The sequence below is a fragment of the Streptomyces sp. NPDC056231 genome, assembly GCF_048270745.1.
In the GTDB taxonomy this organism is placed as follows: domain Bacteria; phylum Actinomycetota; class Actinomycetes; order Streptomycetales; family Streptomycetaceae; genus Streptomyces.
This window is the reverse complement of sequence record NZ_JBLVKW010000001.1, coordinates 356,672-414,342: the sequence shown is the minus strand read 5'-3', so window position 1 is coordinate 414,342 and position 57,671 is coordinate 356,672. Positions and strand designations below refer to the sequence as shown.

General features: G+C 69.1%; 48 protein-coding genes, 2 tRNA genes and 1 pseudogene (1 of these 51 cut by a window edge). 40 read left to right on the top strand and 11 right to left on the bottom strand.

What is annotated here, in order from left to right; all coding sequences use genetic code 11:
• From ACNPQM_RS01840 to ACNPQM_RS01830, 3 genes are all read left to right on the top strand, one after another.
• A protein-coding gene (locus ACNPQM_RS01840; protein ID WP_418082553.1) for a TIGR03960 family B12-binding radical SAM protein crosses the window boundary here: on the top strand, positions 1-448 show its 3' portion. The gene continues 1,478 nt to the left of window position 1, outside the view; 448 of the gene's 1,926 nt are visible here — the last part of the coding sequence; its start codon lies off the left edge, out of view; its stop codon occupies positions 446-448.
• 2 nt (positions 449-450) lie between these two features.
• The gene (locus ACNPQM_RS01835; RefSeq protein WP_418082551.1) at positions 451-639 is read left to right on the top strand and encodes a hypothetical protein; all 189 of its coding nucleotides are present in this window, start codon (positions 451-453) and stop codon (positions 637-639) included.
• A gap of 225 nt (positions 640-864) precedes the next feature.
• Positions 865-1,086 (top strand): hypothetical protein, encoded by a 222-nt coding sequence (locus tag ACNPQM_RS01830; RefSeq protein ID WP_418082550.1) that lies wholly within the window; start codon positions 865-867, stop codon positions 1,084-1,086.
• Between the two features lie 77 nt (positions 1,087-1,163).
• Here the strand turns inward: ACNPQM_RS01830 and ACNPQM_RS01825 are convergent, their stop codons facing one another.
• Positions 1,164-1,748: a recombinase family protein gene (locus tag ACNPQM_RS01825; protein WP_418082548.1), complete on the bottom strand. Its 585-nt coding sequence runs from the start codon at positions 1,746-1,748 to the stop codon at positions 1,164-1,166.
• Between the two features lie 236 nt (positions 1,749-1,984).
• Between ACNPQM_RS01825 and ACNPQM_RS01820 the strand changes: the two genes are divergently transcribed.
• Complete coding sequence (locus ACNPQM_RS01820; RefSeq protein WP_418082596.1) at positions 1,985-2,446, top strand: DUF2199 domain-containing protein; 462 nt, start codon at positions 1,985-1,987, stop codon at positions 2,444-2,446.
• 546 nt (positions 2,447-2,992) lie between these two features.
• On the opposite strand, the gene ACNPQM_RS01815 is transcribed toward ACNPQM_RS01820, so the two are convergent.
• On the bottom strand, positions 2,993-3,343 hold the full coding sequence (locus ACNPQM_RS01815) for a hypothetical protein (RefSeq protein ID WP_418082546.1): 351 nt from the start codon (positions 3,341-3,343) through the stop codon (positions 2,993-2,995).
• Between the two features lie 408 nt (positions 3,344-3,751).
• A complete protein-coding gene (locus tag ACNPQM_RS01810) occupies positions 3,752-5,326 on the bottom strand; it encodes a recombinase family protein (RefSeq protein WP_418082544.1) in 1,575 nt (524 codons plus the stop codon).
• 223 nt (positions 5,327-5,549) lie between these two features.
• On the opposite strand from ACNPQM_RS01810, the gene ACNPQM_RS01805 reads away from it, so the two are divergent.
• The 9 genes from ACNPQM_RS01805 (at position 5,550) to ACNPQM_RS01765 (ending at position 21,822) form a co-directional block, all read left to right on the top strand.
• Entirely contained in the window at positions 5,550-6,812 is a 1,263-nt protein-coding gene (locus ACNPQM_RS01805; protein ID WP_418082542.1) for a hypothetical protein, read from the top strand.
• Between the two features lie 123 nt (positions 6,813-6,935).
• A complete protein-coding gene (locus ACNPQM_RS01800; protein WP_418082540.1) occupies positions 6,936-7,718 on the top strand; it encodes a TIGR03936 family radical SAM-associated protein in 783 nt (260 codons plus the stop codon).
• 232 nt (positions 7,719-7,950) lie between these two features.
• On the top strand, positions 7,951-12,036 hold the full coding sequence (locus tag ACNPQM_RS01795; RefSeq protein WP_418082538.1) for an Rne/Rng family ribonuclease: 4,086 nt from the start codon (positions 7,951-7,953) through the stop codon (positions 12,034-12,036).
• Positions 12,037-12,401: 365 nt separating this feature from the next.
• A complete protein-coding gene (locus tag ACNPQM_RS01790; RefSeq protein WP_418082537.1) occupies positions 12,402-13,520 on the top strand; it encodes a DegT/DnrJ/EryC1/StrS family aminotransferase in 1,119 nt (372 codons plus the stop codon).
• On the top strand, positions 13,517-14,524 hold the full coding sequence (locus ACNPQM_RS01785) for a Gfo/Idh/MocA family protein (RefSeq protein ID WP_418082536.1): 1,008 nt from the start codon (positions 13,517-13,519) through the stop codon (positions 14,522-14,524). The genes ACNPQM_RS01790 and ACNPQM_RS01785 overlap by 4 nt, the downstream gene beginning before the upstream one ends.
• A gap of 127 nt (positions 14,525-14,651) precedes the next feature.
• Positions 14,652-17,252 carry a glycosyltransferase family 4 protein gene (locus tag ACNPQM_RS01780; protein WP_418082535.1) on the top strand — a complete coding sequence of 867 codons (2,601 nt, stop codon included), beginning with the start codon at positions 14,652-14,654 and terminating at the stop codon, positions 17,250-17,252.
• Between the two features lie 38 nt (positions 17,253-17,290).
• A complete protein-coding gene (locus ACNPQM_RS01775; protein WP_418082534.1) occupies positions 17,291-18,892 on the top strand; it encodes a glycosyltransferase family 4 protein in 1,602 nt (533 codons plus the stop codon).
• Entirely contained in the window at positions 18,889-20,532 is a 1,644-nt protein-coding gene (locus tag ACNPQM_RS01770) for a glycosyltransferase family 2 protein (protein ID WP_418082533.1), read from the top strand. The genes ACNPQM_RS01775 and ACNPQM_RS01770 overlap by 4 nt, the downstream gene beginning before the upstream one ends.
• 6 nt (positions 20,533-20,538) lie before the next feature.
• Positions 20,539-21,822, top strand: coding sequence for a nucleotide sugar dehydrogenase (locus tag ACNPQM_RS01765; RefSeq protein WP_418082532.1), 1,284 nt, complete (start codon positions 20,539-20,541; stop codon positions 21,820-21,822).
• A gap of 105 nt (positions 21,823-21,927) precedes the next feature.
• Here the strand turns inward: ACNPQM_RS01765 and ACNPQM_RS01760 are convergent, their stop codons facing one another.
• Complete coding sequence (locus tag ACNPQM_RS01760) at positions 21,928-23,082, bottom strand: acyltransferase family protein (protein WP_418082531.1); 1,155 nt, start codon at positions 23,080-23,082, stop codon at positions 21,928-21,930.
• A 400-nt stretch (positions 23,083-23,482) separates the two neighbouring features.
• Here ACNPQM_RS01760 and ACNPQM_RS01755 point away from each other — a divergent pair, with 400 nt between their 5' ends.
• Together ACNPQM_RS01755 and ACNPQM_RS01750 are read left to right on the top strand one after the other, a co-directional pair.
• A complete protein-coding gene (locus ACNPQM_RS01755) occupies positions 23,483-23,920 on the top strand; it encodes a hypothetical protein (protein ID WP_418082530.1) in 438 nt (145 codons plus the stop codon).
• A 417-nt stretch (positions 23,921-24,337) separates the two neighbouring features.
• Positions 24,338-25,215, top strand: a pseudogene (locus ACNPQM_RS01750) (IS1380 family transposase); the annotation flags it as partial.
• Positions 25,216-25,411: 196 nt separating this feature from the next.
• Here the strand turns inward: ACNPQM_RS01750 and ACNPQM_RS01745 are convergent.
• The 3 genes from ACNPQM_RS01745 to ACNPQM_RS01735 are packed head-to-tail and all read right to left on the bottom strand — an operon-like array spanning position 25,412 to position 28,864.
• Positions 25,412-26,014 carry an acyltransferase gene (locus ACNPQM_RS01745; protein WP_418082529.1) on the bottom strand — a complete coding sequence of 201 codons (603 nt, stop codon included), beginning with the start codon at positions 26,012-26,014 and terminating at the stop codon, positions 25,412-25,414.
• Positions 26,011-27,612, bottom strand: a complete 1,602-nt coding sequence (locus tag ACNPQM_RS01740) for a glycosyltransferase (RefSeq protein ID WP_418082528.1) — start codon at positions 27,610-27,612, stop codon at positions 26,011-26,013. The genes ACNPQM_RS01745 and ACNPQM_RS01740 overlap by 4 nt, the downstream gene beginning before the upstream one ends.
• Positions 27,587-28,864 (bottom strand): hypothetical protein, encoded by a 1,278-nt coding sequence (locus ACNPQM_RS01735; RefSeq protein WP_418082527.1) that lies wholly within the window; start codon positions 28,862-28,864, stop codon positions 27,587-27,589. The genes ACNPQM_RS01740 and ACNPQM_RS01735 overlap by 26 nt, the downstream gene beginning before the upstream one ends.
• Before the next feature lie 344 nt (positions 28,865-29,208).
• Here ACNPQM_RS01735 and rplU point away from each other — a divergent pair, with 344 nt between their 5' ends.
• The 10 genes from rplU (at position 29,209) to ACNPQM_RS01685 (ending at position 40,779) form a co-directional block, all read left to right on the top strand.
• A complete protein-coding gene (gene rplU / locus ACNPQM_RS01730; RefSeq protein WP_042812502.1) occupies positions 29,209-29,529 on the top strand; it encodes a 50S ribosomal protein L21 in 321 nt (106 codons plus the stop codon).
• A 14-nt stretch (positions 29,530-29,543) separates the two neighbouring features.
• Entirely contained in the window at positions 29,544-29,801 is a 258-nt protein-coding gene (gene rpmA, locus ACNPQM_RS01725; RefSeq protein ID WP_116211787.1) for a 50S ribosomal protein L27, read from the top strand.
• A gap of 164 nt (positions 29,802-29,965) precedes the next feature.
• A complete protein-coding gene (gene obgE, locus ACNPQM_RS01720; protein ID WP_358859050.1) occupies positions 29,966-31,402 on the top strand; it encodes a GTPase ObgE in 1,437 nt (478 codons plus the stop codon).
• A 337-nt stretch (positions 31,403-31,739) separates the two neighbouring features.
• On the top strand, positions 31,740-33,239 hold the full coding sequence (locus tag ACNPQM_RS01715) for a D-ribitol-5-phosphate cytidylyltransferase (RefSeq protein ID WP_418082526.1): 1,500 nt from the start codon (positions 31,740-31,742) through the stop codon (positions 33,237-33,239).
• Positions 33,240-33,371: 132 nt separating this feature from the next.
• Positions 33,372-35,417 carry a hypothetical protein gene (locus ACNPQM_RS01710; protein ID WP_418082525.1) on the top strand — a complete coding sequence of 682 codons (2,046 nt, stop codon included), beginning with the start codon at positions 33,372-33,374 and terminating at the stop codon, positions 35,415-35,417.
• A 148-nt stretch (positions 35,418-35,565) separates the two neighbouring features.
• Positions 35,566-36,783 (top strand): glycosyltransferase family 2 protein, encoded by a 1,218-nt coding sequence (locus ACNPQM_RS01705; RefSeq protein WP_418082594.1) that lies wholly within the window; start codon positions 35,566-35,568, stop codon positions 36,781-36,783.
• A 112-nt stretch (positions 36,784-36,895) separates the two neighbouring features.
• Entirely contained in the window at positions 36,896-37,966 is a 1,071-nt protein-coding gene (locus tag ACNPQM_RS01700) for a glucose-1-phosphate thymidylyltransferase (protein ID WP_418082524.1), read from the top strand.
• Positions 37,963-38,949, top strand: a complete 987-nt coding sequence (rfbB, locus tag ACNPQM_RS01695; RefSeq protein WP_418082523.1) for a dTDP-glucose 4,6-dehydratase — start codon at positions 37,963-37,965, stop codon at positions 38,947-38,949. The genes ACNPQM_RS01700 and rfbB overlap by 4 nt, the downstream gene beginning before the upstream one ends.
• Positions 38,946-39,830 carry a dTDP-4-dehydrorhamnose reductase gene (gene rfbD, locus ACNPQM_RS01690; protein WP_418082522.1) on the top strand — a complete coding sequence of 295 codons (885 nt, stop codon included), beginning with the start codon at positions 38,946-38,948 and terminating at the stop codon, positions 39,828-39,830. The genes rfbB and rfbD overlap by 4 nt, the downstream gene beginning before the upstream one ends.
• A gap of 154 nt (positions 39,831-39,984) precedes the next feature.
• A complete protein-coding gene (locus tag ACNPQM_RS01685; RefSeq protein ID WP_358859056.1) occupies positions 39,985-40,779 on the top strand; it encodes a class I SAM-dependent methyltransferase in 795 nt (264 codons plus the stop codon).
• Between the two features lie 116 nt (positions 40,780-40,895).
• Here the strand turns inward: ACNPQM_RS01685 and ACNPQM_RS01680 are convergent, their stop codons facing one another.
• Both ACNPQM_RS01680 and ACNPQM_RS01675 read right to left on the bottom strand, forming a co-directional pair.
• Positions 40,896-41,495 carry a dTDP-4-dehydrorhamnose 3,5-epimerase family protein gene (locus ACNPQM_RS01680; RefSeq protein ID WP_358859057.1) on the bottom strand — a complete coding sequence of 200 codons (600 nt, stop codon included), beginning with the start codon at positions 41,493-41,495 and terminating at the stop codon, positions 40,896-40,898.
• Between the two features lie 52 nt (positions 41,496-41,547).
• Positions 41,548-43,587 carry a glycosyltransferase family 2 protein gene (locus tag ACNPQM_RS01675; protein WP_358859058.1) on the bottom strand — a complete coding sequence of 680 codons (2,040 nt, stop codon included), beginning with the start codon at positions 43,585-43,587 and terminating at the stop codon, positions 41,548-41,550.
• A gap of 393 nt (positions 43,588-43,980) precedes the next feature.
• On the opposite strand from ACNPQM_RS01675, the gene proB reads away from it, so the two are divergent.
• From proB to ACNPQM_RS01650, 5 genes are all read left to right on the top strand, one after another.
• On the top strand, positions 43,981-45,087 hold the full coding sequence (proB, locus tag ACNPQM_RS01670; RefSeq protein ID WP_418082592.1) for a glutamate 5-kinase: 1,107 nt from the start codon (positions 43,981-43,983) through the stop codon (positions 45,085-45,087).
• Positions 45,088-45,232: 145 nt separating this feature from the next.
• A complete protein-coding gene (locus ACNPQM_RS01665; protein WP_358859059.1) occupies positions 45,233-45,745 on the top strand; it encodes a hypothetical protein in 513 nt (170 codons plus the stop codon).
• Between the two features lie 79 nt (positions 45,746-45,824).
• A complete protein-coding gene (locus ACNPQM_RS01660; RefSeq protein WP_358859060.1) occupies positions 45,825-47,108 on the top strand; it encodes a glutamate-5-semialdehyde dehydrogenase in 1,284 nt (427 codons plus the stop codon).
• A 65-nt stretch (positions 47,109-47,173) separates the two neighbouring features.
• The gene (locus tag ACNPQM_RS01655; RefSeq protein WP_418082521.1) at positions 47,174-47,818 is read left to right on the top strand and encodes a hypothetical protein; all 645 of its coding nucleotides are present in this window, start codon (positions 47,174-47,176) and stop codon (positions 47,816-47,818) included.
• Positions 47,819-47,890: 72 nt separating this feature from the next.
• Positions 47,891-48,973 (top strand): hypothetical protein, encoded by a 1,083-nt coding sequence (locus ACNPQM_RS01650; protein ID WP_418082520.1) that lies wholly within the window; start codon positions 47,891-47,893, stop codon positions 48,971-48,973.
• A gap of 59 nt (positions 48,974-49,032) precedes the next feature.
• Here the strand turns inward: ACNPQM_RS01650 and ACNPQM_RS01645 are convergent, their stop codons facing one another.
• Complete coding sequence (locus tag ACNPQM_RS01645; RefSeq protein WP_418082519.1) at positions 49,033-50,142, bottom strand: M48 family metallopeptidase; 1,110 nt, start codon at positions 50,140-50,142, stop codon at positions 49,033-49,035.
• A 109-nt stretch (positions 50,143-50,251) separates the two neighbouring features.
• Here ACNPQM_RS01645 and ACNPQM_RS01640 point away from each other — a divergent pair, with 109 nt between their 5' ends.
• From ACNPQM_RS01640 to ACNPQM_RS01610, 7 genes are all read left to right on the top strand, one after another.
• The gene (locus ACNPQM_RS01640; RefSeq protein WP_358859064.1) at positions 50,252-50,404 is read left to right on the top strand and encodes a hypothetical protein; all 153 of its coding nucleotides are present in this window, start codon (positions 50,252-50,254) and stop codon (positions 50,402-50,404) included.
• A gap of 84 nt (positions 50,405-50,488) precedes the next feature.
• Entirely contained in the window at positions 50,489-50,653 is a 165-nt protein-coding gene (locus ACNPQM_RS01635) for a hypothetical protein (RefSeq protein WP_358859065.1), read from the top strand.
• Positions 50,654-50,691: 38 nt separating this feature from the next.
• Positions 50,692-51,309, top strand: coding sequence for a nicotinate-nucleotide adenylyltransferase (gene nadD / locus ACNPQM_RS01630; RefSeq protein ID WP_418082518.1), 618 nt, complete (start codon positions 50,692-50,694; stop codon positions 51,307-51,309).
• A 19-nt stretch (positions 51,310-51,328) separates the two neighbouring features.
• Positions 51,329-52,981, top strand: a complete 1,653-nt coding sequence (locus tag ACNPQM_RS01625) for an LCP family protein (RefSeq protein ID WP_418082517.1) — start codon at positions 51,329-51,331, stop codon at positions 52,979-52,981.
• A gap of 115 nt (positions 52,982-53,096) precedes the next feature.
• On the top strand, positions 53,097-53,528 hold the full coding sequence (rsfS, locus tag ACNPQM_RS01620) for a ribosome silencing factor (RefSeq protein WP_358859068.1): 432 nt from the start codon (positions 53,097-53,099) through the stop codon (positions 53,526-53,528).
• Positions 53,525-54,178 (top strand): histidine phosphatase family protein, encoded by a 654-nt coding sequence (locus ACNPQM_RS01615; protein WP_418082591.1) that lies wholly within the window; start codon positions 53,525-53,527, stop codon positions 54,176-54,178. Before rsfS ends, ACNPQM_RS01615 begins: the two co-directional genes overlap by 4 nt.
• Before the next feature lie 115 nt (positions 54,179-54,293).
• Positions 54,294-54,366 (top strand) — tRNA-Ala (locus ACNPQM_RS01610).
• 89 nt (positions 54,367-54,455) lie between these two features.
• Here the strand turns inward: ACNPQM_RS01610 and ACNPQM_RS01605 are convergent.
• A complete protein-coding gene (locus ACNPQM_RS01605) occupies positions 54,456-55,373 on the bottom strand; it encodes a helix-turn-helix transcriptional regulator (protein ID WP_418082516.1) in 918 nt (305 codons plus the stop codon).
• A 102-nt stretch (positions 55,374-55,475) separates the two neighbouring features.
• Between ACNPQM_RS01605 and ACNPQM_RS01600 the strand changes: the two genes are divergently transcribed.
• The 3 genes from ACNPQM_RS01600 (at position 55,476) to ACNPQM_RS01590 (ending at position 57,592) form a co-directional block, all read left to right on the top strand.
• A complete protein-coding gene (locus tag ACNPQM_RS01600) occupies positions 55,476-56,966 on the top strand; it encodes an MFS transporter (RefSeq protein WP_418082515.1) in 1,491 nt (496 codons plus the stop codon).
• Positions 56,967-57,159: 193 nt separating this feature from the next.
• Positions 57,160-57,393 carry a hypothetical protein gene (locus ACNPQM_RS01595; protein WP_418082514.1) on the top strand — a complete coding sequence of 78 codons (234 nt, stop codon included), beginning with the start codon at positions 57,160-57,162 and terminating at the stop codon, positions 57,391-57,393.
• 126 nt (positions 57,394-57,519) lie between these two features.
• Positions 57,520-57,592: transfer RNA gene (locus ACNPQM_RS01590), tRNA-Ala, on the top strand.
• Positions 57,593-57,671 lie beyond the last annotated feature (79 nt).

Below are 57,671 nucleotides of genomic sequence, written 5' to 3'. Positions count from 1 at the left end.
GAAGTACGGCCGCTCGATCGGCTTCCGCTACCACGACGGCAAGCCCGGCATCGTCGAGGGCCTGCTCTCGCGCGGCGACCGCCGTGTCGGCTCGGTCATCCGTGCCGTCTACGAGTCCGGCGGCCGTTTCGACGGCTGGCGCGAGCACTTCTCGTACGACCGCTGGATGGCCTGCGCCGAGAAGACGCTCCCCGAGTACGGCGTGGACGTCGACTGGTACACCACCCGCGAGCGGACGTACGAGGAGGTCCTGCCCTGGGACCACCTGGACTCCGGTCTGGACAAGGACTGGCTCTGGGAGGACTGGCAGGACTCGCTCGACGAGACCGAGGTCGAGGACTGCCGCTGGACCCCGTGCTTCGACTGTGGCGTGTGCCCGCAGATGGATACGGCTATACAAATCGGCCCCACCGGCAAGAAGCTGCTCCCGCTTACGGTCAAGAAGTAGCCGTGACCAGCGGCGATGCCATCCAGCGGATGGCTGAGGCGCTTGCCGGCGTACCCGAGGCGGACCGTGCCGAAGCCCTGCGAGGGCTCGGCGTGAAGGAGCGCGAGCAGGCTCCCCGCCCTGAGCGGCGCACGCCGCTTCCCGCCCCTCGGCGGGACCCGGGCATCGTCTCGGCGGTCGAGTGGGTGTAGACGAAGAGAGGCGTTCGGACGATCCGGTCCGGGCGCCTCTCGGCGTTCCTGGCCGGTGAACCTGACCCTTCCGGAGGGAGACCCGGACCCCGTCGCGGGTTGCCGGCAGTGCCTCGGCGTCGCCGTGACCCGAGCCAACGCTCGATCGGTCGGCGACTACTCGAAGGCGACGGACGCGAACGTCGTGCTCCGCACGCACCTCCGGGAAGACCGCGGGGCCGAGTGATGGCTCGCACGGTCCTGCGGTTCGTGACACACCGGATCACGCGGTATCCGGACACGGACGTGACCTTCGAAGCGGAGTGCCTGCACTGCAAGTGGAAGGCGGAGCCGTCGCTGGACAGTGCGGCGGTCGATGTCGAGTGCATGAGCCATACCGGCCTGAGCAACCATCGCGGCTTTCGGTGGATCTGTACGTCGTTCGACATGGTGGTGCGGGCTGAGTAAGGCAGTGTTGTACGTCCACGTACGACGGCGGCCCCCGACGTAGCCGGGGGCCTGTCTGAAACTGCTGTGCGCCTGTCTCAGGCGCTCTCTCCCAGGTGTCGGTACAGCGTGGCTCGGGAGACTCCGAGGGCCTTGGCGATGGAGCTGACGCTCTCACCCTTGGCCTTCCTGGCGCGGGCCACGGTGAGTACGTCCTCGTCCACCACAGACGGCCGGCCGCCGGTACGGCCCTGCGCCTTGGCCGCTTCCAGTCCGGCTCGCGTGCGGTCCTTGATGAGCGACCGCTCGAACTCCGCCATGGCCGCGATGATCTGGAAGAACAGGCGCCCGTCGGCCGACGTGGTGTCGACAGAGGAGAGCGCGCCGTCGAGCACGCGGAAACCTATGCCGCGCTCGCGCAGGCCGTCGACGATGGACACAAGGTCGATGAGCGACCGGCCGAGCCGGTCAAGCTTCCACACGCACAGGACGTCGCCCGGTCGGGCGTAGTCCAGTACGGCCGTCAGTTCCGGCCGGTCGGTGTTCTTCCCGCTGGCCTTGTCCTCGAAGATGCGGGCGCACCCTGCGGCCGTCAGCGCGTCGCGCTGAAGCTGCGCTTCCTGGTCGTCGGTGGAGACGCGGGCGTAACCGATGAGCTGGCCAGTGATCGTCTTCGTCGTCATGGCACGGACTGTCTCAGAACTCGTCTCAAAAGGTCAAGTCCGGGGTCGAAGTTTCGAGACGGGTTTTGAACAGGGTTGCGCCCCCGCGAGGGGCGCTCTGCCCGTCGTCTCACAAACCTTGGTTTTTGAGACCCGGTCTCGTGGTTGTGCTTCGCGGCGAAGCTAGGCTCCCGCGCATGACCAACGATCTCGGTTACACCTGTTCATGCTGCGGCGAGTACCACGCGGAACTCCCGATGGGCTACAGCGCCACGGCCCCCGATGTCTGGGATGCGAGCTTCGAAGGCCGATCTGACAGCCTGCTCTCCTCAGACCAGTGCGTCATCAAGGCCCGGCACTACTTCGTCAAGGGCTTGATCGAGATACCCGTCATCGGCAGTGACGAGGTCTTCTCGTGGGGAGTCTGGGTTTCCCTGAGCCGAGACAACTTCTCCCGGGCAGCCGACATGTGGAACACGCCCGGCCGCGAAGACGAGAAGCCGTACTTCGGCTGGCTGACGACCGAGCTGCCGATTTACTCGCCCGGCACCACCAACCTGAAGACGAATGCTCACACCCGCCCGGTCGGCCAGCGCCCCTTCATCGAGCTCGAACCCACCGATCATCCCCTCGCGGTCGAGCAGCGCACAGGCATCAGTCTCGACCGCGTCCGTGAGATCGCCGAAACCGTCCTCCACGGCAACGGCGAGGACCACTGACCGAGACGGCTGAGCACGTCGACGGCGAAGGGGTGGGGGATGACCCCCTGAGCGCAACGAGGCGGACCGCCATGTCTTAGCAGCCAAGATTCCGCCACGGTTTCAGGGGCCGTCTGTCCTGCCCGCCGACTGCCACGGCGGGACGTATGACCTGGTCACAGCCTTGCCCTGACTCGCTTACGACGGCGGAAGCCTGTAAGGAACAGGGCCTTACGACTGAGACAGTGGGGCGCGGTAGCGCCCCGTGGGTCTTGCTGGCTTGCTCCTGTCGGCCCCTTCCGGGGCCGCACCGTTGTTGAGCGCTGCGACTGGGGCGGCCGGTAGGCCGCCCTCTGCCGCTTCTCTCTCGCCGTTGCCCTGCCTCTGTGGGGCGCTGCCGCGCCCCTCCTTCCCTTACCGCTGGTCCTCGTGGCCTTCCTCAGTCGGCCCCGACAGGGGCCGCGCTGCACCGGAGCCAAGTAGATAAGAGAGCACGCGAACGTTTCCGCAGGTCGGGCGCGTGCTGGTATACGCCAGACGCGCTCTGACTACACGTACCGCGTGTGCTCACCGGTCCTGATGGAGTCGGCAGGGGACCGGTGCACCCTTGCCCTTCTGGAACAGGTGGGGAGGAAGGACGAGGCAGGCGGCCCCGGAGCGGGGCGACACAAGGTCCAGTTCCTTGGCGCGTGCCACCGCGTTGCGGGTGCTCTGGTCGGACAGTGGCTTGCCGTTCTTGCCCAGCAGGGTGGCCAGCCGGCCGGGCTCGAACCCTGCGTGTCCCCGCCTGTCCGCCCATCCGATGGCGGCGAAGTGCACGCGGTAGGCGAGAGGGTGTCCTGGGCTCTGCGCCATGCGCCGGTACTCGTGCTGGGAGACTGCGCCCCACGAGCGGTCATGGCCGAAGCTGATAGCCACCGGTCGCACCCCCTTCCTGAAGGGCATGGCCGCAGTCGTGCGGCTCTCCCTCGGTGAGGGGTGAGGTGCAGACCTCACAAGTCCAGACGACTTCGATCGTGATGTGCAAGGGCTGGCGACTCCTGGCGCTGGCCGAGGGCAGCGCGGAGCCGCGCCTCAGCGTTGGGTGGAAGTCGCGCAGTACCGTCCTGCGCTTCGGGATGTCCTCGACGTCCCTGCGAGCCCCTCGGGATCGCGGCCCCTCACGGAGCGGCCAGCTCTACCGCCGCTGAACGGCAGGAGCTACGGTGTCCGCTCCCAGAAGGAGCGGGAGAGTCTTCTTACCTGGAGCCGCGCCGGCCGTCAAGTCGAACACCTCCGGGGCCGGGCTGGCCAAGCTGCCCGGAGGTGTGCGTCTCCACTCGCTCGTCAGAGCCTTGCGGCGAAGTCGTCGCCCTTGATGACCAAGCGTTCGCGTGCGTCGCGGGGGATCTTCAGTCGCAGGTGTACGGATGGGGCGCGCACCCCCGTAACCTTCGTGCGGGTCACCTCGCACGTGACGCCCACGCGGCGCAGGTCCTCGGCCATGGCCTCCATACCGCCCGCTTCCCACATCTCCCGGAAGGTCTTGCCGTTGTGCACGAGGACCCAACGGTCTTGCGTGGTCTCGGGATCGATGGCGTTCAACTCTTCCGTGAGCCTGTCGAGCGTCTTCTCCGCTCGCTCGCGAGTGAACCGCGTCTTCGAGAAGCGGCCCTCTGGTTCGAGCTCCGCCATGTAGTAGGAGATGGCATCTTCGAGCCGCTTCACCTCGGCGCGCGCCTCGGCTCCCTTCGCGTACTCCCGGACCTGGACGGGGAAGTCGCCGAGGACGCGCAGCACGTCGCCCACGAGGACGTCGTACACGTCCTGCGGGTTGGGTGCGCCGAGCCCGCCGCCCTTGCACTTGCCGCAGCGCAGGTACGTGTAGCTCCGGCCGTTGCTCATGTTCTTCTGCACGGTCATGTTGGTTGAGCAGTCGACGCAGACGAGTACGCCGAGGAACTGGGTCGCTCCGCCCGCCTGCCGCGTGGGCTGGCTCTTGCCCCGGCGGTCGAGTGCCGCTTGAAGGGTCTCGAACTCCTCCTCTGTGAGGATCGGAGGGCCAACCCGTATCGGCTTCCCGTCGTTGCCGAGGACGAGCCTGCTCCGTCGCTTCCCGCCCTGCTTGTTCTCCTCGACCCGGTAGCCCATAAGTGCGGGGTTACGAAGGCGGCGAAGGAGAGTCGACGTCGTGAGCCCCGTCGACATGAGCCCGGAGCGGACGAGACAGAGGGCCATGCGTCGGGCGGAGACGCCCCGGAGCGCCATGCGCCGGGCCCAGTGCAGTGCCTTGTGTGCGCTCGGCTCGATGGCGAGCGCGGGTTTACCGTCCACCTTCGTCGTGACGTATCCGTACGTCGGCTTACCGACGAGCCACGAGTCCTGAGTGCGGGCGTAGTCCCACAGCGACGTGACGCGGGTCGACGTGTTCGCCGCCTCGATCTCCGCGATGCCGCCGATGAGTGTGACCATGATCCGGCCCACGGTCGTGCTGAGGTCGATCGCGTCGTTCTTCGACACGAGGTTCTTCCCGTACCGCTCGCACCACTCGATCATCGTGGACAGGTCCGTCATGCGACGGATGAAGCGGTCGAGCTTCCAGAAGAGCAGAGCATCGAACTCCGGGGCTCGGTTGTTGAGCCACTCCCCGAGTTCCTTCCGCTTCCACGGCGGAACCTTCGTCGCTGACACGTTGAGATCGGATGCGACACCGACGACGCGATACCCCTTCTCTCTGGCTAGGAGACGTAGGTCGAGTTCCTGTCGCACCGGCGATGTCGTGTCTTCCGTAAGTACGGACAGGCGGACGGAGAGGAGCGCGCGCGGAGCGTTCTCGGGGAGCAGAGCCTCCGCCCGCTTCAGGTCCTCCAGGAGGGCCAGGTCCGAGGCGGTCCACTCGCTCTCGATGTCGTACGTCTTCATGCTCGCGGAGCGTATCGATTAAATGTGGAGCTGTCTCCCTATGCCGCAGATGGACACCCACATCCAGATCGGGCCGACCGGCGAGAAGCTGCTTCCGCTGACGGTCGTCAAGTAGGTAACACCGGACATCACGTCGCACAGGGCGTCCTCCTTCGGGTGACAGCTCGATGACGAAGGCCCGGCCCGGGAAACCCTGGGCCGGGCCGTTCGCGTCCTGTTCCACATGGACCAGGAGAAGCGGCCCCGCGTGTACGGCAGGCATCAGGCACCCGCGCACTACGAAACCGGCGACGGCTGCCTGACCACGTTCATCAGGATTCCGGTACGGATCGTGGTGCTGGTGGTCGTCCTGCCCGTACGGATGGTCTGGGACGCGCTCGTCGCCACCGCACGGGCCGCCGACCGGGTCCTGCTGCGTCCCCTGGGACGGTCACTGGCCTGGCTGGGCAGGGTGCTCGTGGTCGACCCGCTGGTCCGGCTGTACGAGTCGGTCCTCACCCCGCTGGGGCACGGGCTGCGGTGGCTGGCCGCCGTGGTCGGGCACGGGCTGCGGTGGCTGGGCGCGGCCGTCTTCGTGTGGCCGTGGGTGGCGCTGTGGCGGTATGTCGTCGTGCCCGTCGTCCGGTACGGGATCGTCGCCCCGGTCGCGTGGTTCCACAGGGCTGTCCTCACCCCGCTCGGGCATGCGTTGCGGTGGCTGGCCGCCGTGGTCGGGCACGGGCTGAGGTGGGTGTACCGCGAAATGCTCACCCCTGCCGGACGGCGCGCCGTCACCGCGCTCCGTCTGTTGCTCACCGTGCTCTTCGTCCGGCCGGCGGCCGGCGTCCGGCGCTACCTCCTGGTGCCGCTCGCGACCGCCGTCACCTGGCTGGTGGAGCACCTGGTCGTGCTGCCGCTGGCCTGGACGTACCGGGAACTGGTCACTCCACTCGGCCACGGCGTCGCCTGGCTCGCCGCCCTGCTGGCCCGTGGTGCCGTCGCCGCCGCCCGCGGGCTCGGGGCGGCCGCCACCTGGGTCGTCATGACCCTGCTCGTCGCTCCGGTGAGCGGGCTGTACCGCCGGGTCCTTGCCCCGGTCGGCCGGGAGATCGCCGCTGCCGTCGGTGTCGCCTGGCGTATTGCCGGATTCGTCTCGAGGGCCGTCGGCCGGGCGATCTCCTGGCTGGCGTGGCATCTCATCGGCGCCCCGGCGGCCTGGGTCTACCGCACGGTGTGCACCCCGGTCGGCCATGTCGTGCGCGACGCGGTCTGGGTCCCGGCCAAGAGCGCCGCGGTCGAGGCGGGACGTGCGGCCCGCAGTGCGCTGCGCAGCGCACGCGAGACCGTGCGGCAGGCCCGCCGTGACGCATGGCGTGCACTGGTCGGCGGAGGCCCGGTCCCCGAGCCCCGGGAACCGGTGGGCCGCCTTGCGCGTACTCTGGGTAGTACAACGACTGTGCCCAGCGCGGCGCCCGAACCCGAGATCTCCCTGCGCAAGCAGGGGTGAGCCGGACCGGACACCCCCGGGCCACCCGTATTTCGAGGGCGGCGTGCTACCGCGTCCGCTCCGCACCGAGGAGAAGAACCACTGGGCAAGCGACAGCCCGAAGGCCCGCCGCCCGCACCGGCAGTGCAGCGCATCCGACTGCGCTACACCAAGCGCGGCCGCCTCCGGTTCACCAGCCACCGCGACTTTCAGCGCGCTTTCGAGCGGGCGCTGCGGCGCGCCGAGGTGCCCATGGCCTACTCGGCGGGCTTCACCCCGCACCCCAAGGTTTCGTACGCCAATGCCGCACCCACCGGCACGGGCAGCGAGGCCGAGTTCCTGGAGATCGCCCTCACCGAGCCGCGGGATCCCGACACGTTGCGCACACTGCTCGACGCGTCGCTCCCGGACGGTCTCGACATCACCGACGCGGTGGAGGCCCGGACCTCGGGTCTCGCCGACCGGCTGACCGCCTCCGTCTGGGAGATGCGGCTCGACGGGGTCCCCTTCGAGGACGCCGAGAAGGCCGTCGCCGGATTCCTCGGCGCCGAGACCGTCGAGGTCCAGCGCCGTACGAAGAACGGCATGCGGACCTTCGACGCCCGCGCGGCTGTCGCCGGTCTCGAGGCCGTCGATCCCGGCGCTGATAGGCCGGGGGACAAGCCCTGTGCGATACTGCGGCTGGTTGTTCGGCACGTGACACCTGCCGTGCGACCTGACGACGTCCTGTCCGGTCTCCGCGTTGTGGCCGACCTGGCGCCGCCGGTCCCCGCAGCGGTGACCAGGCTGGCGCAGGGGCTCTTCGACGAGGAGTCCGGCACGGTGACCGACCCGCTCGCGCCCGACCGCGAGGCAGCCCCAGCCGTGGCATCCACGGCCACCGGGACCGCTGTCGCGACGGCGCCGGAAGGTGCAGGTTCCGCGTAAGGCGGTCGTTGTAGCGCAGCCCTCGGGCTCGGGAGCCACCTGGGCCGGGCCGCGCGCTGACCCATAAGACTTTCGCCAGGCCGTACGCACATCACGGACGGAACCGGCGAGCCAGACATTCAGCTCCCGTGCGGCGCCCGCGCCCCGGACGGCGGTACCGCGTTTTGCATGCGGACCGTGTCGGACCGGAATCAGGCGCGGCGCCCGGGAGCGTGACGGGAGAACCGCCCGCATGCTCGAACCGATCGAACCCGGTACGACCGGGAACGCCGAAGAGAACAACGCCCCCGGCGACAAGCTGCCGCCGCGCCGCAGGCGCCGTGCAGCGTCCCGCCCGGCAGGTCCGCCGTCGGCGGGTGCCACGGGCGCGGAAGCCGCCGAGGCAGTCGCGCCGGCCATACCGGCCGTTGACGCCGAAGCGTCCGGCACCGTTGCCGCCGAGGCGGAGGCCGCGCCGCCGGCGCGGCCGCGTCGCCGTGCGACGCGCAAGGCCACGGCTCCGGCCGGTGCCCCGCAGGCCGCCGAGGTCGTCGAGGCCGTCGAGGCCGTCGAGGTGGAGAAGCCTGCTGAAGCCGCTGCGCCCGCCGAGGCGCCCCGTGCGCGTCGTCGGGTGACCCGCAAGGCAACCGCTCCCGCGGGTGCGCCGAAGGCCGAGGAGACCCCCGAGGCTGCTGCGCCCGCCGAGGCCGCAGAGCTCACTGAGGCCGCTCCGGCGCCGCGTGCGCGTCGCCGTGCGACGCGCAAGGCCACGGCTCCGGCCGGTGCTCCGCAGGCCGCCGAGGCCGTCGAGACCGCCGCTCCGGCCGAGGCGCCCGTCGCCGAGCCCGTCGAGGCAGCCGCCCCGCGTGGCCGTACCCGCCGCCGGGCGTCCGCTCCGGCTGGTGCCCCGCAGCCTGTGTCGGGCGGCACCACGAGCGCCGAGATCGTCGAGCCCGTGGCGGCCGCGGAGGCCGTGCAGGTCACCGAGACCGCAGAGGTTGCCGAGCCGGCTGCCCCGCGCGGTCGTCGTCGGGCCTCCCGCAAGGCCACCTCGCCCGCGGGTGCCCCGCAGGCCGCCGAGATCGTCGAGCCCGTCGCGCCGGTGGAGGCCGTGGTCGAGACCGAGGCCGCCGCACAGCCGGCCGCCGAGCCGGAGGAGGAGACCGAGGCCGCCGCGCCGCGTGGCCGTCAGCGCCGCCGGGCCACAGCCCCCGCAGGCCGGCCGGAGTTCACCGGGAACGTCGAGGAGCCCGCCCGTAAGAGCCGTCGGGCGACGCGTCCTGCCGTGGCCGTCTTCCAGGCGCCGGTCTTCGCCGAGCCGATGTTCCAGACCCCGGAGACCGCCGCTGCCGCCGCGGCCGCAGGTGCCGCGTACTACGACGAGGCCGAGGAAGAGATCGAGACGGCCGAGGAGACCCCGTCGGCCGAAGAGGTGACTCCGGCCGCCGAGGCCGCACCGCAGCCCGGTTCCCGTCGCCGTCGCCGCCGTCGTGGCGAGGCCGTCGAGGCCGAGCCGGTCGCCGACCGGGCGCCCGCCCCCGCCGCCCCGGTGGAGGAGCAGGCCGAGGAGGAGCTCGAGGCGGAGGCCGAGGGCGAAGCCGAGCACGAGGGCGAGGAGTCGGACGAGTACGGGGACCGTCCTTCGCGTCGTCGCCGTCGCGGTGGCCGTCGCCGTCGCCGCGGTGAGCCCAGTGAGGCGGACGAAGCCGTGGAGCAGCACGCCGACGAGCACGCCGCCGACACGTCCGAGGACGAGCACGAGCGCGGTCACGAGGCCGACGAGGAGGAAGAAGAGGACCACGAGGCGGCCGCCTCCGGTTCCAGCAGCAGCCGTCGCCGTCGTCGTCGCCGCCGTCGCAGTGGTGACGTGTCGCCCGAGGCCGAGTCCGGCACGGACGACCCGGAGCGCACGGTCGTCAAGGTCCGCGAGCCGCGGGAACGGCGTGGGAAGGAAGCGGCCGAGCGCGAGCCCGGCACCGGCTTCGACGAGGTCCAGTCCATCAAGGGCTCGACCCGTATGGAGGCGAAGAAGCAGCGCCGCCGTGAGGGCCGTGAGCAGGGCCGCCGCCGCGTCCCGATCATCACCGAGGCGGAGTTCCTGGCCCGCCGTGAGGCCGTCGATCGCGTGATGGTCGTCCGCCAGAACGGCGACCGCACCCAGATCGGTGTCCTCGAGGACAACGTGCTCGTCGAGCACTACGTCAACAAGGAGCAGGCCACCAGCTACGTCGGCAACGTCTACCTGGGCAAGGTGCAGAACGTACTGCCGTCCATGGAGGCCGCCTTCGTCGACATCGGCAAGGGGCGCAACGCCGTCCTGTACGCCGGTGAGGTCAACTTCGAGGCGCTCGGCATGGCCCACGGGCCGCGCCGGATCGAGACCGCGCTCAAGTCCGGCCAGTCCGTTCTCGTCCAGGTGACGAAGGACCCGATCGGCCACAAGGGTGCCCGCCTGACCAGTCAGGTCTCGCTGCCCGGCCGCTACCTGGTCTATGTGCCCGAGGGCTCCATGACCGGCATCAGCCGCAAGCTGCCCGACACCGAGCGCGCCCGGCTGAAGACCATCCTCAAGAAGATCGTCCCCGAGGACGCGGGCGTCATCGTCCGTACCGCGGCCGAGGGTGCGAGCGAGGACGAGCTGCGCCGTGATGTCGAGCGGCTGCAGCAGCAGTGGGAGGACATCCAGAAGAAGTCGAAGAGCAACGGCAGCGCCAGCGCGCCGACGCTGCTCTACGGCGAGCCGGACATGACCGTCAGGGTCGTCCGCGACATCTTCAACGAGGACTTCTCGAAGGTCATCGTCAGCGGTGACGACGCGTGGCAGACCATCCACGGTTACGTCGCGCATGTCGCCCCCGACCTGACGGACCGGTTGTCGAGGTGGACCTCCGAGGTCGACATCTTCGCGACGTACCGGATCGACGAGCAGCTGATGAAGGCGCTGGACCGGAAGGTCTGGCTGCCCAGCGGCGGTTCGCTGGTGATCGACAAGACCGAGGCGATGGTCGTCGTCGACGTCAACACCGGCAAGTTCACCGGTCAGGGCGGCAACCTCGAGGAGACCGTCACCAGGAACAACCTGGAGGCGGCCGAGGAGATCGTGCGTCAGCTGCGGCTGCGCGACCTCGGTGGCATCGTCGTCATCGACTTCATCGACATGGTCCTGGAGTCCAACCGCGACCTGGTGCTGCGGCGCCTGCTGGAGTGCCTGGGACGCGACCGTACGAAGCACCAGGTCGCCGAGGTCACCTCGCTGGGTCTGGTCCAGATGACCCGCAAGCGGGTGGGCCAGGGGCTGCTGGAGTCGTTCTCCGAGACCTGCGTTCACTGCAATGGGCGCGGCGTGATCGTGCACATGGAGCAGCCGAGCTCGATCGGTGGCGGCGGCAACGGCAAGCGGGCCAAGAAGCGCGGCCGCGGTGGTGCCGGTGAGCAGCCCGAGCACGAGCACGTCGTCGACCATGAGCATGTCGAGGTGGAGACCGAGGCCGAGGTGGCTGCGGAGGTCGCAGCCCCGGTGGCCCTCCCCGAGCCGGAGTTCGTACCGGACGAGGAGCTGTACAGCAGCCCGGCCGAGGCCGAGGCGGCTGCCTCGCGTGGCCGTGGCCGTCGGCGTGCGACCCGTAAGGCAACGGCCCCGGTCGGCGCTCCGAAGTCCGCACCGGCGCCTGCTCCGGTCGCGGAGCCGGAGCCGGTCGCCGAGGCCCAGCCGGTCGTCGAGCCCGAGCCGGTCGTCGAGGTCCCGGTGGCTGTCGAGGCCGCCGTGGCCGAGGCGCCGCAGGGCCGTACGCGCCGCCGGGCGACCCGTAAGGCCACTGCTCCGGCGGGATCGCCGGCCCCGGCCGAGCAGGTCGCGCCGGTCGAAGCGCCGCTGTCCGTCGCGGACGTGGTGGCCGAGGCCCCGGTGGCCGAGGCGCCGCAGCCGGAGGCCGCGCCGGAGGAGGTGGCCGCTCCGGCCGCCCCGCCGCGTGCCCGGCGCCGGGTGACCCGCAAGGTCACCGCTCCCGTGGGATCGCCCGCGGGTGCGGACGGCGCCGAGGTCGTCGTGGTGACCGGCTCCACCGAGCCGAAGCCCGACGCGGAGCCGGTCGCCGCCGCAGTCGGGACCACGGAGGCCGCGGAAGCCGCGGAGACCGAGGCCCCGGCGAAGAAGACGGCGCGCAAGACCGTCAAGAAGGCGACGGTCGCCAAGAAGACGGTTGCCAAGAAGACGGCTGCCAAGAAGACGACGGCCAAGAAGACCGCCGCGAAGAAGACGACGGCCAAGAAGGCGGCGAAGAAGACCGTCGCCGCGGAGCAGTCGTCGCCGGCGGGCGTCTCGGCCGACACCGAAGGCTGACCGACTGGCAGAAGGTGATCGACGAGGTGCGGTCCTCTCACGGGAGGGCCGCACCTCGTCGTTCAGGCCCTTTCCTTACCCTTAACCCGGACGAAAGCCGCTGTGAAAAGCCTGATAATGTGACGCGGCCGTGCCGGGGGAGGTCTTCCTGGAGAAGCTCTGTTCCTGGCGGTGGCCTGGCCCAGCCAGGGCGAAACAGCCGTTCATTCCCTGCGTGAACCAATTCCGTAGGGAATGGCGGATTTTGTCCGTAATGCATTAGTACACCATCGGTTATGTGCCGGGCGTAGGGGTCCCCCCCCGGACATCCGCACGCCTCGAAGCCCTCGCCGATCAAGCTCTTGTGCTGTTCAAGGAGGATGCCCATGTCGAGCGACACCCGGGGACCTGTCCCCGCTGCCCGGCCGGTGATCGGTGAGGAAGAGATCGAAGCGGTGGTGCGCGTACTGCGCAGCGGCCGCGTCGTCCAGGGGCCGGAGGTGGCCGCCTTCGAGGAGGGCTTCTCGGAGCTGGTCGACGGACGCCACTGCGTCGCCGTCAACTCCGGCACCTCCGCGCTGCACCTCCTGCTGCTCGCTCTGGGCATCGGCCCCGGCGACGAGGTCATCGTCCCGTCGTTCTCCTTCGCCGCCTCGGCCAACGCGGTCCGTCTGACCGGGGCCGACGTCGTCTTCGCCGACATCGAGCCCGGGAGCTTCGGTCTGGACCCGGCCGCCGTCGAGGCCGCCATCACTCCCCGCACCGCCGCGATCATGCCCGTTCATCTCTACGGGCACCCGGCGGCGATGGACGCGCTGATGCCGATCGCGGCCAAGCACGGCCTCGCCGTCGTCGAGGACGCCTGCCAGGCACACGCCGCGGCCCTGAACGGCACGCCCGTCGGCGCCTTCGGATCCGGCGGCACGTTCAGCTTCTACCCGACCAAGAACATGCACTCGCTAGAGGGCGGCATGATCACCACCGCCGACGCCGAGGTCGCGCGGACCCTCCGGCTGCTGCGCAACCAGGGTATGGAGCAGCGGTACGCCAACGAGATCGTCGGCGCCAACATGCGGATGACGGACGTCTCGGCCGCCGTCGGCCGCGTACAGCTCGGAAAGGTGCTCGGCTGGACCGAGCAGCGCCGGGCCAACGCCGCTTACCTCGACCGGCACATCACCGCGGCCAATGTGACGGTCCCGCCCGTCGCCGAAGGTGCACGCCACGTTTACCACCAGTACACCATCCGGGTGCATGGTGACCGGGACGCCGCCATGGCCAGACTCAGCGAGGCGGGTATCGGCAACGCCGTGTACTACCCGACCCCGATCCACCGGCTGAAGCCGTACTGGGAGCCCGACCAGAAGGCCGGCCGCGACTGGGATCTTCCGGAGACCGAGCGCGCCGCCGCCGAGGTCGTCTCGCTGCCCGTACATCCGTCGCTTTCGCCGGACGACCTGGACCGTATTGTCGCGGCCGTGAACTCGCTGGGAGAAATACAGTGACCGCAGGACTGAGAGCCGGGCTGATCGGTCTCGGCTCGATGGGCCGCCACCACGCCCGTGTGCTGGCCGGCCTGGAGAACGTGACGCTGGTCGGCGTGGTCGACCCGATGGGCGACAAGAACGGATGGGCCCAGGGCGCTCCGGTGCTGTCCACCGTCGAGGAACTGATCGCGCTCGGCATCGACTACGCCGTGGTGGCCTGCCCCACCGCGCTCCACGAGGAAGTCGGCCTGCAGCTCGCCGAGGCCGGCGTCTGCGCCCTGATCGAGAAGCCGGTCGCCGACACGGTCGAACGGGCCCGCCGTCTGGTCGAGGCCTTCGAGTCCCGTGGTCTGGTCGCCGGCGTCGGGCACATCGAGCGCTGCAACCCGGCGCTGCGCTCCCTGCGTACCCGTCTGGAGGCGGGCGAGCTGGGCGAGGTCTTCCAGGTGGTCACCCGCCGGCAGGGCCCGTTCCCGCACCGCATCGCCGACGTGGGCGTCGTCAAGGACCTCGCCACGCACGACATCGATCTGACCGGCTGGGTGACGGGCCAGAGCTATGTCTCGGTCGCGGCCCACACCGTCCACAAGAGCGGCCGGCCGCACGAGGACATGGTGTCCGTCGCCGGTCTGCTCAGCGACGGCAGCATGGCCAACCACCTCGTCAACTGGCTGAGCCCGCTCAAGGAGCGCTTCACCTCCGTCACCGGCGAGCGCGGCACCTTCATCGCCGACACCCTCACCGCCGACCTGACCTTCCACTCGAACGCCGCCGTGGCCACCGAGTGGGAGGCTCTCCAGGCCTTCCGCGGCGTCTCCGAGGGCGACATGATCCGGTACGCCATCCCCAAGCGCGAACCGCTGCTGGTCGAGCACGAGCTCTTCCGCGACGCGGTGCTCGGCGTCTCGCAGGACATTTGCACGCTGCGGGAGGGGCTTCGTACGGTCGAGGTCGCGATCGCGGTGCTCGATTCGGCCGTCGCAGGTACCACTGTCCGCCTCGACAGCAACAGCAGCGCGTAACAGCGAGTTCGTGGTTCGACCCCGACTCGGTGGCTGGGCGAGGACCGCATCCCGCTTGTCCCCGGCCCCGTCGCGAATGCGTGGGGCCGGGCACCGAACTCTGTCCCTTCCTCCGGAGGAAGCACGCATGGAATCCCCCACCCGTCGACCGCGGCTCGCGGTAATCGTCGCCAATGGCATCACCGGTGACTCGCGAGTCCAGAAGACCGCTATCGCTGCGGCCAGGGACGGCTGGGACGTCACTCTGATCGGCCGAAGCGACACCAAGCGGGTCCAGCGCTCGAAGATGGGTCCGATCGACGTGGTCCGGGTTCCGGTCCAGGCCGAGTACCTGCGTTCCGTCAACGCGCGCAGGACGCACCCGTTGCGCGGTTCGCTGACCCAGTTCCACCTCCAGGACAAGGCCGCCCTGAACCGGTACCAGGCCTCCTACCGTGCCTGGGTGCGGCAGAAGTCCGCTGAGAGCAACTGGTCGGGTGCCCCGCGCCGGGCCTCGCTGAAGGCCCTGCTGCGTGCCGGGCGTGCTGTGCACAAGTTGCGGGTCCGTGCCTTCAAGTGGGAGCAGCGTCGCACGCCCGAGCCCCTGCAGGCGGTCGGCGACTGGCAGCGCGACTGGCCACAGGTGGTCGACCTCGACCTTGCCTTCGGCCCGGTGATCGAGGATCTCAAGCCCGACGTCATCCACGCCAATGACTCCACGATGATCGTCACGGCTGCGCGCAGCGCCGCCCGACTGCGTGCGACCGGCCACCGTTGTGCCTGGCTGTACGACGCCCATGAGTATGTCAAGGGCGTGGAGTGGCCCAACCCGCGCCAGGCGTACGCGCTGCCCGCGATGGAGGCCGAGTTCATCGGCCGCGCCGACGCGGTCGTCACGGTCTCCGCGCAGCTGGCCGGGATGCTGAAGGACGACCACAAGCTCGCAGAGCTGCCGCTGGTGGTGGGTAATTCACCGGTGCGCGAAGTGATCGGTTCCGGCAGGTCCCGTCTCTCTGTGCGCGAATCGGCCGGTGTGGGGCGCGAGGTTCCGCTGCTGGTGTACTCAGGCTGGATCGGCCCCGAGCGCGGTGTGGACGTGGTCATCCAGGGGCTTGCCGAGCTGCCCGGTATACATCTCGCGTTGGTGGTCGGCCGGACGACACCGCTGCTCGAGGGGATGCTGGCGGAGGCGGAGACGCTGGGGGTACGGGACCGGATCCACCTGGTCCCCTACGTGCCGCAGCACGAGGTTGCCGACTTTCTCTCCTCGGCCGACCTGGGGCTGACGCCTTTCCGCAAGGTCCCCAACTGTGAGGTTTCGCTCCCGACCAAGGTCTCGGAGTACCTCCAGGCCGGGCTGCCGTTGGTCACCAGCGATGTCAAGGTCATCAAGGCGTACGTCGAGCAGCAGGGCCTCGGTGAGGTCTTTACCTGGGACGACCCGGCCACTTTCGTGGGTGCGGTGAACCGCGCCCTGGCGGGCCGCGAGAAGCTCGCCGGGCAGATCACCGAGGCCGTGCGCGAGGAGCTCTCCTGGGAGTACCAGAGCGCCGGACTGCTCAAGCTGTACCGCGAGCTGTCCAAGAGGACCCCGCCCGGGCCGCGGTCGGAGCCGTCCTGGACGGTCCAGGAGACTCCCGCCGCGGTGCGTGTGCGCCCCGCGGCGGACGCCGACGGCGAGATGGGCGGCGACCCGGACTGGCGCAAGCTCGGAAGCACCCGCGTCAAGCTCGGTATGGGGCCCGCCAACTACGCCGGCCAGGGAGCCGCGTACGCGCAGGCCATCACCCGTCTCGACCGGGACGTGTCGGTGGAAGTGGTGATGAACAAGCGGCCCGAGTCCATCGACTACCCGGCCGACGTGTACGTCGACGCCACCCGGCTCAGGGAGCTCGACGTCGAGTTCCAGCAGGTTCGGCGGATTGTCGGCCGCTACACCCATGTGCTCGTCGACGCCTTCATGCCGGTCTTTGGCCACCTCAACGGTGACTCGATCCTGGGTGACCTCCCAGCGCTCAAGCAGGCCAAGATCAAGGTGGCGTTGCTCTCGCACGGCAGTGACATCCGGCACCCGGCCCGACACATGGAGCGGCACGAGTTCTCGCTCTTCCACGACGCCCCGGAGGGTGTCCTGGAGAAGCTCCTGGACAAGGCCGAGCGGAACCGCCGCATTGCCGATGAGGCCGGACTGCCGGTGTACGTCACCACCCCCGACCTGCTCGACGACCTACCGGCCGCCACCTGGGCGCCGCTGGTTGTGGACGTCGCGGGCTGGGCCACTGACCGCCCCGTCATGGAGCGTAAGCGGCCCATCGTTATGCACGCCCCGTCCAAGCGCTGGACCAAGGGCACCGACCGGATCATGCCGGTCCTCACCGGGCTGCACGACAAGGGCCTGATCGACTTCCGGCTCGCCGAGGGCATCCCCTGGGCCGAGATGCAGGAGCTGGTCAAGGAGTGCGACCTGGTCCTGGACCAGTTCACCACCGGCAGCTACGGCACCTTTGCCGTCGAGTCGATGGCGGCGGGCAAGCCTGTTGTGGGCTACATCAGTGACGAGGTGAAGGCCGCCACCGGTGGGACCCTGCCGATCGTCAGCGCCACCCCCCACGATCTCCGCGAGGTGCTGGAGTCCCTGGTCGAGGACCGCGAGAAGACGGCCGAGATCGGCCGTGAGTCCGTGAAGTTCGCCCACGCGTACCACGACGGAAGCTGGACCGCCCAGGTCCTGAGCGGCTTCCTCAAGTGATGCAGGTGCCTCGAGTGACCTGCCCAGAAAGGCTGTTGATGGAAGTGCAGAGTGCCGATGCCGCCCGCACCACCAAGGGGCGCGTCGTCATGTTGGTCGACAACAAGGTCGAGGGCGACTCCCGGGTGCAGAAGGCGGCCGAGTCCGCAGCCGCGGCTGGCTGGGATGTTGTTCTGCTCGGTCTGGTCAGGTCTGGCCAGGGCCGCAGTTGGAAGCTGGGCGAGGCGGAGGTGCGGCTCCTGCCACTGAAGACGCCGCTGGCCAAGCGGCACGCCGAGCGGCACCGCTCGCTGCTGCGCCGGCCGCTCGCCTATCCGCCAGGTCCGCTCGCTGCGTACCGTCGCCAGTGGGCCAAGGCCTGGCGCGCCGATGTGGCCACCCGGCGCGCGGCGCTCAAGGTGGCCCCGCATGCCGTGGGTTCACCTCTCTTCCGCAAGACCGAGAAGGTCAGGCTTGTCGCGGCAGGCCCCGCCTCCAAGGTCATGCAGCGCTGGATCTCCTTCAGGTCCCGCCAGAGTGTCGAGGCGCAGAAGGCGGGCCGCAGGCTCAAGGGCCCGCTGGACCAGGCGTTCACCGCGTCCTGGAAGGCGGCGAAGGGTAGGCGTGCCTGGCGGCGCCTCGAACCGGCGCTGTGGGACTACGAGTTGACCTATGGCAAGGAGATCGACGCCCTCAAGCCCGACCTGATCCACGCCAACGACTTCCGGATGCTCGGAGTCGGCGCTCGCGCCACGGTGCGCGCCAGAGCCGCCGGCCGTGACGTCAAACTGGTCTGGGACGCACATGAGTTCCTGCCCGGGGTGCGCCCCTGGGAGGACAATGCGCACTGGATACCGGGTAACACCGCGCACGAGAGCGAGTTCGCCCCGTACGCCGACGCCGTCGTCACGGTCTCCGAGGGCCTCGCCGACCTGCTGCGCGAACGGCACGGGCTCAAAGCGCAGCCGACCGTCGTCCTCAACGCCCCCGACCGCCCGGCCGAGACCACGGCCGAGGACGACGCCGAGGTGCCCGACCTGCGCCAGCTGTGCGGCATCGGCCCCGATGTTCCGCTGATCGTCTACAGCGGTTCGCCCGGACCGCAGCGTGGCCTCGGCGATATGGTGGAGGCGCTGCCGAAGCTCGACGGGGTGCACATCGCCTTCGTGGTGCCGAACCCCGCCGCCGCGTACATTCAGGGTCTGATGAAGCGGGCCGAGGAATTGGGCGCGGGCGACCGTCTGCACGCCGTCCCGTACGTGCCGCACTGGCAGGTGGTCCGCTTCCTGTCGGCCGCCGACGTCGGCTGCATCCCGATCCACCACTGGCCGAACCACGAGATCGCACTGATCACGAAGTTCTTCGAGTACTCGCACGCCCGGCTGCCGCTGGTCGTCAGCGACGTGAAGACGATGTCCGAGGCTGCCCGGGCCACCGGCCAGGGCGAGGTCTTCCCGGCCGAGGACATCGACGGATTCGTTGCCGCGGTCAAGGCTGTGCTCGCCGACCCCGACCGCTACAAGGCCGCCTACGACAAGCCGGGTCTTCTCGACACCTGGACCTGGGAGGCGCAGGCCGAGGTACTCGACCAGGTGTACACGAAGCTGCTTTCCGCACGTCCGCGCATATCCGTCGACAGAGCCGCCGAGGTGACCGTGTGACCCTCAGAACCGATGTTCCTGATGTGACGGTCGTCGTGGCCGTGTACAACACCATGCCCTACCTCACCGAGTGCCTCAATTCGCTCATAGGGCAGTCCATCGGTACGGACCGCCTTGAGGTCGTGGCGGTCGACGACGGTTCGACGGACGACAGCGGCGCCGAACTCGACCGGTTCGCCGAGCGCTACCCGAACGTCGTCAAGGTGGTCCACCAGCCCAACTCCGGTGGCCCGGCAGCGCCGAGCAACCGCGCGCTGGAGCTGGCCACCGGCCGGTACGTCTACTTCATCGGCTCCGACGACTACCTCGGCGAGGAAGCGCTGGAGCGGATGGTCGCCTGCGCCGACCGGAACGAGTCGGACGTCGTGGTCGGCAAGATGGTCGGCACCAACGGCCGGTACGTGCGCCAGACGCTCTACAAGGCCAACGACCCGGACGTCAGCCTCTACGGGCGGGAGCTGCCGTTCGCGCTGGCCAACACCAAGCTCTTCCGCCGCGAGCTGGTGGAGAAGTACCAGCTGCGCTTCCCGGAGGACCTGCCGGTCGGCAGCGACCAGCCGTTCACCATCGAGGCCTGCTACCGCGCCCGCAGGATATCGGTGGTCGCCGACTACACCTGCTACTACGCGGTGAAGCGCGGCGACGCCAGCAACATCACCTATCGCGCCGATCACCTGGCGCGGCTGCGCTGCACCGCGGCGATCATGGACCACGCGGCCGGGCTGATCGAAGCCGGTCCGAACCGGGACGCCCTCCTCAAACGCCACTTCACCTGGGAGCTGTCCAAGCTCATCCAGGACGACTTCCCGGCGCTCGACGAGGAGACCCGGCGCGAGGTCTGCGCGGGCATCGCGCGGCTGGCGGACAGCTACCTGACGGACGGGCTGAGCGACTCGCTGCCCGTCAAGCTGCGGGCCAGGCTCCGGCTGGCCCAGAGCGGTGCCACGGACACGCTCTGCCGTGCCATCACCGAAGAGACCGAGCACGGCGCACCGCCGTTCCACCTGGAAGACGGCCGCGCGTTCGCGCGGTACCCCGGCTTCCGCGACGCCGGTGCGGAGCTTCCGGACCGCTGCTTCGAGCTGGTCGGCGAGCGCGTCCCGGGGCGGCTCGCGAACAAGACCGAGCTGATCGAGTCCGGCTGGGCACAGGACGGCGACGAACTGTCCTTCACCGCCACGATACGAATAGGCGTCGTCGGCGACATCGGCTCCGCCGTCGTACGCCTCGCCGAAGGCGCCATGCCCGGCAGCGCCGACAAGGCGCGCGCCCAGCGGCTGCCCGATGACAAGCAACTGCCCCCGGCGCCGGGGGAGTTCCTCCGGGAGGTCGCGGCCGACGGCAACGCCACCGTGCTGTATGCCCGGATCCCGCTGGAGCCGCGCAACTCCAAGCGCGGGGTGCGCGTCTACGTCGACGTGGCCGGATCGACGTACGAGATCCCCGTGCGGGCCGACGGCCGCCCGATGCCGCTGGCGCGGCAGTGGCACAGTGGGGAAGAGCCGTACCGGGCCGCGGCACGTCCCAACAGCAAGGGGCGCGTGGTGGTCGGCACCCGCCCGCTCAACCCGCCCAAGGCATCGCTGGGATCGCGGCTACGAGCCCGGCTGACCGGCGCCAAGTTCTCCAAGAGGAAGTAACCCCCCATGAACATCTGCGTAGTAGCCCTCGGCAAGATCGGCCTACCCCTGGCCGTGCAGTTCGCCGCCAAGGGCCACCGGGTGATCGGCGCCGACGTCAACGAGAAGGTCGTCGAGCTGGTCAACGCCGGGGTCGAGCCGTTTCCCGGCGAGCACGACCTCGACGTCAAGCTCAAGGAGACCGTCGGGGCCGGGCTGCTCTCCGCAACGACGGACACCACTGCGGCGGTCGCGCAGTCGGATGCCGTCGTGGTCGTCGTGCCGCTGTTCGTGGACGCCGACGGCGTGCCGGACTTCGGCTGGATGGACGCGGCGACCAGGGCGATCGCGGCCGGTCTGCGACCGGGCACGCTCGTCTCGTACGAGACCACGCTCCCCGTCGGCACCACCCGCGATCGATGGGCGCCGATGCTGGCCGAGCACTCGGGCCTGACCGCGGGGGACGACTTCCACCTGGTCTTCTCCCCCGAGCGGGTACTCACCGGCCGTGTCTTCGCCGACCTGCGCCGCTACCCGAAGCTGGTCGGCGGCATCGACGAGGCGTCCACACGGCGGGGTGTGGAGTTCTACGAGCAGGTGCTCGACTTCGACGTGCGCGAGGACCTGCCGCGCCCCAACGGCGTATGGGAACTTGGCACTTCGGAGGCTTCCGAAATGGCCAAGCTCGCCGAGACGACGTACCGCGATGTCAACATCGGCCTGGCGAACCAGTTCGCCCGCTTCGCCGACAAGACCGGCATCGACGTCAAGAAGGTCATCGAGGCCTGCAACTCGCAGCCGTACAGCCACATCCACCAGCCCGGGATCGCTGTCGGCGGCCACTGCATTCCGATTTATCCGCGGATGTACCTGTGGAACGACCCGGAGGCGACCGTCGTGCGCGCGGCGCGCGAAGCCAACGCCGCGATGCCGTCGTACGCCGTGGATCTCCTTGCGGCGGCCTACGGTGACCTGGACGGTGTGAAGGTGCTCGTCCTGGGCGCGGCCTACCGTGGCAACGTCAAGGAGACGGCCTTCTCCGGCGTCTACGGGACGGTCGAGGCGTTGAAGGCCCGCGGCGCGGTGCCGTACGTCTCCGACCCGCTGTACACGGCCGAGGAGCTGACCGCCCACGGCCTGCCGCCGCACGCCGGCGAGACCGTCACCGCCGCGATCCTGCAGGCAGACCACGCCGAGTACCACGAGCTGGCCGCCGCCGACCTGCCGGACGTGCGCGTCCTGGTCGACGGCCGCCGCGCGACGGACCCGGCTCGTTGGGAAGGCGTCCGCCGCGTCGTCATCGGCGGCTGATCTCCGGACGCAACTGCTGTTCGCAGCGCGAAGGGGCCCCGCCGCACGGCGAGGCCCCTTCGTCGTCTGCGAGAACTCCAGCCCGCAGGGACGCCGGGCGGGCGATCAACTATCGGACAGCTCTGGCGGATTGGTGGATTCCCGGGTCAGGGCCGCGCGCAGCCAGTTCTGCGAAGGGCGCTCCACGAATCGGTGCACCAGCCAGGCCAGCGCGATCAGGGCGGCCGTGGTTACTCCCAGCGTCGGCCAGGCGCCCAGGTGCCCGAACAGCTTGCGGATCATGGCCCAGCCCAGCTCCTCGTGGAGGAGATAGAGCGGGTAGACCAGGGCGCCTGCGGTGGACAGCCACTTCCAGTTGATCCAGTTCACCTTGCGCAGCGCCACGGCCAGCACCAGCAGGTAGAAGACGGTGACCAGGGCCAGTGCGAGGTACGGGTCCCGGTCCATGCCCTTGTTGTGGCGCAAGTTGTCGGCGTGTTCGACCAGGTCGCTCTGCATCACCAGCCAGCTCGCGCCCAGCAGCCCCCACAGCTTCAGATCGGGTCCGAAACGGTACATCAGATACATCGCGATGCCGGCCACGAACAGCGCGGTGTTCAGCGGCTGGGCGAAGATCCCGAGCAGCGGCACGTCCTTGTCCTGCTGGACCAGGACGCTCGCCAGCAGCCACACCCAGCAGAAGACCGAGACGCGCTGGTAGTCGACGCCCTTCCAGAGCACCACCAGGAAGATCAGGTAGAAGGTGAGCTCGACCCAGAGCGTCCAGTAGGCACCCACCAGGTGCTGCGCGCTGAGCGGCACCTGGAACATCGTGAGGTTGGTCAGCGAGTCACTGATACTGGGCGCGGTGCGCTGGCCGTCAGGCAGCACGCGCCAGACCAGGAAAGCGAGAACGATCGAGAACCAGTAGGCGGGGAATAGCCGCAGGAAGCGGGCGCGTACGAACTGCCCGGGTGTGCGGTTCCAGGCCGAGAGGCAGATGACGAAGCCACTGATGATGAAGAAGAGCTGGACTCCGTACGAACCGTACGACGTGACCGGGAAGAGCCAGGGGAACAACTCCTTAGGGTTCACGCCCCAGTTGGCCTTTGTCGCCGCGTCGACACCGGTGAAGTGGAAGAGCAGGACGGACAGCGCCGCCAGGACGCGCAGGGCATCCAGTGCGTAGAGCCGGGGTGTGGCCCGCTTCTTGGGCGACTGCATTCCACTTGCGCCGAGTGCATCCAGGTGGCCGGGGACCTGAACGTCGGTCTGGGGCATGTCGGCCTCACTTGTAGGGCACCGGTAAATCCGGTCATCTTATGCGTCCGGTTGGATGTGCCGGACAAGGAGGGGACCGCTAGCCCGTCCCCGCACGGCACGGAGTTGACGCGTTACGGATTCACTTCACCTCCTACGGACGGAGCGCCTCCTCGACTTCACGCCCGCTGAGCAGGCACCGCTCCACGTGGGGGCCTGCTCGCAGTGCTTGAAGAGCAGGGCGAGGAAGTTTGCGTTGTTGCTGTACGTGGCGAGCAACCGCACTGGTCGGCCGGGACGGCGGAGTGACAGCCGGGCGCTTGCGGCCGCGCAACTTGCGCAGGGCAACGTGTGGCGGTGCTTTTACGGAGCGGCACGGCGAACTGGGCGGGGGCATCGGAGGGGGTACGACTCCGTCCAAATGCGGGACGCGGTGGAAGGCGAGCAGCGGCGCTTCGGTGAGCGGGCCAACTCCACTCACGCCAACCACGGCGCACCCGTGGAACGCACCTTCGTCGCCCTCGAGCGATGGCGAGTCCTGAATACCGCCCGCATCGCGTTGGAAGCCGCCGGCCCGGCGCAGCCCCGCCAACGCGACCTCGACGGCCAGAGCACGTTCCGAGGACACCGGACGGCCCCCACCGCGCTCTTCCTGCCCCGTCCCGCTCCTGTGCCTAGAGACGCCCAACCGTGCCGTTCCCACGCCCTCCTGGTGCGCAGCCCAGAACGCTTCCACGGCCTGCTGGTCATAGCGGTCGACCCGGTCGATGGTGACCGCTCCGGGTGCCGGCGCTCCTCAGGCTGGTCGTGGCGCAGCGCGTATCAATGGGCGACCATGGATCTTCCCGCGCCGGTGTGACAGGTGCTCTAGCACGAGTCGTGACCGTCCGCCCAACGACCACGCGGCCCGCCGGGACTTCTCTCGCGTGGGGAAGTGCGATCTGGGCGGAAGGCGCAGGAAGGGTGCGGATGTGTTCCGGTCAAAGTGGAGGCCGGGCTTTGTGTGCCCATTCGGCAGTGCCGTGAAGCGGTACGTTGCCCAGCCTCTGCCGCCCTGGATGAGGGTGGGTTGCCAGCGGAAGTTGTTGAAGGCGATGCCGTTGGTCAGGGATGTGGTGCCGCTCTGGTCATATTGTCGTGATCGCTGCACGGATAGAGCGTTTTACAGACAGATGGCTGGCCAGCGCCCTTGACCTGATAGCTGCGGCTGTAGGCGCGTTGAACAGTTCCGTGATCGCCGTCGCGCTCTACCACCTCGGCGCAGTCGTGCGGCAGAGAGAAGGCCTTCGGGCATCATCCGCTGATGGGTTTCGTCGACCGCGGCAGCGGCGGCACCGGGGAATCGGTCGCCGGCCTGCTTCGGCCCGGGAACGCGGGCAGCAACACCGTGACCGACCAAATCACCACCGCTCAACCGGCCCTGACCCAAGTGCCGAAGAGGTATCCGCGTGGACGGCGGACATTGATTCGTACGGATTCCGGCGGTAGGAGGCATGAGTTCGTGGCCTGGCTCGCCCAGCGCGGCTGGCGGCTGTCGTACTCGGTCGGAATGACCATCGCCGACGCCATCCACACCGCCGTCCTGAAGGTCCCGGTCACCGCTTGGACGGCGGCCGTCGAGCCCCGCGGCGAGGTCCGCGACGGCGCGTGGGTCGCTGAGCTGTGCGGAGACTTCCTGACGGGCTGGCCGAAGGGAATGCGGCTGATCGTCCGCAAGGAACGGCCGCATCCCGGCGCCCAGTTGCGCATTGTCGACGACCACCGGATCACCTGCTTTGCCACCAACACCACCGGCACCCCGATCGCCGCCCTCGAACTGCGACACCGCCGGAGCGCCCGGGCCGAGGACCGCATCCGGACCGCCCGTACTGCTGGGCTACGCAACCTGCCCTTGCATGACACCGCGCAGAACCAGATCTTGCTGGAGATCGTCCAGCTCGCCCTGTATCTGATGGCCTGGATGGCCGATGCTCGCCCTCACCGGCCAAGCCCAGCTGGGAGCCCCGCCGGCTCAGGCTCTGTCTGTTCTCCGCCGCTGCATACCTCGTCACCACGGCCCGCTGCCGACACCTCAGATTCGCCTGCCACTGGCCCTGGATCGACGTGATCACCGACGCCCTGGCACGGCTCGAAGCTCTCCCGAAGGTTGGCTGACCAGCGCGTTCCCGTCCCAGCGAGCAGCATCATCCCACCGGAGCCGTGGAACCGGGCGTCCACCCGACGCGAGAGCCGGGCCATCAGCCTGGCCACCACCGGCCCGAACAACCGAAACAGGCCGCCGAGGAAACCGACGGCCCGTCACGAAAGATAGAGGCTGGTCGTGCACCACGCCGTTAGCTCAGTCCTCGCGCTACGAGTCGCGCTCGGTCAACACCCCAGCCTTCTCCTCGTATACCGCTCCCGTCTGCGGGCACTCCCACACGCCCGGCTCGTCCGCGGACTCCACCAGCTTCACACCGGCGCGGCCGACCCAGCCGACCTGCCGGGCCGGAACACCGACGACGAGCGCGAAGTCGGGCACGTCCTTGGTCACCACGGCGCCGGCCGCCACCATGGCCCAGCGGCCGATCCGGACCGGGGCCACCGCGACGGAACGCGCGCCCAGCGAGGCGCCTTCGGCGATCTTCACGCCGACGGCCTCCCAGTCACCGCCGCGCTTCTGCTTGCCGTCCGGGTCGACCGAACGCGGGTTGTGGTCGTTGGTGAGCACCACAGCCGGGCCGATGAAGACGCCGTCGGCGAGTTCGGCCGGCTCGTACACCAGCGCATAGTTCTGGATCTTGACGTTGTCGCCGATCCGAACGCCCGTACCGACGTACGCGCCGCGCCCGACCACACAGCCCTCGCCGAGCCGGGCCTGTTCGCGGATCTGGGCAAGCTCCCAGACGCTGCTGCCGGCGCCGATCTCGGCGGTCTCGTCGACCTGGGCGGTGGGCTGGACTCTGTAGTTCACTGCGCGTCTGCCTTTCGGAGTGGGGCCTCGACCGGCGAGCTTACGTTGCGGTCCGTGCCCAGCAGCAGGCGGTCGTAGTCGCTCCGCACGGTCTCCCAGTCCCAGGTCGAGAGGGCGTATCGGGACGCCTCGCGCCCGGCCTCGGCCCGGATCTCCTCGGACGCTGTGACGGCGAGGATGCGCTCGGCGGCCTGCTGCGGGGTGGTGACGATCCAGTCCTCGGGGAAGAGGGTCCGCGTGCCGTGCGGACGGCCGGCCACGAAGGGCCAGTCCCGGACGACCGGCACGGCACCGGCCGCCGCTCCCTCCATCAGGCCGACGTGACAGCCCTCACGGACGGAGCTGCTGAGGATCACGCCCACTCCAGTGAGCACGCCGGGTACGTCGTCGGTCGGCCCGAGTCTGCGCACGGCACCTGTGGGCTCCAGCTTGGCGAGATCCTTCTCCAGGGTTTCGTGATAGGCGGCGGCCGCCGGGCTGGGTGCCGGATCGATTCCGCCGCCGACCATCAGCAGGCGGTAGCGCTCGTCCCGGGCCCGAAGGAGCCTGAGCACCTCTAGCGCCCAGCGCGGGTCCTTGGCGATCTGACCGATGCCTATCAGGCCCACGGTGAACCGCGCGTCGTCGCTCTTGGGACGGTCGAACCGCCGCAGGTCCAGGGCGTTGTGCAGGAAGTGGAGGCGTGGTGCGTCGGTAGCGAGCAGCCGGGGAACGGCGGCGGTGGTCAACTCCCGCATGTGTTCCGCGATGAACACGACATCGTCGACCCGGGAGAAGTCCATGATGTGCGGCCAGTACGTGAACGACTCGTACTTGTGGAGCCGGACGACGATCCGGGTGCTCCCCGGATCGACCAAGGTCATGAACGCGGCGGCCGTGGAGCACCACTCGACGAAGACGGTGTCCGCCCAGTCCAGATGGGGGCGCAGCGCCGCTTCGACCTCGGCTGCGTACGCGGCCTGGGTCCCGAGCGGCAGCTCGATCATCCGCCGCAGGCCCTTGGCCAGCGGCGCGAGTACCGGATCGGCCGCCAGGTCCAGCGTGCGGAGCTCGACACCGGGGTGGTCCGCGTAACGCTCGGTGAGCAGGCCCAGGAAGTTGGCGTTGGCCCGGTTCACCACGAGCAGACGCAGCGGGCGGTCGGCCGGGGGTGCGGCGGGGGGTGTTTTTCGGCCGCGGGGTGCCGCCACCGCGCGGGCGGTGGTGCTGGCGCGCAGCCGGGCGGTGAATCCGGCCGGGTCGTCCGACAGGGGTGAGTGGAGCCGGTCGACGTGCGGAACCCGGTGAAAAGCCAGCAGCAGGGCCCGGGTGAGAGCCTCGGCGGCCTCCTTCTTGCGGCCCGCCTTGAACCTGGAGTCCGCGTACGTCAGCTCGGCTCCGTACGCCTGGACGAGATGGCGGGGGACCAGCCCCCGGGACAGCTGCGCGTCGGCCGCCGCGGCGAGCAGGTCCGCCTTGAGCCTGCGGTCACGGACCCGGTGGGCGGTGACGCCCAGGATGCGCTCGGCCAGCAACGGCCGGTCGGTGCGAGCCATGCGCGCGGTCGCCCGACGGGCGACCTTGGCCAGGAATTCATCGGGGATCTGTGGTGTCGACACGTTGTGGCTCCACGGTTGGGTCAGGAACTCGGACCGTACGGCCTATCGGGAACCGGCGAAAGCCCTGAACGCCCTCCGAGATCAGGGAAATCCCCAGTGTTACCGGAACCCACATGAGCACTCCGAGCCGATCCGCCTCCTGGACCAGCGGATGAGCCGCGATCTGAGCGACGCCGGTCAGTGCCACCGCACACGCGAGCGGGCCGAGGATGCCGCCGCGACGGATCAGCACCCAGAGCGAGACGACCAGGGCCACCAGGAAGAACGGCATCGCGGCCTGCTCTGCGAACCAGTGGCTCCAGTACTGCAGATTGAGGTCGGTCAGCCGGGCCCACGGGTCGGGCACGTCCGGCGAGCGGAAATGCCGAGTGAAGGTGTCCTGGAGCGTGACCTCGGAGGAAGGCAGACCGAGCAGGTTCATGGCCAGCTGCACGACGACGGCGCATCCGGTGGCCGCACCGGCGAGGAGGAGATCGTGCCGGGAGCGGCGCAGGAGCCAGGAGACGAGCGCGGCGACCGCGATCAGGGCGGCCAGCAGCAGAGCCGTCGAGTAGCGCGTCACCGCGCACGCGGCAAGGGCGCCGGTGAACAGCAGCACACCGGACAGCCGCCTTCCGCGCGCCATCAGGACACCACCCCACACCGCCCCGAGCGCACAGACCGTGACCAGGCCCTCGCTCAGTGCCTGCAGGCTCCACCAGCCGAGTGGCGAGACGAGAAAGGCGATCTGCCCGACGACGGCCGGCACGTGGCCGAGACCGGCGCTCCGCAGCAGTCCGCGCACCATCAGGGAACCGGCCAGGGCCAGTACGAGGCCCAAGGCGCGCATCCCGTCCAGCACGCCGAGAGCGCCGATGAAAGGAGCGGCGAGCATCGGATACCCGGGCCGGGTCGAGAAGATCGACTGATAGCGGCCGTCCGCCGTGGTGATGTCGGTGGCGTTCGACCACCGGGCCAGGCAGGCGGCGGAGCCCGATGCCACGGCGTCGGCCGCGTCGGCGGAATCGGCCAGCGGATCCAGGGACCTGGTCTCCGCGGCCGCGTCGGCGCGACTCGTGCAGAACGCCTTGAGCGCGATCTGGTGCGCCTCCTCGCGCGTGGCGCCGAGCTGCTGCTCCGCGGCGCGTGCGTAACGGTACGAGTCCGGGAAAAGGGTCCACGAGGAACCGGCGGTCAGCTGCGCCAGCGCGTAGACGGAACAGACCAGAAGGGGCAGCAGCCAGGTGCGGCCGAGCAGGGCGGAGCGCAGCATCTACGGCCTCGAAAATACGAAAGAATGATCAAAACCGACAAACTAGCACGCTGCCGACCCGGTGCTTCGGCCGGTGGGGAGGCTCCACGGGCCGGCCCGCGGAGCCCGGCGACGACCCGGCGGAAGCCGGCCGACAGGCCCAAGGGTCCCGGTTTGACCCGCAAGTGTGCGGCCCCGTAGCCTTGCACCTCGGCGTGTTTCCATGCGCGCCCACCCCTGAGCACATCCCTCGTGATGGATCCGTCCGTCAGGAGAGGCCGCTCATCCTTCCGGATCGTCGCAGGTTTCGGCCTGCGCGAGCGGCTGGCATCAGGGGACCCGTTCCGAGTGAGAGAGAGATCCGCGTGTACGCCATCGTGCGCAGCGGTGGCCGCCAGCACAAGGTTGCTGTCGGTGACATCGTTGAGGTTGACAAGATTTCCACTGCCAAGGTTGGCGACACGGTCGAGCTCTCGACCCTGCTCGTGGTCGACGGCGACGCCGTGACCAGCGACCCGTGGGTGCTTGCCGGGATCAAGGTCCAGGCCGAGGTCGTGGACCACCACAAGGGCGCGAAGATCGACATCCTTCGCTACAAGAACAAGACCGGCTACCGCCGTCGCCAGGGTCACCGTCAGCAGTACACGGCGATCAAGGTCACCGGTATCCCCGCGGCTGCGAAGTAAGGGACTGAGGAGACATGGCACACAAGAAGGGCGCATCGTCCACCCGGAACGGGCGCGATTCCAACGCTCAGCGGCTCGGCGTCAAGCGCTTCGGCGGCCAGGCCGTCAACGCCGGTGAGATCCTGGTCCGCCAGCGCGGCACCCACTTCCACCCGGGCACGGGCGTCGGCCGTGGCGGCGACGACACGCTGTTCGCGCTCGCCGCTGGTGCGGTGCAGTTCGGCACCCACCGTGGCCGCAAGGTCGTGAACATCGTTCCGATCGCCGAGTAATTTCGGCGCTCGTCGAGCGGTTTCTGCGGAGGCGGACCTCACTTCCCGTACGGGAAGCGGGTCCGCCTTTCGCGTGTTTCTCCTGTGAGAGACAGCTTCTGTCCCCACCGGGACAGCATGAGCTTTGAGTCATTTCTGCATGTAAGTAACTGGAGGTTTCCACCATGACCACCTTCGTGGACCGCGTCGAGCTGCATGCCGCCGCGGGTAACGGAGGCCACGGCTGTGCCTCCGTTCACCGTGAGAAGTTCAAGCCGCTCGGCGGTCCCGACGGCGGCAACGGCGGCCGTGGCGGCGATGTGACCCTGGTCGTCGACCAGGACGTCACCACGCTTCTCGACTATCACCACAGCCCTCACCGCAAGGCCACCAACGGTCAGCCCGGTGCGGGCGACAACCGTTCCGGCAAGGACGGCCAGGACCTGATCCTGCCCGTTCCCGACGGCACGGTCGTCCTCGACAAGGACGGCAACGTGCTCGCCGACCTGGTCGGCCAGGGCACCACGTTCGTGGCCGGACAGGGCGGCCGTGGCGGCCTCGGCAACGCCGCACTCGCCTCCGCCCGCCGCAAGGCCCCCGGCTTCGCGCTGCTCGGCGAGCCGGGCGAGTCCCGGGACATCGTCCTGGAGCTCAAGACCGTCGCCGACGTCGCACTGGTGGGATACCCGAGCGCGGGCAAGTCCTCGCTCATCTCCGTCCTGTCCGCGGCCAAGCCGAAGATCGCCGACTACCCGTTCACCACGCTCGTCCCGAACCTGGGCGTGGTCACCGCGGGCAGCACCGTCTACACCATCGCCGACGTCCCCGGGCTGATCCCGGGCGCCAGCCAGGGCAAGGGCCTCGGCCTGGAGTTCCTGCGGCACGTCGAGCGCTGCTCCGTGCTCGTGCACGTGCTGGACACGGCGACGCTGGAGTCCGACCGCGACCCGATCTCCGACCTCGACATGATCGAGGAGGAGCTGAAGCAGTACGGCGGTCTGGAGGACCGGCCCCGCATCGTCGTCCTCAACAAGATCGACATCCCGGACGGCCAGGACCTCGCCGACATGATCCGGCCAGATCTGGAGGAGCGCGGCTACCGTGTCTTCGAGGTGTCCGCTGTCGCACATATCGGCCTGAAGGAGCTCTCCTTCGCGCTCGCCGGTGTGATCGCCGAGGCGCGCGCCGCCAAGCCGGTGGAGGAGGCGACCCGCATCGTCATCCGCCCCAAGGCCGTGGACGACGCGGGCTTCACCGTCACGCTGGAGGAGGACGGCATCTACCGGGTGCGCGGCGAGAAGCCGGAGCGCTGGGTCCGCCAGACCGACTTCAACAACGACGAGGCCGTCGGCTACCTCGCCGACCGGCTCAACCGGCTCGGGGTCGAGGACGAGCTGATGAAGGCCGGTGCCCGGGCGGGCGACGGCGTGGCCATCGGCGCCGAGGACAACGCGGTCGTCTTCGACTGGGAGCCGACCATGGCGGCGGGCGCGGAGATGCTCGGCCGGCGCGGCGAGGACCACCGTCTCGAAGCCCCCCGTCCGGCGGCCCAGCGCCGTCGCGACCGCGAGGCGGAGCGTGACGAGGCGCAGCGCGAGTTCGACGAGTTCGACCCGTTCTAGAGTTCGACGGGTTCGACCCGTTCCTGACGGGTCACGCGGGTGGTGGCGGGTCGCGGTGGAAGGTCTGCACCGACGGCCCGCCCCTGCGTTGCCCCTGCACCCGGAGTCGCCGCCCGTCGCGGCCGGTGGCAAGGAATCCCGCTCATGGGTGGTTCATACCGCCCAACCGTGTGGTGTCGGTCACCCGGCAGGGCAGCGTCGATTCCGGTATTCGCCCTGATCGCAAGGCAACAGCAGGTGTCCACGGGGCATTCGGGAGCCGACGTCCACCTTGCGAGACGGTAACGGAGAGTGCAACCATCGCTTTGTCTCCCAGCCCTCGCAAGGTAGGTCGTCTGTGTCTGCTCAGCACATAGCTAAAGCCCGAACCACAGCAGTCGTGCTCGCCGGCGGTACCGGCCAGCGCGTGGGGCTGTCGATCCCCAAGCAGCTGCTGAAGATCGCAGGCAAGGCTGTCATCGAGCACACGCTGTCGATCTTCCAGCAGGCAGACTCCATCGACGACATCATTGTTCTGATGGCACCGGGCTACGTGCCCGACGTCGAGAAGATCATCGCCAAGGCCGGCCTGACCAAGGTCACCAAGGTGATCGAGGGCGGTACCACGCGCAACGAGACCACTGAGCGCGCCATCGCGGCCCTCGGCGAGGGTCTGGCGGAGGGCGAGGACCGCAATGTCCTCTTCCACGACGCCGTGCGCCCCCTGCTGTCGCAGCGTGTCATCCAGGACTGCGTGGACGCCCTGGACCGCTACCAGGCCGTCGACGTCGCCATCCCGTCCGCGGACACGATCATCGTGACCCGCACCCACGGCGGTGACGGTGAGTTCATCACCGACGTGCCCGACCGGTCCCGGCTGCGCCGTGGCCAGACGCCGCAGGCCTTCAAGCTCTCCACGATCCGCCGCGCGTACGAGGTCGCCGCGGGCGACCCGAACTTCCAGGCCACCGACGACTGCTCGGTCGTGCTGAAGTACCTCCCCGACGTGCCGATCTACGTCGTGGCGGGCGACGAGTACAACATGAAGGTCACCCAGCCGGTCGACGTCTTCATCGCGGACAAGCTCTTCCAGCTGGCCTCCACGGCCGTCCCGCAGCCGGCCGACGACGCCGTCTACCGCGAACAGCTCACCGGCAAGACCCTGGTCGTCTTCGGCGGCTCGTACGGGATCGGCGCGGACATCGCGACGCTCGCCGAGTCCTACGGCGCCAACGTCTATGCCCTGGGCCGCTCCACCACCGGCACGCACGTGGAGAACCCCGAGCACGTCGACGACGCTCTCGCCAAGGCTTACGCGGACACCGGCCGCGTCGACTACGTGATCAACACCGCGGGCGTGCTGCGCATCGGCAAGCTGGCCGAGACGGACAGCGCGACCATCCAGGAAGCGCTGAACGTCAACTACCTGGCGCCCGTCCAGATCGCCCGCGCCGCATACAAGTACCTCGTGCAGACCAAGGGTCAGCTGCTGCTCTACACCTCCAGCAGCTACACCCGCGGACGCGCGGAGTACAGCCTCTATTCGTCGACCAAGGCCGCCATGGTCAATCTGACCCAGGCGCTCTCGGACGAGTGGGCGGGCGATGGTGTGCGGGTGAACTGCGTGAACCCCGAGCGCACCGCGACCCCGATGCGCACCAAGGCGTTCGGCGAGGAGCCCGCGGGTACGCTGCTTTCCTCCGAGGCGGTCGCCCGCACCTCGCTCGACGTCCTGCTCTCCGAGATGACCGGACACGTGATCGACGTACGTCAGCAGGACCCGACCCGTGGTGCGTCCGAGGCATCCGGCTTCGAACAGGCGCTTGCCGCTGTCCTGGATCGACAGGCGGATGTGTAATACTGCTTAACAATCGACTATTCGGACCCCTGCTGTCGCCCGCGCGAACCGCAGGGGTCCGAATTCGTGAAGGTCTTCTTCACATTTCCCTCGTAAGGTAAAAGTCGGCACCCTTGTCGGAAGCGGTACTTCGTGATTTCGAAAGCCATTCGCTTGGCTCGTGTGGGCAGCGGTTCGGAGCTGGCTGCCGCGCTTTCCATGGCTCTGGGGTTCCCGTGCATAATGCTCGCGGCGATAATCCCCAATCTGTGGTTCTTCATCGTGGCAGCAGCGGTGACATACCTGGCCGACCAGTATCTGCATCATTGCGGCAGCTACCTGATCAACCGTCTGACCGCCGTCCGAGCCGGGCTCTCGATCCGCTTCCTGGTACGCCAGCTGCTGTTGATCCTGCTGCTCTCCCGCATGGGATACGGCGAGTTGACGCTCTTCTACGTGACGATCGCCTGCCTGCTGGTCTTCTACGGTCTCCAGGCGCCGCAGGGCGCGATGGTCACCCTCATCCGGCTGCGCCGCAAGCTTCCGGTGGTCACCCGCAACGTCGACCTCGAAGCCGCGCGGATTCCGGACGCCCCGCCGCAGCTGCTGACGAACCGGGCTGCGGAGAAGATGCTGCATCTGGACATCTTCGCGATGGTCGGTGTCCTGGCCGCGATCGAGACCGGTAGGCACGGGCTCGCTTACGTGGGACTCGCGCTCACGCTCGTCCTCGCGGCCGGCTATCTGGCAGCGCTCCTCCCGCATGTCCGGCCGAGCCGCCTCGCGCCGCCCGACGCCAAGGTGCTCAAGGCCGTGGGCGACTGGCTCGGTGAGTACCAGCCGACGGTGATGCTGTACTTCTCCGGCTCGAAGGAATCGGCCTACCAGGTCAATATGTGGCTGGAGACGATGGGACAGCTCGGCGGCCGGCCGCTCATCCTGCTGCGGGAGCGCGCGATGGTCCCGCAGCTGAACACGACCTCGGTGCCGGTGCTCTGCGTGCCCGGTGGCGTGCACCTGATGAACCTGAACCTGTCGTCGGTGCGGGTCGCGCTGTACGCCGCCAACGTCGGCAAGAACATCCATCTGCTGCGGGTGCCGACCATGAAGCACGTCTTCATCGGCCACGGCGACAGCGACAAGCTCGCCAGCGTCAACCCGTACAGCAAGGTCTACGACGAGGTGTGGACCGCGGGCCGGGCCGGCCGTGACCGTTACGCGCTGGCCGATGTCGGCGTACGGGACGAGGACATCGTCGAGGTGGGCCGTCCCCAGCTGGCCACCATCAAGCCGTGGACCGGCGTGCCGAAGAACCCGATCCCGACCGTGCTGTACGCGCCCACCTGGGAGGGCTGGGACGACAACCCGGGAAACACCTCTCTGCTGCTGGCCGGCGAGAACATCGTCCGGCGGCTGCTGGAGGCCGAGCCGCCGGTCCGGCTGCTGTACAAGCCGCATCCCTTCACCGGTACCCGCAGCCGCGCGGCCAAGGCCGTGCATCTGCGTATCACCGCGATGATCGAGGAGGCGGCCGCCAAGCGGGCCACCGACCCGCGCTGGGCGACGGAATCGGCCGCCCTGCAGGGTGAGCGCGCCGCGGCGCAGTCCGAGCTGGCCCGCATCGAGGCGCAGCTGGCCGCGGAGCCGAGCGGCGGCCGGGTGGCCCGGGACGAGGCGGAGCTCTCCCGGGACACGCTCGCGGACCCGGCGCGCGAGGCCGAGACGGCGAAGCTGAAGGACGAGTGGAACGCCGCGTTCTGGCGCTCGCTGGGCTGGTGGGAGCACAAGGTCATCTCCGGCTCCCGGATGCGTCTGTACGACTGCTTCAACGAGTCGGACGCCATGGTTTCGGACATCTCCAGCGTGGTGTCCGACTTCATCGCGAGCGGCAAGCCGTACGCGGTCACGGACTCGGCCGAGCTGGGCGAGGACGAGTTCCGTCGGCAGAACACCGCGGTGCGTGCCGCGGTGGTCCTCTCCAACGCGGCGACCGAGCTGGATGCCCTGCTCGACGCGGTGGTCGACCAGAGCACGGACGCGCTGGCGGACGCCCGGCGCGAGCTGAAGCAGTATCTGCTCGGCCCGGACGAGCCCACGTCCATCGTCCAGTTCGACGCGGCCGTGACGGCGCTCGCCGCCAAGTCGAAGGCGCGGAACACCGGTGTGGCGATCAGGCTGGGCGAGCCAGTGAACGGCTGAAAATCGCCGCAACCTATACAGGTTCACCAAGGCCCGGTAAAGACCCTGAGGGGGACTACCGGGCCTTTGTGATGAGCATCACCATTCGCACATTGAGCGTCGGACAACCAAGGGGTGGCGTCGACTGTCTTCTGTGGGTGTGAACGAGATGCAAATTCCTGACGTGACGGTGATCATCGGAGCGTACGAGGCAATGCCCTACCTCGTCCGCTGTCTCGAATCCGTGGAGTCCCAGACCATCGGTGCCGGCCGGGTCGAAATTGTGGCGGTCGACGACGGCTCGACCGATGGCACCGGCGAATACCTTGAGGAATTCGCCGCCCGCTCCGCAGTGCCGACGACAGTTGTGCGTCAGGCGAACTCCGGCGGCCCGAGCGGCCCGCGCAATGTGGGTCTCGGCAGGGCGCGCGGCCGCTATGTCTTCTTCCTCGACGCCGACGACTACCTCGGCGACGAGGCCCTGGAGCGGATGGTCGCCACGGCCGACCGGGCCGGCACCGATGTGGTGCTCGGCAAGGTGGTCGGCGTCAACCGGGCAGCGCCCCGGTCGATGTGGACCGCCACCAAGGACCGGGTCGACGTATACAACTCCAAGGTCATTTACACGCTGAGCGCGCAGAAGCTCTTCCGTCGGGAACTGCTGGAACGGCTCGCGCTGCGATTTGATGAAGATCTCCGGACCGGCGAGGATGCCCTCTTCACCATGGAGGCCTATCTGCGAGGCGCCGGGATCTCTGTCATCTCCGACTACATCTGCTATTACCTGGTCGGCCGCGACGACGGAAAGCACGTCACCAAGAGCGGCACCTATGAATGGCGCTTCGATTCCATGCGGGCGATGATGGACCTCATTCGCCGGCTCGAACCCGCAGGTCCGAAGCGTGATTTCCTGATGGTCCGGCCTTTCACGGTCGGCATGCTGCAGCAGTTCGGTCCCCGCATACTCAAGGAGTCGCCGGAGGTGCGTCGCCACAAGGTGGAGCTCGCGGCGCCCCTGATGGACGCGTACTGGAACGACGGTGTGGCCCGGCGGATCAAGGTTGCGGAGCGGCTGCGGCTCGCCTGCGTCGCCAACGGGCGTACCGATCTGCTCGTCGACCACCTGGAGTTCCTCCGGGCGAAGACCCTCCCGGACATGATCCGTTCGCGCGGGCGCGGCAAGCTCTATCTCGCGTATCCGCACTTCCGCGACCGGTCGGCCGGGCTCCCCGACTCCGTGTTCGAGGTCACCGTGCCCGACTGGCACGGCAGCAAGCGCATCGAGCAGCCCAAGGCCCCGGCTCGCCGGACGTCGCTCTCCCGGCGCGTGGCGCGCCGTATGCGCAGGGACGTGCGGCGCTTGAAGTTGCGCCTGAGCACGGGCTGAACGGCCCCTCCGGCCCGCGGATTCCCCCGAATCGCAGGGGGGTTCTCAGTAAAATCGCCCACAAGGTCGCACCGCGCGACAGGACCGACATCTCACCATGAGGACTGGTCACGTGAAGGCTCTCGTTCTGTCCGGAGGGGCGGGCACCCGCCTCCGTCCCATCACGCACACCTCGGCCAAACAGCTGGTCCCCGTGGCGAACAAGCCGGTGCTCTTCTACGGCCTGGAAGCGATCGCGGAGGCGGGCATCACCGAAGTCGGCATCATCGTGGGTGACACGGCCGAGGAGATCCGCGAGGCGGTCGGCGACGGTTCCCGGTTCGGCCTTGAAGTCACCTACATTCCGCAGGCCGAGCCGCTCGGGCTCGCGCACGCGGTGCTGATCGCCCGTGACTTCCTGGGCGACGACGACTTTGTGATGTACCTCGGTGACAACTTCATCGTCGGCGGGATCGCCGGTCTGGTCGAGGAGTTCCGCGCGGACCGGCCCGAGGCCCAGATCCTGCTGACCCAGGTGCCCAATCCGACCGCGTTCGGTGTCGCCGAACTCGACGGCGACGGCCGGGTGGTGGCCCTGGAGGAGAAGCCGAAGAGGCCCAAGAGCGATCTTGCGCTGGTCGGCGTCTATCTCTTCACACCCGCCGTCCATGAGGCGGTGCGCTCGATCCAGCCTTCCTGGCGCGGCGAGCTGGAGATCACGCACGCCATCCAGTGGCTGATCGACCAGCGGCGCGACGTCCGCTCCACCACGATCCGCGGGTACTGGAAGGACACCGGCAATGTCACCGACATGCTGGAGGTCAACCGAACCGTGCTGGAGACCGTCGAGCCGTCCGTCGAGGGCGCCGACGTCGACGACGACAGTGAAATCATCGGCCGGGTCCGGATCGAGACGGGCGCCAAGGTGACCGGCAGCCGGATCGTCGGTCCCGTGATCATCGGTGCGGGATCGGTGATCAGCGGCGCGTACGTCGGCCCGTTCACCTCGATCGCGCAGAACTGCCGGATCGAGGACAGCGAGATCGAGTACTCCATCGTTCTGCAGGGCGCCTCCATCGCCGGTGTCCGCCGCGTCGAGGCATCGCTGATCGGCCATGACGTCGAAGTGACCCCCGCGCCCCGATCCCCGTCCGCCCACCGACTCGTGCTCGGCGACCACAGCAAGGTGCAGATCTCTTCATGACGACCAACATCCTGGTGACCGGCGGGGCGGGCTTCATCGGTTCGCACTACGTCCGTACGGTGCTCGGCCCGCAGGGGCCCGGCGATGTCGCCGTCACCGTGCTCGACAAGCTCACCTACGCGGGCAACCCGGCCAATCTCGACGAGGTCCGCGAGCACCCCGGCTTCGCCTTCGTGCAGGGCGACATCTGCGACCCGGAGCTGGTCTCCGAGCTGATGGCCGGGCACGACGAGGTGGTGCACTTCGCCGCCGAGTCGCATGTGGACCGGTCCATCGACGGCGGTGCCGAGTTCGTCCGTACGAATGTGGTGGGCACCCACACCCTGATCCACGCCGCACACCTGGCGGGCATCAGGACATTCGTGCACATCTCCACCGACGAGGTCTACGGTTCGATCGACGAGGGCTCCTGGCCCGAGACCGACCCGCTGGCGCCCAACTCGCCGTACTCCGCGGCCAAGGCGTCCAGCGATCTCATCGCCCTCTCGTACCACCGCACCCACGGCCTCGATGTGCGGGTGACCCGTTGCTCCAACAACTACGGGCACCACCACTTCCCCGAGAAGGTCATCCCGCTGTTCGTCACGAACCTGCTGGACGGCAGGACGGTCCCGCTGTACGGAGACGGCGCCAACGTCCGCGACTGGCTGCACATCGACGACCATGTGCAGGGTATCGAGCTGGTCCGTACGAAGGGCCGGGCCGGCGAGGTCTACAACATCGGCGGCGGCACCGAGCTCTCCAACAAGGAGCTCACCGGCCTGCTGCTGGACGCCTGCGGCGCCGACTGGGACACCAGCGTCACCTACGTCGAGGACCGCAAGGGCCACGACCGCCGCTACTCCGTCGACTGCACGAAGATCCGCGAGGAGCTCGGCTACCAGCCCCGCAAGGACTTCCGCACCGGGATCGCGGAAACCGTGCAGTGGTACCGCGACAACCGTGCCTGGTGGGAGCCGCTGAAGAGCCGGGCCGCCCTGTGAGCGCCGCCTGGCTGGTGACCGGAGCCGCCGGGATGCTCGGCCAGGACGTCCTGGCCCGGCTCGCCGGCGAGGGTCTCACGGCGGTCGCCGCCGACCGCGCGGCCATGGACATCACCGACCCCGCCTCGGTGCGGGCGGGCTTCGAGCGGCACCGACCAGCCGTTGTCGTGAACTGTGCCGCCTGGACCGCCGTCGACGACGCCGAGTCCCAGGAGGGCGCGGCGCTGCGGGTCAACGGCACGGGTCCGGAGGTCCTCGCAGCCGCCTGCCGCGAGTACGGCACGGTCCTCCTCCAGGTCTCCACCGACTACGTCTTCGCCGGGGACGCCGGGAAGCCGTACTCGGAGGACGCCACGACCGGCCCGCGCAGTGTCTACGGGCGGACCAAACTGGCGGGGGAGCGCGCAGTCCTGGAGACCCTTCCGGACACCGGTTACGTCGTCCGCACCGCCTGGCTGTACGGCGCGGGCGGCCCCAACTTCGTTCGCACGATGATCAAGCTGGAGGGAGTCAAGGACACCCTCGACGTGGTCGACGACCAGCGGGGACAGCCCACCTGGACCGCCGACCTGGCAGGCCTGCTGGTCCGGCTCGGGCAGGCCGCCCTGGCAGGGACCGCCCCCGCGGGCGTCTACCACGGCACCAGCGGTGGTGAGACGACCTGGTTCGGCTTCACCCGGGAGATCTTCCGGCTGCTGGGCGCCGACCCGGCACGCGTCCGCCCCACCACCAGCGACGCCTTCGTCCGGCCGGCGCCCCGGCCCGCGTTCAGCGTGCTCGGGCACGACCGCTGGGCGGCGGCCGGAATGGAACCGGTCCGCGACTGGCGGGAGGCGCTGGCGGAGGCATTTCCGGCACTGCTCCGAGCAGAACGCCCTTGATCATCCGATGCTCGTATCGATGTCTCATCTGATGTATTCCGCTCGCGCGAGACCGCAGGTGTTAACACTGGAAGAACGCTTACGCCACAGTGCATTCATAAGGTAACTTCGCCGGGAATCGGACCAGTTGATTTCTGTCGAAGGGCCGCTCCACGTGAACCGCCATGAGTTTCTCCGTCACATGCACCGTGTCTACAGGCCTCGGAACTATCTGGAGATCGGAGTCAACGACGGCAGGAGCCTGGCCCTTTCGCGGGTGCCCTCCGTCGCCGTCGACCCGGCCTTCCGCGTGGTGACGGACATCAGTTGCGACGTCCACCTGGTCAAGGCGACGAGCGACGCCTTCTTCGCCCGCAAGGACCCGCTGATCCACCTGCGCAACGGCCGCAACCCGTTCCGCGCACTCGCCCGCCGGGACCCGCTCAATGCGTTCGGCGGGGACCCCAAGCTGGAACTCTCCTTCATCGACGGCATGCACCTCTTCGAGTACGCGTTGCGCGACTTCATGAACGTCGAACGGCATTCCCGCTGGTCGAGCGTGATCGTTCTCGACGACATGCTGCCGCGCAATGTCGACGAGGCGGCCCGGGACCGGCACACCAAATTCTGGACCGGCGATGTCTACAAGGTGGTGCAGGTGCTGCGCCGTTACCGCCCCGACCTGGTGGTCGTCGAGATCGACACGGCACCGACCGGAGTGGTCGCCGTGTTCGGTGCCGATCCCGAGAGCCGCATTCTGAAGAACGCGTACGACAAGATCATCGAGGAGTATGTCGTACCCGATCCGCAGGACGTGCCTGAAGAGGTGCTGGTGCGCAAGACCGCAGTCCGGCCCGAGACCCTGCTCGGAGCCGACTTCTGGCCTGAGCTGACCCGGGCCCGCAATCTGCGCCGTCCCCGCTCGGCGTTCACGTCGCTGCGCGGGCGTATCGAGGCCGTCGCGGGCTGACGGCCTCCCCCGAGACCGGGAGTGGGCTCCCGGCGGACGGCCGTGAGCCTGCGCGGACGGAGAAGCCCCCGTGATCCCTCCCGGACCACGGGGGCTTTCGCCGCACTGCCGCCTGTTCAGCCCCGGGCGCGCAGCTGCGCGTAGTACGCCCCGCATGCCTCGTACGAAGGAAGCAGGCCCTGCTTCTCGGCCTCGTCCAGCGAAGGGGCGGCAGCGTCCTTCTCCGAGAGCAGCGGGATGATGCCCTCGGGCCACTCGATCGACAGCTCCGGGTCGAGCGGGTCGATGCCGTGCTCACGACCGGGCGCGTACCCCTCGGAGCACAGGTAGACGACTGTCGCGTCGTCCGTCAGCGCCATGAACGCGTGGCCGAGCCCCTCGGCGAGGTAGACCGCGTGATGGTCCACGTCGTCGAGGCGCACGGCCTCCCACCGCTTGTATGTGGGGGAGCCGACCCGGATGTCCACGATGACGTCGAGCACCGCGCCGCGCACGCACTTGACGTACTTCGCCTGGCTCGGCGGCACATCGGCGAAGTGGATACCGCGCAGCGTGCCACGGCGGGAGACCGAGAAATTGGCCTGGGCGAGCTGCAGACCATGGCCGGTGGCCTCGCTGAGCTCGGAGGCCTTGAACCACTCGTGGAAGCTGCCGCGACTGTCCGGGAAGACCTTGGGCTCATGCACCCAGGCGCCCTCGAGAGAGAGCTGCCGCATGCGATCACGTCCTTGTTCGTGCTGGCTGGGGGGTGGTCCGGGATCCTGCGGATCAGCTGGTGAACCGGGCGGCCAGGCGACGCGCCCGCTTGCGGCCGCCGGGCGGGAGCCTGCGGACGAGCGGGCCGCCGACCGTGCGCAGCGCCCGCCGCAGCGCCGTCTTCCGGCGCTGCGTGCCGACCTCCGTCATGAGCGCGGCGTCGACCTCGGGCAGGGCCGGGTCGAGGTGGATCCGGCCACGGCCGCCGACAGTGACGTCGCAGAGAGGGAGCGTGGGACCGTCCTCGCCGTCGAGCCGGGCCGAGAGCTTCCAGTTGCCCGCCGCGACGCCTCGCGCACGCCCGGGCACCGTCAGATGGGCGCGGCCCTCGGTGGGGTGCAGCGAGGTCCGTACCGTGCGGACGGCGCCGGTTGTCCCGTCGGTCGGGCTCAGGACCAGCTGGGCGCCGGAGACGGCGGTGGCAGCGGTGGTGAGGAGGTCCAGCCGCAGCTCCGGCCGGCTGCCCGGCGTGCGCAGCACCGGACGGCCCGCGAGATAGTCGGCCAGCTTCTTGCTGCGGCGGGCGACATCGAGCGTGAGGTTGCCATGCGGATCGGTGAAGTACGGGATGACAGCGCGTGCCGGGGAGCCGAGGGAGGCGGGCAGACAGGCGGCGTCCACCCCGTCGGCGCGGTCGGCGCCGAGCCTGGCCTTGCGGACCAGACCCAGTCCGCGCAGTGGCACCCAGACGTCCCAGAAGCCGCGCGACACCCGGCCGCGGCCCTTGACCGCCTCGGCGGACAGATGGCCGCTGCCGTGCAGGACGACTTCGCAGACGTCGTCGCCGAGCTCTTCCAGCTCCGTGGTGAACGTCGCGGGGCAGGGCCACTCGACAGCCGTCTCGCGGTTGCGGAGCGAGAGTTCGGCGGAGAAGCCGTCGAGGTCGGCGGTGATGTCCACCAGCCCGCCATCGGCCTGCAGCCCGTCGGCGAGATCGGGGTGCAGGTAGTAGCGGCCCTCGCGGCGCAGCAGCCGCACCGGGGCCCGGTCCTCGCCGTGGACCAGGCGGGCGCTGACGGTGATCGCGATCCTGCCGTCCGGCTGCCAGGCGAACGTCTCCAGCCGTGCCGCCGCCGTGACGGACGAGGCGAAACGCGCGATGCGGAGGAGACCCTGGCGGTCGTTCTCGCGCAGCAGTGTGGACCGCGCCCGCAGGACCGGACCGAGGCCGTCGTGCACCCCGTCGCCCATGAAGTCCGTGGCCAGCGGCCGGATGGCGTCGCACATCTCGTCGTAGAACCCGGGCTGGTAGCGCAGGACCGCCGGCTCGCTGAGCCGGCTGAGCATCTCGACGCGGTAGAAGCGGCGCAGCAGCCGGTCCCGGAACTCTCCTGGTTCCGTATGGGCCACGACGACATCGAGGACCTCGCGGAGGTTCCCGTAGTAGCCGGACGGCACGATCCTCGTCGATCCGGCGTTCTTGCCGTCGTCCCGCTTCGAGTAGTAGTAGCAGGTGTACGTGCCCAGGATGGAGACGACCTTGGCCGGGAAGTACGCCTGCATCATGTAGAGCTGGTCCTCCAGGCGGCGCTTCCCCTCGGGGTAGGCGATGCCGTTCGCGCGGAGGAATTCCGTACGGAACATCTTGTGCGGCGTGAGGCTGTCGTACAGCGGGGCGTCGCGCAGGGTGCACTTCTCGCGGTCCGTCTTGAACACGCCGTGCGGGACACCGCGGAAGTTGCTGGCCACCTTGCCGATGACAATGTCCGAGCCATTGCGTCGGCCCATGTCGTAGAGCCGCTCCAGGGCGCCGGAGGCGAGATGGTCGTCCTGGTCCAGGAACTGGACGTACTCACCCTTCGCCTCGGCCACCCCGACGTTGCGCGGCTTTCCCGGCCAGCCGGAATTAGGGATCGTGATCAGCCTGAAATGAGGATGTTCCGTGGCCAGCTGCTTGAGGCGGTCAGGAGTGTCGTCCGTCGACCCGTCGTTGACGAAGAGGACTTCGAACTCCTGTGCCGGTAGGGTCTGCCGCAGGAGCGAGTCGATGCAGGGTTCGATGAACCTGCCCGGGTTGTATACCGGAATGACGACACTTACTTTAACTGGCATCGCTACTGTCCCATGGCTGATAGAGGCCCTTTGAGCCGGCGACGGGTGCGGGTCCGCGCGCTGCGGAGAACGGCGATACAGCACCACCTGCCGTGCACCCTACCGATTGTTGGATGGACGACGGGTCCGGATGGTTGCCCAGGGCGGTGGTCAATGATTCGACCGCCGAAAGATGCGTACGGTTTTGCGAATCATTGGAGATGACCGCTGCCGTCGTGGCACTCCTCGGATCAGCCGGACTCCGCTCGATGACCGAAAAAGGAATAATGGCGTCCGAATATCGGGAACGCCCGTCCGGTCCGGCGCCCCACCCGGCTCGCGTACCCTGACGGCCAGGAGGCGCAGCCGGCGGCGAGGACGGAGACAGTGCACGTGGCAGGGGCAAGGCAGAGCGTGACCGAGGCGCGCAGGATCGTGGTCAAGGTCGGGTCCTCGTCCCTCACCACCGCGGCCGGAGGCCTCGACGCCGACCGGGTCGACGCACTCGTCGATGTGCTCGCCAAGGTCAGGAGCGGCGGGGAGAAGGAGATCGTCCTCGTCTCCTCCGGTGCGATCGCGGCCGGACTCGCCCCGCTCGGCCTGGTGCGCCGCCCCAAGGACCTGGCCAGGCAGCAGGCCGCGGCCAGCGTCGGCCAGGGGCTGCTCGTCGCCCGCTACACCGCCTCGTTCGCGCGGTACGGCGTGCGCGTCGGCCAAGTGCTGCTGACCAGCAACGACACCAGCCGCCGCGCCCACTACCGCAACGCCTACCGCACCCTGGACCAACTTCTGGACATGGGTGCGCTCCCCATCGTCAACGAGAACGACACCGTGGCCACCGACGAGATCCGGTTCGGCGACAACGACCGGCTCGCCGCTCTCGTCGCCCACCTCGTCCGGGCCGACCTGCTGGTCCTCCTCTCCGACGTCGACGGTCTCTACGACGGCGACCCCAGCACCCCCGGCACCACACGCGTCGCCGAGGTGACGGGCCCCGCCGACCTGGCGGGCGTCACCATCGGCAGCGCCGGAAAGGCGGGCGTCGGCACCGGTGGCATGGTCACCAAGGTCGAAGCCGCCGGGATCGCCACGGCCGCCGGGGTGCCGGTCGTGCTGACCTCAGCGAGCCGTGCCGCCGACGCCCTCGCGGGCCGCGACACCGGTACGTACTTCCACCGCACCGGACGCCGCTCGGCCGACCGGTTGCTCTGGCTGGCCCACGCTTCCACCCCGCAGGGATGGCTGACCCTGGACGACGGGGCCGTACGGGCCGTCGTCGAGCGCCACAGCTCGCTGCTGCCGGCCGGAATCGCCGCGGTCGACGGCGAGTTCACCGCGGGGGACCCGGTGGAGCTGCGCGACCTGCGCGGCCGCCCCGTGGCCCGCGGACTCGTCAACTTCGACGCCAAGGAAATTCCGCAGCTGCTCGGGCGCTCCACCCGTGACCTGGCACGCGAGCTCGGGCCGGCGTACGAGCGCGAGGTCGTACACAGGGACGATCTGGTCCTCCTGCACCGCTGACCGGCCCCCCTGAATCGGCTGAAAGTCCGGACTTTCGGCGGAGACCTTCACGAAAACCGCCCCACGCCCGGCCCTGGACTGGTCAACTTTGTAACGGGGACACAGCGGGGTTACAGCACAGCAACACATTCACAGGAGGCCGCCGGTGAGACGAGCGCGCCCGGGGGCGCCGCCCGGAGGAACGGGTGGCCGCACCCTGACCAGCGTCGGAGCAGGTGCCGGCTTCGACGGGAACCGGTCCGCGGACAGGACCGTCGACGGGGCCACCGACAAAATCACCGGCCCCGAGCCGGTGGGGGTGAAAGAGGAACGCACCCACTCGAAGCTGTGGCACATCACGCTCAGCGTCTCGGGCACCGAGACACCGCTGAGGGAGGTCAGACGCGGTCTGGAACAGCTCGCGCATGACCACCCCTTCCTGCTGACCAGCCGGTACGCCAACGACCACGCGGAGATCCGCTACTGGGAGGAGGCCCGCGATCTGCACGACGCGGCGGCGGTCGCGCTGCGGCTGTGGGGCGAGCACCGCTCCAGCGCCAAACTGCCGCCCTGGGAGATCGTCGGCCTGGAGGTCATCGACCGGGAGACGTACCACCAGCGGATCGCCGAGGGATACGGGCCGCCGCCGGCTGCACCGGTCGGCGTCCACCCGTACTGAACCGGCCCGTCCTGGGACGGTTGTCTCGCATCACGGGATACGTGCGGGATGCCCGCAGTGTGCGCACTACCCTGCGGGCATGACCACGCTTTCGCCGTACGACAACATGTCCCCGGTCGCCCAGGCCGCCTACCGGGCACGCTCTGCCGCCGCCGACATCGCGCCACTGCCGCGTGCGGCCAAGGACGACGCGCTGCTGGCGATCGCGGACGCGCTGGAAGTGCGGACGAGCGAGATCGTCGAGGCCAACGCCGAGGACGTCGCCCGCGCCCGCGAGGCCGGCACCAGCGAGTCGATCGTCGACCGGCTCACCCTCACCCCCGAGCGGATCCGGGCCATCGCCGCCGATGTGCGGCACGTGGCGGCCCTGCCTGACCCGGTCGGCGAAGTGGTGCGCGGCTCGACCCTGCCCAACGGCATCGACCTGCGCCAGATCCGGGTGCCGCTCGGCGTCGTCGGGATCATCTACGAGGCCCGGCCCAATGTGACGGTGGACGCCGCAGCGCTCTGCCTGAAGTCCGGCAACGCCGTCCTGCTGCGCGGCTCGTCGTCCGCGTACGCCTCCAACACCGCCCTCGTCCGGGTGCTGCGCGACGCGGTCGGAGGTTCCGGGCTGCCTGCCGACGCGGTGCAGCTGGTGCCGGGCGAGAGCCGCGACTCGGTACGTGAACTGATGCGGGCCCGTGGTCTCGTCGACGTACTGATCCCGCGCGGCGGCGCCTCGCTGATCCGTACGGTCGTGGAGGAATCGACGGTTCCGGTCATCGAGACCGGAACCGGCAACTGCCATGTGTATGTGGACGCCCGGACCGACCTCGACATGGCCGTCGACATCCTGATCAACTCCAAGGCCCAGCGCCCGAGCGTCTGCAACTCCGCCGAGACGCTGCTGGTCCACAAGGACATCGCCGCGGAGTTCCTGCCCCGGGCCCTGGATGCGCTGGCCGACGCCGGGGTGACGGTCCACGGTGACGAGCGGGTGCTGGAGTACGCCGACGGGTCCAAGGCCACCGTCGTGGCGGCGACCCCCGAGGACTGGGAGACCGAGTACCTCTCGTACGACATCGCGGCAGCCGTCGTCGAATCGCTGGACGCTGCGGTGGCCCACATCCGGCTCTGGTCCTCGGGTCACACCGAGGCGATCGTCACCACCTCGCAGGCCGCCGCCCGCCGGTTCACCCAACTGGTGGATTCCACGACGGTCGCCGTAAATGCGTCCACCCGGTTCACCGACGGCGGGCAGTTCGGGTTCGGTGCGGAAATCGGGATCTCCACGCAGAAGCTGCATGCCAGGGGCCCGATGGGTCTGCCGGAGCTGACCTCGACGAAGTACATCGTGACCGGTGACGGTCACGTTCGGTGATCTCAGGACCCGGCGATTTTGCGCTCTCCCTGCCTAAATCGACCGGCCGGGGCTACGCTGAAGCTGTGCCGGACGACGTGGGGGGCAGGCCGTTTCCGGACGGCTGGGAGCCCGACGACGACCGCGGGGGCGCGGACGAGGACTTCGCCTCCGTGGTGTTCGACGAGGACTTCGTCCGGGCCGCCGAGTTCCACGAACCCACTGCGGTGGAGCGGCTGTTGGCCGCTGCCGAGGCGCGTGCCGAGGCTGAGGCGGCCCGAGCCCGCGCAGGCGGCGGCCCCGGCGACGACGAGTTCTTCGACGACGGGTACGGACCGGGCGGCGGCTACGGCCGCGGAAGCCCCTACGGCGACCCGATGGACCCCGACGGGCCGGGCGACTACGACACCGGCCCTTACGGGCGCCACGGCGGCGCCCTGCGCCCCTACCGGGGTGGCGCACGCTGGCACCGGCCGGTGGCCTGGCTGCTCGCGCTGCTGATGGGTATCGGCATGGTCGCGCTGGCCTTCAGCGCCGTCTACCGGGGCGCCTCCGCCAACCGGCAGGACCATGTGCCGCTGCCCGCCTCGACGGGTGTGGACAGCACACCCGAGCAGAAGGCCGTGGAGTCCTGGACGGGCGACGGACCGCTTCCCGGGCATCCGGGTGGCCCCTCGGGCTCCGCGGATCACTCCCGGCCGGCCGTCTCCGCGGTGCCCCGCACCCCATGACCTGAAGATCGCGTACGAACTTGACGCGCGCCAGCGCGTTTACGCACGCCCCCGCGGACCTACTCTGAAGGTATGGCAGGGAGTGGAGGCCCGCCCGAGGGGACACCCGAGGGGCTCCCCGGTGGAGGCGAGGACGAGTACCGATCCGTCGTCTTCGACGAGTCGTTCGTCCGTGCTGCCCGGCTCCAGGAATTCTCCGCCCAGGAACGCATGGGCGAGCATGCCCGCGCCGTACGCAGCCTCCCCGCCCGGCGCCTGCGCACCGGCTCCCGGGCCGTCCTGGCCCTCGTCGTCCTGATAGCCCTGGCCTTCGCCGCGGCCGTCTACATAGGCTTCCGGCATCCGTACCAGGCGCCCGTCGGCCGACGGGCCGAGGCACTGCGCTCGACCGTCATACCCCTGGCACCCCGCGGCGTCGTGCCCGGCGGCACGGCCGCCGGTCTCTTCGCCACCAGCCCCGCCGCACAGTTCCGGACAGGTGCCTCAGGCATCAACTTCCCGATGGTCCAGCGGACGGACAACTTCTCGGACAGTCAGGTGTTCACGGCCCTGACCACGGTCAAGGACTACCTGGTCGCGTCCTCCCTCAACCCCGACGTCCTCACCGGCGGCGCGACAGGGCCGGTGAAGCTCCTGCTCGACCCGGACCAGGTGAGTCAGTTCGACCGGAGCATGAGCCGCCCGGACGACGACGGGCAGCACGCCGCGGCCGGCTGGCTGGTGCGGTTCGACCCGGCGAAGGTGGCACTGGCCGACCCCGGCATTCGGGTTCAGGGCACCCTGGCCTACTCGGAGGAGGGGTCCGACACCCTGGAGGTGGTGTCGGACCACACCTTCACGTACGCCCTGCGCCCGGCCGTCTTCGGCCCCCAACAGGCAGGCGGTGTCTCCCTGTTCACCGTCCGGCGCGAGCTGCAGTTCCGCTTCGACCGGGAGGACCTGCGGCTGCACCGGCTGGAGCTACGGACCAGCTATGTCCAGGCCGGACCGCAGGCCTGCTCGGCCGACACGACCGGCGCACTGCGTCCGCTGCTCGCCGGCCAGCGGGCGGTATTCCGCGGACCGGCGGGCACCGACCCGTACGCCACGGGCAGGCCCGCTGGGGCGCTCTGCGGGGCGCTGGAGCTCGGCGCCCGCCCGTCCCGGGCACCCTAGGACGTGTTTCGACCCGTCTGCCGGGCTACGGGCGGACGACGCTACTTTCGAAACACGCCTTAGCTCTCCGGGGCTTCCGGCCCCGACTGCCGGGTGCCGTCGGAGCCACCCGTAGCGCCACCCTTGCCGGCCGAGCCACCGCCGCCGGTGAACTTGTCGCGGAGCTTGCCGCCCAGGTCTCCGGCGCCGCCCGCTATGTCGCCGACGAGCTTCATCAGCGGATCCTTGCTGGTGCGCACCGAATCGGCGTAATGCGAGGCGGACTCCCGGAATGAGTCCGTCACCGAGGTGTCCTTGTCCTCGTCGCGCCGCGGGTAGTGGCCGTCCATGATCCGCTGGTAGTCGCGGCTCTCGGACCACTTCTTCAGCTCGGCCGCGCGCACCGTGGTGAACGGGTGGGAGCGGGGCAGCATATTGAGGATCTTGAGCACGGAGTCGCGCAGGTCGCCGCCCTTCTCGTACTCGTCCGCCTGGGCGAGGAAGGCGTCCACGTTCATCTCGTGCAGATGGTTGCCACCGGCGATCTTCATCAGGCCGCGCATCGACGCCTGCAGATCCTGGCCGACCAGCAGTCCCGCCCGGTCCGAGGAAAGCTCCGACTTGCGGAACCACTCACGCAGCGCCGTCACGATCGCCATGATCGCGACATTGCCGAGCGGAATCCAGGCGACCTTCAGCGCAAGATTGGTGAGGAACAGCAGTATCGTGCGGTACACGGCGTGGCCGGAGAGGGCGTGTCCCACCTCGTGGCCGACGACCGCCCGCATCTCCTCCTCGTCGAGCAGCTCCACCAGCCCCGTCGTCACCACGATGATCGGCTCGTCGAGACCGATACACATGGCATTGGGCTGCGGGTCCTGGGTGACGTACATCGGCGGAACCTTCTCCAGGTCCAGGATGTAACAGGCGTCGCGCAGCATGTCGTTGAGGTGGACGAACTGGGCGTCGCTCACCCGAACGGAGTCGGAGAGGAAGAGCAGCCGCAGACTGCGTTCGGGGAGCAGTCCGCTGAGAGCCTTGAACACGGTGTCGAATCCGCTCAGCTTGCGCAGGGCCACCAGGGCCGAGCGGTCCGCCGGGTGTTCGTACGCCCGGGACGAGATGCCTGCGAAACGCCTGCGCTGCCTGCTCGGCACGTTCTCGTGACTTGTGTGGCTGCTGTCGGTCATGGATGGCCCCCTCTTCGTACGAGACGTCGCTCGCCCCCTGACAGATCCCAGCGTAGGTGCTGGGGCTACGGTGTGCGGGGGGCTGTGGATAACTGAGGAGACGCCCAACATGCCGCACACCGTTGCTCTGCTCGCCGCCGCATCCGATGACCAGGGGCCGGGCAACACCATCCGGATCGTGCTGCTCGCCTCGCTCATCGGCGCGGCGCTGCTCGCGTGGTTCCTGCTCCGCGGATACCGCAACGACGACAACAACGACTGAGTCGGCGTGAGCGTGTCCGAGGCACCCGCATACGATGTCCGCGACGTCTTCCTTCCGACTCCCGATCGATAGGTCCTGCCGAAGATGAGCCTCACAAGCACCGCGCACCAGCTGGTCACTCTCGCCTCCGAGGGCGGCGAGCACGGTGGTAACCACGAAAGCCTCAACCCGTACCTGACCGGTGGCGGTGCGTTCGTCGTGCTGCTGCTCCTGCTGTGGATCACCACCCGCTTCAACCGCGACCGCTGAGGCAGAGGCGTACAGCTGTGCCAGTAGGCTCTGCACGCATGGGAGAGCAGGAAGTGCCTACTGGTGCCGCAAGACGCCGACTCGGCGTGATGGGCGGGACGTTTGACCCGATTCATCACGGACACCTGGTGGCGGCCAGCGAGGTGGCCGCCCGGTTCCACCTCGACGAGGTGATCTTCGTGCCGACCGGGCAGCCGTGGCAGAAGAGCCACAAGAATGTGTCCCCGGCCGAGGACCGCTATCTGATGACAGTCATCGCGACGGCGTCCAACCCGCAGTTCTCGGTCAGCCGCAGCGACATTGATCGTGGCGGACCGACGTACACGATCGATACGCTGCGGGACCTTCGTGCCATCCACGGCGACGCGGACCTCTTCTTCATCACCGGCGCCGACGCGCTCTCCCAGATCCTCACGTGGCGGGACGCCGAGGAGCTGTTCTCGCTGTCCCACTTCATCGGTGTGACACGGCCGGGGCATGTGCTCACGGACGACGGGCTGCCGGAGGGCGGTGTCTCTCTGGTGGAGGTCCCCGCGCTGGCGATCTCGTCCACGGACTGTCGTGAGCGGGTCGCGCACGGGGATCCCGTCTGGTACCTGGTGCCCGACGGCGTGGTCCGATACATCGACAAGCGCCAGCTGTACCGCGGCCGATGAGCCACGGAGAGGGGGACCGGTGAACGACCGACAGAACCCGTACGACCCGTACTACCAGCAGCCGCAGATCGTCGGCTACGACGAGTACGGGCAGCCGGTGTATCAGCAGCCCGGGCAGCAGCAGGAACAGCAGCCGCAGCAGTACGACCCGTACGCGCAGCAGGGGCAGCAGGGGTACGGATACGACCCGTACGGCCAGCAGCAGCCGCCGCAGCAGTACGACCCGTATGCCTCCCAGCAGCAGGGTTATGGCTACGACGGGTACGGCTACGACACCGGCCGGCAGCAGGCTGCGGTCGACGCCACCGCGCAGTGGAGCATCCCGCAGCAGGCTCCCGCTCCCGCACCCGCCCCGCAGCAGCCTGAACAGCGGCCCGAGCCCGAGCCGGCCGTTCCGGAGCAGCGCCGCGCGGACCGTGAGGACGGCGTCGGGCAGTACTCCTTCACTGAGGAGCCCGACGAGGACTCCGAAGACGTCATCGACTGGCTGAAGTTCACCGAGAGCCGCAGCGAGCGGCGCGAGGAGGCACGGCGACGCGGCCGCAACCGGATGGTCGCGCTCGTGGTCGTGGTGGCCCTCGTCGTCGTCGGCGGTGTCGGCTACCTCTGGTCCGCGGGCAAAATCCCGGGCCTCGGCGACTCGGGGAAGAAGGACACCGCGACGACGGGTTCGCAGCAGCGCGATGTCATCGTGGTCCATTTGCACAACACCAAGAAGGGCGGCACCTCCACGGCGCTGCTCGTCGACAACGTCACCACCAAGCAGGGGACCACGGTCCTGCTCCCCAACTCGCTCGCCGTCTCCGACGACGAGGGCAACACGACCACCCTCGGGAAGTCCGTCGACGACGACGGTTCGACCGGCACCCGCGAGTCGATCGACACGTTGCTCGGCACCAGGATCTCCGGTACGTGGCGGCTGGACACCCCGTACCTGGAGAACCTCGTCGACCTGGTCGGCAACATCGAGGTCGACACCGACACCGATGTACCCGACACCAAGAAGGGCGTGTCCCCCCTCGTGAAGAAGGGCGAGGCGCAGACCCTGAGCGGGCAGATGGCCGTCGCGTACGCCACCTACAAGGGCCCCGGTGAGGCCGAGGCGAAGCAGCTGATGCGGTTCGGGCAGGTCATGCGCGGTGTGCTGCGGAAGATCTCGGACGATCCGAAGGCCGCCACCATCACTGTGCAGACGCTGGCGCAGATCCTCGACCCGTCGTTGCCGGAGAAGGACCTCGGTGCGTCCCTGGCGAAGCTCGCCGAACACGCCAAGATCGGCGACTACAAGACCGCGCTGCTGCCGGTGCAGGCCGACGGAACCCTGACCGACGCGGCCACCGAGAGTGTCGTCAAGGACATCCTCGGCGGCACGGTGAAGGCACCGGACCAGGACGCGCCGGTGCGGGTCGGGGTCAGGAACGGCACCGGGAACGCGGGCGGTACGGAGTCCGCCCGGATCGAGCTGGTCAACGGTGGCTATGCCTTCGTCGGCGGCGGGAACACCGGCACCAAGGCGTTGTCCGAGGTCCTCTACCGCGATGCGGCCGACAAGGAGAAGGCGACCCAGGTCGCCAAGACCCTGAGCCTGTCGGTGAGCGCGGTGAAGCAGGGCAAGCCTGCCGCGAACGCGGATGTGTCCGTCGTTCTCGGCCAGGACTACAAGATCAAGTAGTCGGGCTCCACCTCCTGGGCGATCTCCAGGAACGATCTCCGGAAGATCGCTGCGTGGGCTGTCGGCGGTCCGTGAGACCCTAGAGGTTGATCTGACCGCCGACGAAAGCCTGCTTGTGACCGCCACGGACCGCTCCATCGAGCTCATCAACGCCGCCGCCCAGGCGGCCGCCGACCGGCTCGCGCACGACATCATTGCGTACGACGTCAGCGACGTGCTGTCGATCACGGACGCCTTCCTGCTGGCCTCGGCCCCCAACGACCGCCAGGTCAAGTCGATCGTCGACGAGATCGAGGAGCGGCTTCAGAAGGAGCTCGGGGCCAAGCCGGTGCGCCGTGAGGGTGAACGCGACGCCCGCTGGATCCTCCTCGACTACGTCGACATCGTGATCCACGTCCAGCACAGCGAGGAGCGCGTCTTCTACGCGCTGGAGCGCCTGTGGAAGGACTGCCCCGAGATCGCGCTGCCCGAGGACGCCGTCAAGACCCGGGGGAAGGCCGAGGAGCACGCCCAGCTCACCGGCGGCATGGAAGGTGACCAGAGCTGAACGGCAGCAGCAGCGGCAGAGGTCGCAGGATCGTCCTCTGGAGACATGGCCAGACTGCGTGGAACCTGGAGCGCCGCTTCCAGGGCTCCGTGGACATCGAGCTCACCGAGACCGGCGTCGGGCAGGCCCACCGGGCCGCCCGGCTGCTCGCCTCGCTGAAGCCGGATGCCATCGTCGCCTCGGATCTGCGGCGGGCGGCGGCCACGGCCGCCGAGCTCGCCGCGATCACGGGGCTCGACATCACCCATGACGCGGGACTGCGCGAGACCTATGCGGGTTCCTGGCAGGGCCTCACCCACGAAGAGATCGTCGAGCGGTACGACGAGCAGTACGCCGCGTGGAAGCGGGGCGAGCCCGTGCGGCGCGGCGGCGGCGAGCTGGAGACCGAGGTCGCCGACCGGGCCGCCCCCGTCGTGCTCGATCATGCCGACAAGCTGCCCGACGGCGGCACGCTCGTCGTGGTCAGCCACGGCGGCACCATCCGCACCACCATCGGGCGGCTGCTCGGCCTGGAAGCGCGCCACTGGGAAGGGCTGGGCGGGCTCTCCAACTGCTGCTGGTCAGTGCTGGGCGAGGGCGCGCGCGGCTGGCGCCTGCTGGAGCACAACGCAGGCACCCTGCCTGAGCCCGTGCTCGGCGACGACGCCTAAGAGGAGCTCAGACGTCTCTCCGGGCGGCGTCGGCCGGATTTCACTTTCTGGCTGGTCACAGGCTAAAGTTCTTCTTGTTCGCAGCGCGGAAACGCAGAGAAACACAGCGAGCAGCGGGGCTATAGCTCAGTTGGTAGAGCGCCTGCATGGCATGCAGGAGGTCAGGAGTTCAATTCTCCTTAGCTCCACAATCAGGATCCCGTCCCCGGCAGGGGGCGGGATCTTTGCGTTCCCCGGTGCTCCTGGATCCGGCTGTGTTCCGCACGGGTGCGGCCACTCACCTGCGACGGCGTCGGCGCAGCGCCGCGACCTGCTCCGCGCTCTCCTCGTCGGCGGGTGTGTACGCCACGATCCGGCACTCCGGAAGTCCGTTGATGGACAGTGACACCGACGTCATCCGTATCTCACCCTCCGCCGCCCGGTGACGGAACGTCTTCACCCGCGGACCCGGCGGGGCGACATCCCCGCTCCGCCAGAGCTCGGCGAAGTACGGGCTGGCCGCGGAGAGTCGCTTCACGAATGACTCCCAGGCCGGCTCGCCGGTATGGCGCCCGTAGGCCCCGCGCAGCGTCGCCACCATGATCGGCAGTTCCTGGGTCCGGTGCACGACCGGGCAGTCCTCCTCGGTCACCGTGAACAGCCTCCACAGCACGTTCCGTGCCCCCGGCTCCGTCAGCGCGGGCACGTCGAACAGGTCGAGATAGGCGGCATTGGTGGCGAGGATGTCGTACCTCGCGTTGTAGACGGCCGCGGCATGCGGGTCGAGGGCGTCGATGATGCCCTGGATCTCCGGGCCGACCTCGATCGTGTCGGCCTGCCTGCCCGGCGCGTACGCCACCTCCGCCAGTTGGTAGAGGTGTTCGCGCTCGGGGCCGTCCAGCCGGAGCGTCCGTGCCACGGCGTCCAGCACCTGTGGTGAGGCATTGATGGGACGGCCCTGCTCCAGCCACGTGTACCAGGTGACACCGACCCCGGAGAGCTGGGCGACCTCCTCGCGACGCAGGCCCGGAGTGCGGCGGCGCAGGCCCGGCGGCATGCCCACGTCGGCGGGCGTCACCCGGGCCCGGCGACTGCGCAGGAAGGCGGCGAGCTCCGACCGCCGGCGGTGCGGCTGATGTCGCGGCCGGGCCGGCCGGTTCGGGGCCGGATCTCGCTCGTGGTCCTGCGTGTTGTGCTGTGTCGTCACCGTCGTCACACCCCCATGGTCGGTGCCCAGCGGCGGAGTTGCCAGGTGCTGCCAATACCAGCATCAGCGGGCTCTCGTTACCCGTATGGGGCCGGCGGCACGCTTCGATTCATGACATCGACATCCGAGGCAACTCCACGTTCCGTACACAGTAAAGACGGCACCGCTGACAACGGCGTCACGGGCGGACGTCCCGGCCGGCTGCTCGCCCTGGTCCTGGCCGCCCAGTTCATGGCCCTGCTCGACACCTTCATCGTCAATGTCGCCGCCCCGACGATCCGCACCGAACTCGGCTCCTCCGGTGCCGGGTTACAGCTCGTCGTGGCCGGCTACACCATTACGTACGCCGTTCTGCTGATCACCGGCGCCAGGCTCGGGGGGCTGCTCGGCCACGGACGTGCCCATCTGGCCGGGCTCGCGGTCTTCACCATCGCCTCACTCGCCTGCGGACTGGCCGCGGACACCGGACAGTTGATCGCCTTCCGGCTGATCCAGGGGATTGGGGCGGCGGTGATGATTCCACAGGTGCTCAGCCTGATCCAGCGGCACTTCACCGGTGTGGCGCGCATCCGGGCGCTCGGTGCGTACAGCGCGGTCCTCGCCACCGGCGCGGCCGCCGGGCAGGTCGTGGGCGGGGTGCTGGTCAGCGCCGATCTGTTCGGAGCGAGTTGGCGGCCGGTCTTCCTGGTGAACGTACCGATCGGGCTGGTTCTGCTGGTGCTCGGCCGACGCGTGCTGCCACGCGAACCGCGTACCGGGCAGGCCAGGGAGGGAGCGCGGGCCCGCGGGCTCGATCTGCCGGGCCTGGCCCTTCTCACCGCTGCCGTCACGCTGTTCGCCGTGCCCCTTGTTCTCGGGCAGGAGTTGGACTGGCCGGCCTGGTCCTGGGTCTGCCTGCTCGCCTCCGTCGTGTTCTTCGCCGGGTTCGTCGCGTACGAGACACGGCTGGCCGCGGGCGGCGGCGCACCCCTGATTTCCCTCAGGGTGCTGCGTATCCCCGGAATCGCGTCGGCGGCGCTGCGGATTCTGCTGGTGATGGCGATCAACGCGGGCTTCCTCTTTGCGATGACGCTGCACGTCCAGGGCGGTCTCGGCTACTCGGCGCTGCGTGCCGGGCTGATGTTCGCACCGACCGCGGTGGTCTTCGGCTCGGTCGGGCTGACCTGGCGCCGGTGGCCGACGGGTCTCCAAAGGGGGCTGGTTCCGGGCGGGTTCGTCCTGGTGGCCGTCGCCTCGGTGGGGGTCGGACTGGTGATGCGCGACGGCGGAGGCGGCGGATTCCTGCTGTATGCAGCCTTGGTCGTCATGGGGGCGGGCGTGTCGCTGGCATTCAGTCCCCTCCTCGCCCGCGCACTGGCCAATGTGCGGCCCGAGGACGCCGCCGACGCGAGTGGTGTGCTGGTGACCGTCACTCAGCTGGGTCAGCTCATCGGAGTCGCGACGTTCGGCACGGTGTACCTCAACCGCCTTGATACGTCAGGGGCGCACGGGTCCGGCCACGCGCTGTGGGTGTGCGCCCTCGCGCTGTCGGCGGCCGCGGTCGTGGGCGTGTCGGTCGGTCTCGTAAGGCGTAGGCAACGGGTCGATTCCCAGCAGGGCTGACCCCCTTGCGGGGTCATGGCAGAATCGGACCGCCGGAGGGGGCGACGGACCGAACGGGAGGGAGCGCGCGATGCCTGCGAGCCGCCACGAGGTCGCGGACCTGCCCCTTGTTCCCGGAGTTCCTGAAGTTCCGAGAGAGAACGGTGGCACCTCCCGCATGTGCACGGCCAGCGGCCACGGCCGGAGCTGACCCATGGGTGCACACAGGCGGAAATGCGACTGGTGCGGCAGCGGTACGCCCATTGTTCGGGACATGGATCCGATCAATGCCGAGTACCAGTACTGGTGCGAGGAGTGTGCGCGGGCGCTGATCATAAAAGGCGACCCGATCGAGACGTACCGGGAGCTGGAGGGGGAGCCGATCTACGGACGGCTGTTGGAGGATCACTGCACCCTGAAGCGCTTCTACTCCTTCGCGACCGCCTGAGCGCCGTGTCGCAGAACCTTCCCGAATTGGGGCAAATCGGCTCTTGGGGGAATCGATTTGGTGCTGGGCCGGGGTGACCGTGTAATGTTCTCGATGTCGCCAGGGAGACCGGGCGGAACGCAGCACGGGGCTATAGCTCAGTTGGTAGAGCGCCTGCATGGCATGCAGGAGGTCAGGAGTTCAATTCTCCTTAGCTCCACAATGAAATAACAGGAAGCGGGGCAAACCAAAATTATTGACCCGAAAAAGAGATTGCGCGGAAGAGTCGGCCGGGCGCC

Bases quoted from the DNA above. Each gene is read 5' to 3' on its own strand.
- ACNPQM_RS01830 (WP_418082550.1), top strand. From the start codon at position 865: ATGGCTCGCACGGTCCTGCGGTTCGTGACACACCGGATCACGCGGTAT.
- ACNPQM_RS01825 (WP_418082548.1), bottom strand. From the start codon at position 1,748: ATGACGACGAAGACGATCACTGGCCAGCTCATCGGTTACGCCCGCGTC.
- ACNPQM_RS01820 (WP_418082596.1), top strand. From the start codon at position 1,985: ATGGGCTACAGCGCCACGGCCCCCGATGTCTGGGATGCGAGCTTCGAA.
- ACNPQM_RS01810 (WP_418082544.1), bottom strand. From the start codon at position 5,326: ATGAAGACGTACGACATCGAGAGCGAGTGGACCGCCTCGGACCTGGCC.
- ACNPQM_RS01805 (WP_418082542.1), top strand. From the start codon at position 5,550: ATGGACCAGGAGAAGCGGCCCCGCGTGTACGGCAGGCATCAGGCACCC.
- ACNPQM_RS01795 (WP_418082538.1), top strand. From the start codon at position 7,951: ATGCTCGAACCGATCGAACCCGGTACGACCGGGAACGCCGAAGAGAAC.
- ACNPQM_RS01790 (WP_418082537.1), top strand. From the start codon at position 12,402: ATGTCGAGCGACACCCGGGGACCTGTCCCCGCTGCCCGGCCGGTGATC.
- ACNPQM_RS01780 (WP_418082535.1), top strand. From the start codon at position 14,652: ATGGAATCCCCCACCCGTCGACCGCGGCTCGCGGTAATCGTCGCCAAT.
- ACNPQM_RS01775 (WP_418082534.1), top strand. From the start codon at position 17,291: ATGGAAGTGCAGAGTGCCGATGCCGCCCGCACCACCAAGGGGCGCGTC.
- ACNPQM_RS01765 (WP_418082532.1), top strand. From the start codon at position 20,539: ATGAACATCTGCGTAGTAGCCCTCGGCAAGATCGGCCTACCCCTGGCC.
- ACNPQM_RS01760 (WP_418082531.1), bottom strand. From the start codon at position 23,082: ATGCCCCAGACCGACGTTCAGGTCCCCGGCCACCTGGATGCACTCGGC.
- ACNPQM_RS01755 (WP_418082530.1), top strand. From the start codon at position 23,483: ATGCGGGACGCGGTGGAAGGCGAGCAGCGGCGCTTCGGTGAGCGGGCC.
- ACNPQM_RS01735 (WP_418082527.1), bottom strand. From the start codon at position 28,864: ATGCTGCGCTCCGCCCTGCTCGGCCGCACCTGGCTGCTGCCCCTTCTG.
- rpmA (WP_116211787.1), top strand. From the start codon at position 29,544: ATGGCACACAAGAAGGGCGCATCGTCCACCCGGAACGGGCGCGATTCC.
- obgE (WP_358859050.1), top strand. From the start codon at position 29,966: ATGACCACCTTCGTGGACCGCGTCGAGCTGCATGCCGCCGCGGGTAAC.
- ACNPQM_RS01705 (WP_418082594.1), top strand. From the start codon at position 35,566: ATGCAAATTCCTGACGTGACGGTGATCATCGGAGCGTACGAGGCAATG.
- rfbB (WP_418082523.1), top strand. From the start codon at position 37,963: ATGACGACCAACATCCTGGTGACCGGCGGGGCGGGCTTCATCGGTTCG.
- ACNPQM_RS01680 (WP_358859057.1), bottom strand. From the start codon at position 41,495: ATGCGGCAGCTCTCTCTCGAGGGCGCCTGGGTGCATGAGCCCAAGGTC.
- ACNPQM_RS01675 (WP_358859058.1), bottom strand. From the start codon at position 43,587: ATGCCAGTTAAAGTAAGTGTCGTCATTCCGGTATACAACCCGGGCAGG.
- ACNPQM_RS01660 (WP_358859060.1), top strand. From the start codon at position 45,825: ATGACCACGCTTTCGCCGTACGACAACATGTCCCCGGTCGCCCAGGCC.
- ACNPQM_RS01650 (WP_418082520.1), top strand. From the start codon at position 47,891: ATGGCAGGGAGTGGAGGCCCGCCCGAGGGGACACCCGAGGGGCTCCCC.
- ACNPQM_RS01645 (WP_418082519.1), bottom strand. From the start codon at position 50,142: ATGACCGACAGCAGCCACACAAGTCACGAGAACGTGCCGAGCAGGCAG.
- ACNPQM_RS01640 (WP_358859064.1), top strand. From the start codon at position 50,252: ATGCCGCACACCGTTGCTCTGCTCGCCGCCGCATCCGATGACCAGGGG.
- ACNPQM_RS01635 (WP_358859065.1), top strand. From the start codon at position 50,489: ATGAGCCTCACAAGCACCGCGCACCAGCTGGTCACTCTCGCCTCCGAG.
- nadD (WP_418082518.1), top strand. From the start codon at position 50,692: ATGGGAGAGCAGGAAGTGCCTACTGGTGCCGCAAGACGCCGACTCGGC.
- ACNPQM_RS01600 (WP_418082515.1), top strand. From the start codon at position 55,476: ATGACATCGACATCCGAGGCAACTCCACGTTCCGTACACAGTAAAGAC.
- ACNPQM_RS01595 (WP_418082514.1), top strand. From the start codon at position 57,160: ATGGGTGCACACAGGCGGAAATGCGACTGGTGCGGCAGCGGTACGCCC.